A 51,816-nucleotide genomic window follows, 5' to 3' on the forward strand; every position below is an offset into this window, starting at 1 on the left:
AGCATTATTTACCTCCCAATTGTTTTTTTAAAAGACAAGGGATACATATATCACTACCTTTATTGACTCTAAGGTTTGCCGCTTTCGCACCCCCACCAGAGCCACCAGTAATACTCACATTCCCTTTGATAGTCACATTCCCCTTAAGCGTTATCCCACCGCCATCTATAATGATAGTCCCACCTTTAGACTTAAAGACTACTCTGTCACTGCCGTGCATCTCATGCAGTTTGGTGATCTCTTTAATGTGTGTCCCTGCTTTAACATCCAACTTCCCATTCACCGTATGACTAAAATGCCCTCCGGTCTTAAGCGTATAGTTCGCATAGGTTGTTTCAAGTCTCTGGTTCCCTACATAAAGTACTTTATCTTTGTCTACTCTGGTAGACTGAGAGTTAACAATGTGTATCTCTTGGTCATGTCCTACATCTAGTTTTTGGTCATGTCCTATGCTTATACGCTCATCTTTGCCTACAGACTCTGTTCTGTTGTTTCCTACATCGGTACTCTCATCATGTCCTATGCTTTTTGTTCTGTCATTGCCTACAGAGAAAGACTCATCATGTCCTACTGTTTCACTCTGGTCATGGTCTATGTTAATGGCAGAGTCATGCAGGGCATGAAGCTTGTAGTCTTTTTGTGCTCTGATGTGTACGAGTTCTTCTTTTTGTTTGTCTTCAAAGAGCAGGAGGTTATACTCAGCATTGCTTCCTGGCATAGACTGTGTCTTAATATATGACTGTGTCTTTTGAGAAGGTAGGTCTTTAGGGATATGGTTGTTTCCGTTGTAGAGACTTCCTATGGCTACTGGTCTATCTGGGTCACCGTTAAGGAAGTTAACAATCACTTCTGTGTTGACTCTAGGGATAAACTGGCTTCCCCAACCGTCACCTGCGCTAAAGTTGGTAAAGCGTATATAACAGCTGGTAGGATAGTTGGGGTCAAAGTGAAAGATAACTCGTATACGTCCAAAGCTGTCTACATCAATGGTATTGGGTGTAGACTCTGTGTCTTTACTTCCACTAGATACTATGGCTGTCACTGAAGAGGGAATGAGTGGTTTAGTAATGTTGTAGTGAGGGATGAACACCGTCTCTTTAGGAGTAGCTTCAAAGTCTACTTCAAAGAGATACGCTTGTACCTTGTGTTCTTCTTGTACATACTCTTCCAAGGCATTGGGGAAGAACCCTTTAAGACGTACCTGTGTGAGTACTACCTCTGTACGTACCACACGTTGGGTATCAAAGAGTGTACCACCATACCCTGTTTCTGTATAGAGACTAAGCGTGTGTCCCTCTACACGTTCTGTATCAGCGTATTGTTTGAGTGCGGTTTGTTTGACATCGTTTTGCAGGTCTTTGGGTCTGGCAGCTTCTAAACGGTCTCTATGGGTCATCACTTCTAAGTCATGTCTGAGTTGTGCAGAGTGGGTATTGTCTTTAAGACTTTGTGAGAGCGGGGTAGCACCTGTGGTAGTAAGGTACTCTTTGGAAGGGGCTCTAAAGTCATAGTAGTCTTCTTTTGCATGTGTAGGTGCAAAGGTTTTACTTTCAGTAAAGCTGCAGCGTAACTCTGTTGGGAGTTTGGTGTAGCTCTCTGTGATCTGTGCCAGACGTACTTTATAGGGTGTTGCATCACTCTGCATCCACAGACTTACTCCTTCTTGTTCACAGAGCATTTGTATGAATTCAAGGTCGCTCTGTTTGTACATTGTGGTGTACTCTCTCTCAATAAACGTATGCGGAGCAATGTTGGTACCAAAGTCTATATGTAACAAAGCCTTATAGCGTCCAAGGATCTCTTGGATAATAGCATACGCACTTTTCTCTTGAAAGATCTCATACCGTTGGTTGAGACCAAGGTAAAAGAGAGGATGGACAACGGTGAGGGTATAGAGGTATTTATCGGCTACTTTATTGGCTTCTTTGGCTTGGTAGATTTTACCGTAAATCTCTCTTTTTTTAGCAAAGTCTTTTTCATCTTGGAGCAGGAGTTTAACATCGGTATCTACCAGGTCAGCAACTTCTAGTTTGACAGGGCTTACGAAGGAGAGTTCATAGACATAGGGTTTGCCTAGGGTGTTTGTGCCGTTTAGGGTGTAGATGGCGTAATTTCCATCGGAAATATGAGGGTTCTTTTTTGCATTAAGGAGGGTGAGACGGGCTTTGACTTTTTGTAGCTGGGTCGGGTTCATGGGTTCCCTTTAAAATGGTTTGGTTTTTTGTTTTATTTTAGCGTAATAGGTTTAAATTTAAGTGTATTTTAGAGATACTCTACTCAAAATACTCTGTAATGATCTGAGGGAAGAGTTTCATCGTTTTTCTTGCCTTGTCTATCTTGGCTTGAAAAATTTCAGAAGATGCCGGAAAATTCTGTATAAATTCATCATAAATAACTATTTTGTCTTCCATATGTGCTTTAAGCGCATCGAGAACAGATTCCATATTTTCTTTGTTTGAAGCATACTTCATAAGCAATTCAAACATACGTTTACGCGGATGGATCGCCATAGAGTCACCTGCTACCAGAGCGATATCTTTAATATCCCAACGGGAGATATAGATTCCACTTACATGTGGGGAGATCAGCTTGGCATAAAGTGCTTCTGTATAAGAAGGGTAATCTTTAAGTTCTGCCTCTTCGTCACTTGCACAGGTACCATCTACACACGCCTCTTCATTGATGTTAAAATCTTCAAACTCTTTTCTTAAATCTTGCATATCTCTCATATTATTCTCCTATTAACCGTGGAATCTCATCCACATCTATTTTAGCATTAAACCAACGGTTGGCAATGAGCATCATCTTAGCCACAAAAAGGATACGGTCATCCAAAAACTCTGCTTTCTCAAAAAGTGCTTTTGCTTCATCATCCAGACAATAGCCGGTCACCTTTCCTTCTGCTATTTCTACAAAATCCACACGTCCTAGCTTGTTGGCTGTTTCATTTAAACTGTTACAGTAGGCTAACGCTTTGGAGGAAAACTCTTTTTCTATCATCATTCTGTCTACTTTGGACTGTGCTACATTATCCATCGTAAAAGCGAAATGTTCATCACTGATGTTCAAGGCGATCGCTGTAGCGTTGATGCCCTGATGTTTCATGATCTTGTTAAAATACCTGCGCATGTATCCTGTTTGGGCATTGTATCCAAGGATCGTACAAAGACCGGTATCCGGTTTTATCTCATGTGGCATCATAATATATATCTCCTTTTCGATGAGCAAAGCCCACCGAAAATTCCTCTCACTAAAGCTTTGCCTATCGGCTCAGGGATCATATTAGCTCTACTCATGACTCTCCTCTCATCTGCTTTGCATTTTCATGAAGAAAGATAGCCTCTTCCTCTTCTACACTACAGCGTGGACAACTTTGTTCTCCACCTTCGTAGGTAAAATAATTCCCACACTCGTTACAGCGTCTTACATCAAATGTTGCCAATGTTCTCTGATGTGATTCAAAAAACTCTTTGATCTCAAATCCGGGTTGCAAATGTATGGCATCAGGTTCACAGGCATCATGGCAGAGGTGGCACTTTACACAGAGCATCGCATCAAAATTGATGAGAGAGAATTTACCGTTTGAGCTCAATGCACCTGTAGGGCAGATACGGTAACATATCTGACAGTTGGTACACTTTTCATCTATGAATTTTTGGGAGATAAAGTTTATTTCTTCTTCTGGCAGTATCTCGAAAGTTTCCGGATACTCTGCACGTTTGAGTGCAGTAAAGAGTATTTTTCGTTTATCTGGCAGATGCTTGTCTTTGATCTTGGAGATCATAGAAGCATCTATCTCAAAATGGTGCAACTCCTCTGCTTCTACTGCTTCATCAAATACTTTTTTGTGTTTGAGTGCACCTTTGAGTGAAGCTGAAGCAAAGAAATCCCGTCGGGAGCTCTTTTGTTCAGATTCATTTTTTTCTACTAACGGTACAGCATCAAGATTTGTCTCCAACTGTTTACCGGAAAAAGAAGAAAGTACAAAATTTGCCTCTTCTATGCGGTTTTCAATCACTTCAAACAGATGTGTATTCTTTTCATAGCTATAAAGGTCAAGCGTAATAGGTTCATTACTTGCTAATGCCAGAGAGATAAGATGCTCAACACTGAGCAGACTCAGACACGGTACATTGACCTTGGAAGAGATAAGCCTTACTTTTGACTCCAAAAAAGTAAAAAAGAACTCTGTTACCGAAAAATCAGAAAGCCCAAATGCTTCTGTCGGACAGGCTCCTATACATGCAGCCGCCTCTACACCGGTTGCCTTTGCAAAAGCAGGAAGATGTTCTACGATACTTAGATGCTCAGGTACAGCATCTACACACTTGGTACAGGTAGAGAATTTACTGGTAGCTCTTACACAAAGTGAAGGATCAAAATGTAGTTTCATCAATTAAGCTACATCCTCACAAAATGTGGAGAGCTGTTCAGTCACATACTCATAATCACTTAAAAGAAACTCCAGAGCCAACTCACTTCCGTCATGATAAAGCGGTGTTCTGGACTCTCTTTTAGCATTGATAAGGAACATCGGGGTCCACTCAAGAAGATGGTCTTTCATAAATCCTTTTTGGATCTGAAAAAGTTCACAGATACCTGCTTTATCATCTGCTTCAAGTGCTTTAAGCTGCGCATTGCAAAGCATATACATAAATTCAAGTTCTACACCAATGTGGTCACCGCTGACTACTCTTGCTTTATTTAGTTCTACCCTAAAATCCAGTGCATCATACAGTTCGATCACAGGATTGCCTTTCCCACTGTCTATCATTTGGTCATCTCTGACATAAAAACTCTCATAAGGCACTAAATGCATGAGAAAAAGATTGGTAAAATCTACATTATAATACTCTTCTATGAGCTCCTTAGTCGTATGGTTCTCACGCTTACTCCATGTTTGATAGTTAGGAAAGAGTGCAAGTAACTGCGGATCTTTTTCAAGAGTCTCCAACAAATCCTCATCTACTTCTGTGACCATCAAACGTGAGATCAATGCATAGAGTGCAATACGGTTTTCTAATTCTTGTTTTAGTTGTTTCATTTTTAACTTTCATTCACGGTACTATGAGCATACAAGCCCCTACACCGATTTTAATTATGTGACTATACCACTTTCAAGATAAATAAAAAGCAAAATATATCTGGAAAATTGTATATTGGGCAGACCTAATTGTCTGCCCTTCATCTATAATGCTATTTATGTAAGATTTACAGAATAAGCTTTAAGTGTAAGCGGTACTGCCGGTCTCTTAATGTGTACCGGACGTCTCAATTTGTCATTGGCATCCAATGGGCGTGTCAATTTGTCTCTCCACGCCTGATAGACTTTAAAGTTGTTCTCATAGTTCACCCAAATATCACCGATCTTATCTGTTGGTGCTGCTTTTTCAATACGAACCTTTTGGTGCCACGCATGGTTACCACCAATAGGGTCCGGATGTGAAGGTGCTACAGCATTTTGCCAGGAACCGCTCAGTCCATCCCACCAGATATTGTCAAGGTCTTTGTTGAACTCTTTGAACTGCCAAGTATCTCTACGTGCCAACATACCCTCTTTGATACCTTCTTTTGGCTTCATCGTACCGACTTTTCCATCCATTGTCATATCAAAAAGCGGTGCGCCCAGTCCAAGGACTCCCAGTTTATGTTCAAATCCTGGGATCTCCACAGCATTTTTGAGTTTCCATCTACCTGCATGATGTGAACAGGCAAGTACACCAGGCATCGTACCTTCAGTAGGTACTGCCATTGCAATGAAGTAACCTGACTCAAGACCCGAAACAGTATCTTCAATGGTCACTTTAATAGAATCACCTCTTTGGATACCAAGTTTTTCAGCATCTACCGTATTGATCCATACAGGGTTATGGTTCTGAGAGATCTCCATTAAGTGTTTGGAGTTCACAGAACGTGTATGAATATTATACGGCAACCTAAATACTGTATTGAGTGCAAACTCGTTGTCTTTTTGCATAAAGTCATGGTGTACCTGTGTGACAATATGTGTCATATCTTTACGCTCTTGTGCTGTTCTTGGGTAGATAGGTATCGCATACTCAGGCCACTTCCACTCAGCAAACCATTTGGAATAGAATTCTAATTTACCACTGAGTGTATGGAACCCTTGCTTGATCTCGCCATTGATTTCAACACCAATCGGTTTTTTACCACCAAAAACATGGTCATGCACAAGCAGTGTACCATATTCATCTTTTTCCACTTCACTCTCATCATATTCGTGACCATGGGCAATATATTTTGAGCCCTCTTTTCTAAGTTCGCGTTCTTGCGGTCTATAGACATGATCTTCTTCAAGCCATGTACCTCTATCCCTCATCATCTCATAATTTGGATACTTAGAATTAGGGTAGAGTTTTTTAGCCGCCTTTCTTAAATTTGGCAACTTATCCAATGCTGCCTGATACCATTCAGGTATAGTGGTTGGTCTTGATGGATCCTCTTTGGATGCCCAGAATTTTTTGACGCCAAGACTTCCATCCGGATCGACATGGTGCACCATGATATTCATCCAGAACTCCATCTCTTCCCAAATTTCACCAAGTCCGGCAGTCATGTGTGCCTCAAGTGTCGCGCGTGTCGGATCTTTCGGCTTCCATCCAAGTTTTTCCAGTGCAACTCTCAGTGCAGGGTTTTTAAAACTCAACCATCTTGCCGGTTTTGTCGGCTCAGAAGATTGGTCATGTCTCTCACCCGCAAGTCCTACAGGCAGTACATAGTCACAATACCAGTTTGTCTCAGACCACGTTGGAGAGAGATTGAAGCTCAGCTCAATCTTATCTTCACGTTTCAATGCTTCGATCCATCTGAAACCATCAGGATTGATCCATACCGGATTATACATACGAGGGATCCAAACTGCTAATTTCTCAGGAATATTAGTAAGACCTTTGGCTTTCCACTTCGCTCTCCACTCATCATCAAGGAGTAAGTGAGGCATAATATGACTCATTTCAAATGAACTGAGCGGATACTCTGGCGGCCAGGCAATTTCGTTCCAGACATCCACACGAGGAGGTCTTTTCCCTGCAACTGTTGCCGCATCACCTTTACCATTAACAGAGATAACAGACCAATGGTGCATTCCCACACCACCTATATTACCGGCCATTGCTCCACGAAGTGCCAACGGAAAGAAACCAGAACGTGTATTCATCCAGCTTCCTTTGTGACCAATCGTTCCTGCTCTCCATAGATAGGTACTGATCCTGTCACCTGCATCAATGAACATCTCAAAAAGTTCATCCAGTTTATGACCGTATCCTTCCATTTTACACTCTTTGACTACAAAATCTTTCGTGTATGGAGAGTAAATTTCTTTAAGCATCTTAATGAAACTCTCATAACTTTCATCCTGAGGTACCTGTTTCATGTAACCTTTAGAGACCATCAGTGCCAATTGTTCTTTGTCTGTCATGAGCTGATCCCAATTTACCCAGTTCTTAAAGAATGCATGATGTACAAGATCTTTACCATGAATATCTGTCTCATTCAAAATTCTATTTGCAAGGTGAAGGTAAAGAGCTGCCTCTGTTCCCGGCCATACAGGTATCCATAAGTCTGCAATACCAGCTGAGTTAGAAAGCCTTGGATCCATCACAACCAGTTTTGCGCCTTTTCTTCTTGCATCTGCAATATATCCTGCTGACTGCTGGAAGTAGTGTCCTGCATCTGCCGCATGTGATGACTGTAAGAATACCAATTTGGCATTTGCCCAGTCAGGGTTGTTTCTGTCATCGTTTGCCCACTGGATCGTACCTTGTCTTGCACCCGCAGAACAGATGTTGGTATGAGAATCATATCCGTCACAGCCCATAGAGTGTGGTACACGGTGACCAAATCCGTTTTCATTTGGACGCCCTACATGATACATAATTGATTTTCTAGAGATCTCATCCCCTACTTTGAGGGTATCATGCATCTTTTTACCGATCTCTGCCATTGCTTCATCCCAAGTAGTTCTTACCCACTTACCTTCACCTCTTTTTGAACCTGGAGCTCTTTTAAGTGGGAAAGGGATTCTATCTGGATCATACATTTGCGTCTGAGCAGCATACCCTTTGGCACAGTTTCTACCACGACTCCCTGCGTGGAGCGGGTTACCCATATACTTTTTAACAAAAAGATCTTTAGGGTTTTTGGTACGTTTATACTCACCTATCTCCACCCATGCTGTCAAACCACACTGTGCTTCACAGTTGGAACAAACCGTAGGAACAAGCATAAATTCATTCACCTTGATTCCCTCAGGATTTGCTTCACTTCTTACACCGTTTCTTTCGGCACCTCCTCTTTTCCAGTCATCACCGTCAAGCTCTTTAAAGCTGTCCCACTCTTCTAAAGGCGGATAGAATGAAAGTGTTTTAGGATTCGCTGTAAACTCTTTTTCATCTGCTGCTGCCGGTGTATCTACGATCGTTTCAAATACACCTGCTGCAAGTGTTGCACCTGCTACAGAGTACGCAGTTCCTTTAAGAAAACTTCTTCGGCTCTCTATAAAATTTGTATCATTTTTCATTGATTTTGTCATACCTATCCTCCTTAACTTAAATTTAGCATTTGTGGAATCTTAAGCCATACATCTTTTGCCATGTACAGTCCGATCAATGCTAAAAGTGCTGCAAATTTCAACAGCGTTTTATTGTCACTTTTCATATTACCCAATGCTATAAAGAATGGAATAATGAATCCAAGAGCCATACCAAACCAGAACTCTGTGTTGTATGCTCCACCTGCGTGTACATATGCCAATGTTGCCTCTGCTTCAGCTGACTTGAATGAGAAGAAATACTCTCCCATATACATCATGAAGCTAAAGAAAGTTGCAATTGCCAATACCAATGCAAGATCGCGTCTTGCTTCTCTTGACCAGTTGCCGGAGATAAAAATGAGCCCTGCAGAACCTGCCATCAGTGCTGCCCACATCATCTGCATCACTTCTGCCGGTGCCTGCCATAACTCTCTTGCACTTGCTTCTGCCATGATGATTGCAGTATACAGTGTTACAGGGATTGCAAGGAATACAACAAAAGGGAATACTTTTTCGTAAAAACCGCTCATTCCTCTAAAAGTATTTGCCAATGCACAATTTTTTCTTGTATTTGGATGTGCATCAAAGAAGCCTATGGCTGTCATAATAAAGATCAATCCGGTAAAAAGTGTCGCCATCCATGCACCTACTGTGATCGCTGATGTCCAGTGCGGGTGCAGGAATATATTCACCATTCTATACGGATGGTGCAGATCTGCCAAAGTAAAAAGCAAGAATATATTTAAAAAGATGAAGGCAATCAATGGCATCATCCATCTTAAATTAGGCATCTCCTCTTTTTTATGTCTGTAGAGTAAAAATGCACCTACAAGGATCACTCCTGTACCTACAGATTTAGCCCACATGTTCAATGTGATCATCCAGCCCCAGATAATACCCGGAAGTGCTACATCTAGTGTGACTATCGCTTGTGTTGCGTGAATTCCATGTTCTACCATTTTAGTGACCTCCCTCTTCTTCATGTGATTCATGGGCATTATTGTCAAAATCCATGAAACTTCTGTTGTCTAACTTCTCTTCATTTTTGAACGGTTCCAAGAATCTGTCGATCACGCTCTCATGCGGATTACCGATATGCTTAAGATGCGTTACATTGTTAAAGAGACTATATCCTTCAAGTCGTTGTTGAGCAAGTGGATTGAGTGTCTGGTTACCGCCACCTACATAGAAGTGTTTAGGTTCAGTATGCTTTTCAGGTTTACGTACCTGAACCGCACCTTGATGCTCCATGATATATTGGGAGATATGACTGTTGTCATCATCAATATCGCCAAAGATATTTGCCTGTACCGGACAGACAACTACGCATGCCGGCATCATACCGCTCTCTACACGGTGCGCACAATAGGTACATTTATCCGCTGTATTTGTCTCCGGATCCATATAGATCGCTCCGTAAGGACATGCCATCATACATCCTGCACAACCGATACATCTGCTGCTGTCTACATTGACGATCCCGTTTTCAAGATAATGCAATGCAGACACCGGACAGATACGCTCGCACGGTGCAGATTCACAATGGTTACAACGTAACGGTGTAAATGATCTTGATGTGTCAGGGAATGTCCCTATATCAATATACTTTACACGCAGACGCCAAGAGCTAAGCGGTACTTCATTTTCCACTTTACAAGCCACTTCACAACCTTTACAACCCATACATAGGTTAAGGTCAACTAAGAAACCTAGTTTCATATTTCCTCCTTGATATTAATTATCAGTATATACTTATTCTATTAAATAAGTTTTTTGAATACGTCTTAATTGTATTATATAAACTGTTAAGTTTCAATGTTTTTTTATAATAAATGTCTATTTTTATAATAATTTGCGTAAAAAAGGTTATATTGGGAAAGATTTTAAATCATCATTCAATCTTTATCATTGGGTTGATAAGAGAAATGAATGTTTTATCACATTCTCCATTTAAAGGGGAATGTGACGTAAAAAGGCTCTCTTATTCAGTGAGTCCTCTAAGAATTTTTTTCATACCTGCCTGCGCTGTTTCAAGTATTTTAATATCATTTACATCTTCCAATCCCATAGAGCTCATCCAGTTATAGACAGACGGAAATGCTATCTGCATGACTCCCTCACCTTTTTTCTTACTGAGATACAATGAACATGGTGCATAGGCTCCTGCTTCGGGATGTGTTTTTGCTATGGTGTAGATCACCGGCAATTTACAGATGGAGTAGACTTCATAAAAATCATATACTTCATATTTTTCCTCTTCAAAGTCATCTCCAAGATTATTAAAACCGGCAATAACAAACCCGTTAGGAGCAAGCTCACCTTCAAATCCCATTTTGAACTCTTCCAGTTCATCTTCCCAGTCTTTAGGATCGATCTCCATCTTAAAGTGGGTCACCAAATTCCCTTTGGGTTCTTTTGGCACATAGGGTAATGCCTCATAATATCCGTTAGGCATCGCACTTTTTAATGTATTTTGAATAAGTACTTTTAATGTACTCAATGTTTTATCATCTTTGGATACATGCATGATCTTTGCCATGGCAGTAGCACTCAATGAAGCAACCGATATCTTTTTCTCTCCTTTTTTTGTATAAATAGACATACTCATCGGTGCAAATAGTCCGACATTTGGATATTTCTTAACCAGTTCAAGAACAGCCTCCTTTTGATAGAAGGTAAAAAGATTATAGACATCAAATCCTGTTTCTTTAAATTGTATTTTGAATGGTTTGTTCATATCTCTGTTCGCAGAAACCGTAAAACCTGCTTTTAGAAAAGCTTTTTCAATTGTTTTTGGAGTGACCTTTCCATCCCCATTCTCTGAAGTGAAGATTTCAATATCACCCACTATATGCTTTTGTACAGAAGTGGATACTGCCTTAACTTCTTTTGCTTTCTCTTTTGCCCATACTGTTCCCATAAGCAATGTAATACATACTATTCCGTTTATTAACTGTTTCATTGTTTTTATCCTTTTATTTAAATTTATTCTGCTGAATCTTCAATAATACGCTTCATGGTATCTTGTGCTTTCACAAGCATCTTTAAGATCGTTTTGTCTTTGATAGCAAGCGAAGACGTCAAATTTTCAATACTGAGTGTAACGACCTTCGTCTTGTTACTTTTTTTCTTATGGTAGATCACCATTGTACATGGAGCAAAAGCACCAGCTTCAGGATGTTTCTTGGAGAGTTCATAAATGATCTTAAGCTTGCAAAGAGAGTAGGCATCATAGAAGATAAAATCATTGACTTTCTCTTCGTTTAACACCTGATTAAAATCTATATAGTTGGCAACAACAAAACCACTTGGTTTCATATCACTTTCCATCATCATGGTCATATCATCTCTTGCTTCTATCGCTTCTTTATCTTTTACATCAAATGAATATTCTGTATACAGAGGTTTTTCTGTAACAATACTCCCATAAGATAAACTTTCTTCAACTGCCAAGGGAACGGTTTTTATAATCGTCTCTCTCGTTTTTTTCTCCAGATTATTAAAATAGGAGTCTTTTACCTTTAAAATATGCTGCTGTGCCTCGGCACTTAAAAATGCAATGAAAAAATCATCCTCTCCCTTTTTTTGATAGGTCACAATAGAAAAGGGAGTAAAAATGCCGCTTTTGGGTACTTTTGGTATAAGTTTTACTGCGATGTCACGATGATACACAGAAATAAGGTTATAGCTGTTAAACAATGTTGCCTTAAACTGTTTTTCATAAGGACCATTCATATCCTGGTTTTTGGAAACCGTATATCCCTGAAGTATTAATCCGTCTACGATGGTCTGTGCGGAAATTTTCAGATCCTTGTTGGGGATCTTATAGAGAATAATATCTTTGTTCGTACTTGCAAACACCATAGTAAACATTACTATATAGATGACTAAAACTCTTTTCATAAATATCCTTTATTTGAGTTGTCATATCATAGCAATTAAGTGTAAAAATAGTGTAAAAATTACGGTCTTATATAAATGTATCCCCTAAGCTGTCTTTCAATTAATTCAACGATACCTGCAGTGACTACTTCTACCCCGTCAATAAGATCTTTTTTTTCTATATGAAGTGTTCTCATTGTATTCCCACAGGCAATAAATTCAACATCATAGGTCAGAAGTGCCTCAACACGTTTTCGAATATCTCTGTCACCCTGCTTCAAGAGTGCTTCTATTCCTTGGGAATAGGCAACGATCACCACTTCTGTGTTTTCAGGTCCGTAAAATTTCATCACATTGTTTGCTGAACTCAGCACATGATTGATCGCTTTTCTATCTCTTACCGTAATAGGAAATACGAATTTACGCGGATGATCAATGGAGGGTTTAGGTGTTGCAAACTCTGTTTCTGCTGCAACAAACTGCATTATACATAGACACAGTAATACAATTTTTTTCATCTTTTTTTCCTTTTTGCTTTTTTTGCTTCTTTCAGTATTTCTAAGAAATCTTCTTTGTTCCATGCGCCTGGTATACGTTTTGTCTTAACATTCTCATTTGTTCCATCCGTAAAAACAAAAAAGAATGTGGGTGTCATACTGGCATTCAGACCAAGAGGCAGACTTTTTTGACTGACATCTACCGAAACAACAATAAAATCTTTTTGTAACACACTGACTACTTCAGGTTCTGTCAATACCTCTCTATTCATTTTAATACAATAATGACAATGCGGTGCTGTTGCCTCTATCATAATAATTTTATCTTCTTTTTGTGCTCTTCGCAAAGCATTTTCAAATGATTCTGGCTTTATACGCTTTTGACGCAACATATGTTCTTCATAACTATAGATATATTGACTGACTGCTTCAATCTCATCATTACTTATCTTGCCTTTCATACTCGGCATCGTATCAAACGCATTGATCACATCTCTCATACAGACACTTTTGTCCTTATTGGGGTAAAGCAGATAATCGCCAATGAATGCACTCACTTCCATACGATGTATATCTTCATCTCCCCGTGGATCACCGATCTGCTGTTTAAGTCTAAAAGAGAGTTGGTTCAGGGTTGGTGCTTTGAGATGCAGCATGGTGTTGTTCATCTCTTTAAAATTCTTCATTAGCTTTTCCACCGGCACAAAGGCTTCATGGCAGGAAGCACATTTTTTTTCATAGACTTTTTCTCCATCACTTGCAAAAATACTTACTATTATGACTATCATTGCACCTAAAACTTTCATTCTTCATCCTCCATCATTTCCAACTCTTTATAGGCATCTAAGACATTTCGTTTGTGCAAAACATTATAGAGCTTCATCTTCCTAAATTCAGGAAGGATAACCTTTCTGGTGATCTCATCCATTCCAATATCATGGTCTTGCGCATCCAAAATCTCTTTTTTCATTTTTATCAAATAGGACTTTAGTGTCTCAGTTGCATTTGCATCTGTTTTATACCCATGTCCACCTATAATGACTTTGGCATGATAGGCATCTATCTTTTTGAGTGCTTTTAATGAACCCAAAATAGACCCATCCCTTAAAGAGGTAAGCCTGTCATTAAAAACAAGATCACCTGCAAATAGGATCTTTTTTGCAGGCAGATAGATAATCAGATCTCCTTTGGTATGTGCAATGGGAGTTAATTGCCTTATTTGAAATATTTGACTACCTACAGTAATGCTTAAATTACTATCTACTATTGTATCAAGTTTTACAATTTTTGTTTTTCCGTAAAGCTCTTTTCCAAGCACACGCAGCATTCTGGTCTTCATGCCTGCAACAACATTTTGCTCATAGGTCCGCGGACCGATCAACAAAGCACCTTTGCTTTTATAAAAACTGTTCCCTTGCCAGTGATCATCATGGTCATGGGTAATAATGACATATTTGACAGGAAGTTGTGCTATTTTTTGCATCTGTGTATAGGCTTGGGAAGCATATGCATATGTAGGACCGCTGTCTATGACAACAAAACCCTCTTTTGTTTGAACAAAACAGGTATTTACCATGTTCCCAGCATTTTGTTTGCTGATATTTTCTGTCTTGCCAAAAAAACAGTAGATACCTTCTTCTATCTTTTGTGGTTTCAAATAGTATTCGAAACCATACCCAAAAGAGAAGGTTAACAGTATCAATGTAATATATTTCACTATTAACCTTTCAACTAACTTTTAGAATTTAAACTGGTATTGAAGCAACACAGTATCTTCCGCATAAAATGCACCTACATCCAACTTATCAAAGTCTTCTGTATCTCCACTTGCGAGTACATAGTTAAGTTGGATACGATGTCTATTTCTGGCTCTTCTGCCTTTTCTATCCATTTTATTGTTCTTAGGATTGATATAATAGTTAAGACCAAAATAGGTATTGCTTGCATCTGCACTCAGCGTACCTTTATCACCAGAACCACCAATATACTTCACCGCAGCTTCAAGTGTATCTGTCAAGTAGTAGGTACCTGTCAATGCCAAAGTCTGCATATCCCATCCCGAGACGCCTCTAATATTTTTAACATTGTAATACTCCGCTTTGACATTAGCTCTGTTAAAGTGAGAATCAACACCGGCATTGAATACTTTATAGTCTTCTGCCCCTAATTTACCTGCAGCATACTTAGTCGCATCAATACCCCCGGCACTTTTTGAAATACCGTAAGATACTTCTGTATGAAGTTCTTGACCCCAATCGAACATCAAACGTCCCATATAGGCATTGTCATCTCCGGGATTGGCATTCTTCACTGCTCCCGAACGCCCTGCCTGCCCTGCAAACATCAAGTCATACCCAAATCCTTTCCAAGGTCTTTCATGTCCCATTTCAAGTCCATTGACTTTGCCATCGTTCCCAAATCCAATATCACGACCGGAAATCATAATACCAAAATCACGTTCAAATGCCAGTTTTTTATCGAAACCACGTTTGACCACATCAAGATTCCATCCTGGTATGGTGAACCCCATACCCACCGGTGTCTTGATCACACCGGCTTTCACTACCATGGCATCATCAAATTTATAGGCGATAAATGCATCTTTGATCAGCTCTGGTACACCCAAACCATTCTTATCTGAACCGTCTTTGGCAAAATCAAGAAAGACTTTCGCTGCTAAAGGACCTGAAAAATATTTCCAGCCTAAACGGACACGGTCTGCTTGAAATTTATAATCCCCTTTTTGGGAATTTTTTACTGCACCGTCACCAAAAGCAACACCGATCTGTGCAAAACCAAAGAATTTATGTTTACTGCTCCAATCTACCGCTTTAACCGGTGCATCTGTATGTGTTACCGGCTCTACAGGTTCTATATCTCCACCTGCCATTGCTGCTGTCCCCATCAACAAAGCAGTTGTCATACTTAATTTTATTATTCCCTTGTTCATATTATTTCCTTCTTTTATTTGTATATCTTTATAAAAAGATAATCTTTTGCTATAATTTAAAAGTGATATTATATCACGGCCAAAAGTGCTTCATCCTTTCTTTTTGGACAAACAGGGATGAAGCACGGTTACAGTATTAGCACTTGGCACCTTTTTGCGGACATCCGCAATCATAATCCAATACTTTTACATTCGATGTCATTGAAATATCAACCACTTTTTGTTTACGAATATAATCACTGACCACTTCATAGACAGCTCTTATTTTCTTTTCATCCAGATTTTCCCCTGCATTTTGCAGATTTCCTCCCCATGATGAAACTTTGTAAGTCTTTTTACGATCAATCGGTTTACCTCCTATTTTAAAATCTGAGATCCGTTTACCTGAAGGAGCTGAGATCTTAATACTGTAGCTTGCGCCTGTCAAACGACTCATATCTCCACCCTGTTGCAGTAACGGATTTTCATTAAAGACATTATCGGCTATATCTTCCATAAGATTTGCAATCACTTCACCTTTAAGATCAAATGTATAGACTTCAGGATACGTAATAGCTGTCATCTCATATACATTGTCTTTAAGGATCTTGTCTCCTGGGAGAAGTGTTGTTCCCCATCTGTATCCGGGGGTGAAGACAATGTCACTTCCCATCTCAGCCTGTATCGCCTGACCTATCAGTGCATCAAATGTTGAGTAGAAAGTATCTCTTTTGTAAAGAAGTCCTTTGGTCGTACCCAATACTTCATTGAGCTCTTTGTCAAAAGGGGCATAGGCTTTATCTACCAATACTTCTCCGGCTTTGTCGGCAGGAATGAGGTTTGAGGTAACAGGCATCAATTTAAAGCTGTAGTCCACAACTTTTTTATTTTTAATATCAAGATCCAGTCTACCCACATACTTACCATGACTTCCCGCGATCAAGATAACCGTATCATTGACAATGATCGGTTTAGGACTTGGATCATGTGTATGTCCACTTAAAATAAAGTCAACACCTTTAACTTTCTTTGCCAGTTCCTGATCTACAGAAAAACCGTCATGGCTGAGCACAACGACACAGTCCACTTTTTTCTTGCTGCGAAGTTCATCTATGAAACCTTGTAAAGACTCATGTCTAAGTGCAAAACTCCATCCTTCGGTGAATCTCTTTGGATTTGCAGTGGAAGTGAACGGGAATGACTGTCCGATGATACCGATCTTCACCCCACCCACTTCTTTAATGGTATACGGGGGAAAGATCAACTCTTCAAAATTATCTGAGAAAGGATCATTGTCAATCACATTTTGGGAAATAAATTCACCTTTAAGCATCTTGATAAGTTCCATTACACGTTCTTTACCATAAGTAAATTCCCAGTGTCCCACCATCACATCTACACCCAAATAATTTTGAGCATCCACAATGGCTTCACCCTTTGTTTTAAGCGCAACTGCCGTACCCTGCCATGTATCACCCGAATCAAGTAAAAGAACATTTTCTGCCCCTCTTTCTTTTTTCACATGATCTATAATAGGTTTCATATGTGCAACACCACCCATCTTGCCAAATTTTTCCGCAAGAGCCTCAAAATTATTGTAGGTATCGAAATATTGATCCAATGACCCAGATTCGATTCCGTAATAACTCTCAAAACTGTCTCCACAGATAAACCCGGGGGTTCCTACCAAATTTTTTGCAGAGATCAGCGTGGATGGTTCTCTCCAGTAAAGTGGTTTAATATGCGCATGCATATCACAGATATGAAGTAGCGTTGCTTTTCCTTTGGCTTCAAAATCCACAATATCAGAAAAACTCAGTTTTTTAATGCGCTCTTTGGCTGCTTCTCCTGCAAAAAGGTTAGTACCTCCTGTTGCTCCCAGTAATCCTAAGGCTGCTGCGATCTGAAGGAAATCTCGTCTATTAATATCCATTTTCTTCCTCCTTATCTTTTTAAACCGGGAATTGCTATAGGTTTTTTCTTCTCTTGAGCAAGTTTGGAGATATAAACTTCAAGACCTACCATCTCTTTTGAACCTATAGGGATCACTTTCAGCAATGCATTCTTCATGCATCCCTGAAATCTTCTTTGCAATGTTCTCAAACTTGATTTTGTCATCCTGTATGCAGGCCAGGTCGCACCTGAGCCGGCCTCACCAAGATCAGGAAGAGGCTGTGTCCGAAGTACCATACCCACAATATCTTTACTATGACATGAATTACAAGAAAGCCCTCTTCCTCCTCTGGCAGTTTCAAATGTTTTTTTACCAAGATCATAAGAGGCTTTTTCATGCGGTTCACTTAGATCAATATTTGCAACTTCATCATTGGCTAAAGATTTCACGTAGGCCAGTATGGAAAACATTTTCGCACTTTTAAGCTTGAATTTTTCTTTACCCTGCTCCACCTGCATGGCCTGCACCACCTGATCAAGTCCAACGACATTACCAAGACTTTTCACATATTTGGGAAAACCAGCGATCGTTTTGGGCAACTCTTTTTCAGATACACCCAAAAATTTTGCCAGTGCTGCCTCATCACCAAGTTTTTCAAACAGTTCTCCACCCTCTTCTACATAAATATCAGCAGGATTGTTCTCCAGCATTTCCTTGTACATTGCTCTATCGGCATCACTCATGGCAAATTGCTCACCCGCACTTGCCATGGTTACCAAAAGAGCAATCGGAAGTATGATTCGTTTCATTTTTAATCCTTTGGCTTAAGTTTCTTACTCTTGGAGTTCTTCTCACCTGTATTATCTGTATAATCTACTGTGATCTTACCTTTTCCGGGAACTTTGAAGTTCACTGAGAAATATGGATTTGTTGAAACTGTCTCCCATACTTTCATTGTTGTGAAAGGTTTACCGTCAAAACTGAATGTAATGTTATCTATATAGTGCGCCGGTTTGATCTCACCCGTTTTTTTATCTTTTTTCATACCCGTATCCATAGGGTGTATCACAATAAAATCTACTTTTACGATATCACCTGTTTTATACTTCTTAGGTTTGATTTTTATCATTGATTTTCGTGCTTCGGTTTCTGCCATTTTTTATCCTTTATTTAATATTGTTTTTTCTGCTTCTGGTGACACAATCGATCCAAGATCAACCACATCCACCGATTGTTACTTTAATACTTTTAGCTGCTTTAATGAATGTACCGTCACTAAGTTCAACCAGACCTACAACCTCCTGTGTTCCACCAAGTTTTACACGTGTGGCAAAATAGCCTTTGGCATTTGCCGGAGTCAGCATGACATCGACACATCTTGCATTACCGTTCTTCGTATTCAGAATATGGATCGCTTTGACATAATTGTTCTCTTCCATCGGGTGATCCACTTCAACCTTTACAGGTACAACGGCACCATTCTCTGCGATCTCAGGCACTGTTAATTTTATTTTATCACTGTCTTTAACCTCTTTACCGCCTGTAATTGCTGCCACTGCAGCATCATAGGTCATGTCGTTTGGTCCTTTCTTTTTTGCTTTAGGTGCATCCTCTTTTGCCATTAGAGCCATAGGAGCAGCAGCTACTGCTGAAGCTGCCATCATACTTTTCATAAAACTTCTTCTTTTCATTCTTCTTTTCCTTTTTTACTTTTTTATTTTTTCTTTTCAGCAACAATATACGATGCAATATCACAGATCTCACGTTCTGTAAAAAGTTTTGTCGTAAGATTGATCGTCATATGGGTTTGAGGATTGTCTATCCTCGCGTCAGCAATCTTTTGGAATACAAACTGATTGTCTCTGGTCTTGGTATTGATGAACTTTTCCTTGTATCCTGTAAGATCCGGACCGATATTCCCTGCACCTTTAGCACCGTCTATGTTATGACAAGCTACACAGTTACCGTACTGTTTAGGCTTCTTTATGACTTTTCCGTCTTTGCCTTTTTTCTCTATGAATTTTGCCAACCCTTTAGGTGGTGCTTTTTTTGCTTTTTTACCGTTAAGATTATGGAAAATATACTCCCCTCTTGCAATCACCTCCGCATCCGTAGAGATACACCCTTTGGGCATTATATATTTCGTCGGTTTTGCAAGGGCATCTTTTTTTATCATCTTGCTGGCATCAGGCATTTCATATGCTTTGGTCAAATCTGCAGCATTCACAAATGATGCTACTGTACTTAACATCACTGTAGTTGTGATGAGTTTGATCTTTCTTTGCATTCACACTCCTTTTCTTTTTACCGTTTTTATTTGGTTTCAAGAAGCATCTTAACAAAGAAGTGTAAAGAAAGTGTAAAATTTCCGAATATTTAATTATTATGAATAATTATTTTATTAAAAAAGTATATGTAAAAGTTGTACCTTTCCCGAGAGAAGAGTCCACATGTAACGTAATGCCCTCTTCATCTATGATCTGTTTAACGATATTCAGTCCGATACCAAAGCCTCCTTTGGCTTCATCTTCTCTATAGTATCGTGAAAAGATCTTCTGCGTATTTTCTATGCCGACCCCATGGTCTTTGACCTCAAAGACAATACCTCCGTCAACACTTTTTAAGACAATCTCGACTGTACTATGATCGTGGCTGTATTTGATCGCATTGGAAATCGTGTTGTCTGCTATACGCTGTAGCTTTGTGCCAGAACAGAGATAATGGATATTCTCTTCTATAGAAACCTGTAGATCAATATGTTTCAGATTTGCAACTTCTTGGAAATAATCTACTCTTTTTTGGATGAACGCACTCATATCCATACGTTCTTTCTTATGTTCTACGCGTCCTTGTTTGATGAGATAATCCATATCATTGTAGATCGTTGCCAAAGTTTTGGAAGCAGATTTTATACGATACAGATATTTATTCTCTCCATACTTATTGGCAAAAAGATCCGCATTGAGGTTGATGATACTTAAAGGGGTATTGATCTCATGCATCGAGTCTTTAATGAAATTATCCAACTGCCGGTTAAGCCTCTCAAAAGGCGCAGAGAAATTACGCAGCAATAGCCAGGAAAAAAGAAAAAGTGCGATCACAATAGCAATCATTACGGAAAAAGCAAAAAGATAGATTTTGCTTGCGGTATGTACCGTTTCTACCAGTAATTTACTTGCACCAAAATAATACCCTTGAGGAAGCGGATAGATATAATAGTATTTATTCTCTTCTTTATGATATCCGGAAATAAAAGATTGGGGCTCGAAATCCAAAGTAGAGAATATCTGTTTGTCACTACTGTCAAGCAGGGCAGACCGATACTCTTTAAAACGTGGGAAATGATATACCTTGTCACTGCTTTTGTAGTGTTGCATGGAAGCAATGATCTTCTTTGCCTGCAATTCCAAAGAGAGTTTTACCTTTGCCTCATCTATCTGTAAAAGCAAAAAGATATAAGTTACCAACGGCACAATGAGCAGAACAGCCAAGACTGCCGTATAAATCATGGCATATTTTCGGGCAAATTTTTTAACATCAAAAATCAATACTGTACCCCACTCCACGAATATTTTTGATAAAATCCTTTTTGAGTTTTTTACGTAAAGTACCCACCTGTACCCGAATATTTGTAGGATCGATCCATTCACCCCATACTTCTTCCCAGAACATCTCATAACTTACCACATTGCCTCTTTGTTTGATAAGCAGTTCAAGTATCTTCGCTTCTGTTTTGGCAAGCATGATCTCCTCTTCTTCAAAAGAGAGTTTCATATTTTTCACATCATAGCTGTACCCAAAAGGCAGAGACAGATGTTCATCTGCTGTAGAGAAACAATATGTTTTGATCGCCTGCTCTACACGCAACTTGAGCTCAGCAAGATCAAAAGGTTTACGAATATAGTCGCAGGCTCCACATTCATACCCTCTGCTTAAATCATCGATCTGGGTTAAAGAAGTAATAAAAATAGCCGGTAGTTTTACTCCCTCTTTCCGCAGTGCCTCAAGCATCTCAAAACCATTTTTTTCTCCTAAGACCTTGACATCCAAAAGTAACAGATCATAGATATTCTCATACACAGCATCATATGCCCGTTCTGAATGTGAAAAACAATCAACATCATATCCACAATCTTCCAAAAACTCCTGCATGCTCAATGCCAACATAGATTCATCTTCCAGAATAAGTATTTTCATTGTATGACTCCAACCTTTTTTTCATTATGTTTATTGGAAAGAATGATATCAATGAGTTCATCCTTGCTGTATTCTTTTAATATCTCTTTTGCTTCAGATTCCAGTGCACGCTTGTCTTCTTTTTTTAATTTTGGCAAAAGTGCTATCAGGTCCTTATCATATCCGCTTCTAAAACTGCCATAGGGATATTCCCATGATGCCACAACCTCTTCTATGTCTTCATCGGAGAACTGGGTGAAAAATGAAACACCCTGGTTGGCTTTTTCATACCGATGCAATGCTTCATCAGAAAGTGTAAGCAGATAGCTGCCTATCTTTTTTCCTTCCCCGTTATACATTGGTTCAAGTAGATAAAGTCTTTTATCCTGATAAAGATAACTTTTACTCTCAAGCACATCCCAATCAAGCAATGCGATCTTCGGTTTAAGCATATGATTAAAATTACGATTTACGATCACATCATCATGCAATCTCGGAAAGTCTCGCATGAGTACGGCTTTGTTGAGATACTGTTCATCCATGAGAGCAAAAAGTTCTATACCTTTTTTATGCAGCTTTGAAGCAAATTCGTCTACAAATTTAATGACTTCCAGATAGCCAAGAAGTTTTCCTCCGCTGCGGATGGGGATCGTTGCTTTAAAGGTTAGTAGCCTGCCTACCTCCATACCTACTTTAGGCTGTTTTCTTGATTTTAACTTTTGAAGATCATCTCTGAACCACCAGATAGGCATTCCTTCAAATCCTTCATTCCAGCTGCGGGCAAAAATAAAAAAATCCGGTGTCAATACCTGTATACGCAATGACTTCAAATGGGTATATTTTTTAAAACGCTCCGTGATCTTACTGAGAATACCATATCCTTTACTTTCATCCTCTGCTATAAGAGCATTTTTCAGCTCTCCATCTTCAGAGAGTGCCATAGAGAAAGAGAGAAGATCTGCCATCTCATAGGTGAGTCCTGCTCTGAAGTTGCTTACCACATGATCACCCAAATTCGCCAATCTGTCCTCTTTACTCTGATTCAGAAAGAAAAAAACAGAAGCAAGCAACAACATCAGTACAAAAAAAATGACCCAAAGAGAGATCTTGTTAAATCGTTTCATAATATTAATGCTACGAGATTAAGCCTATCATAAGGCTTAAGTTTTTTATTAAAATAAAAAAAACTAATAATTTTTTATATTATATTTACACTTTCATGCTATTATCTAAAATAATCTATTAAATGAAAAAGGTGGAAAATGAAAAAGGTATCAAGAAGAGATTTTCTTAAAAGTGCTGCAGCACTAGGCAGTATGCCCTTTTTGGCAGAAGCAAAAGATACTGAGAATCAACAGAGTCTAAAGTTCATCCATATTACCGATTCGCATATGGATTTGGGTAATGACGAGAGTGTAGAGGCAATGGAGCTTATGGTGGAGCATATCAACAAGCATTACAAGGCACTTGACTTTGTTGTATTTGGTGGGGATAATTTTAATAATAATGTGAAGGGGAATGGTGATGCCTTAGTTTACAAAAAGATCATAGACAAACTTCACTGCTCTACCTACCATGTCAGAGGCAACAAGGAGGCTCACCCTGATCCTGACGATGCCATCCATCTGGATGAATTCAAGAGACTTTTTATGTCAGACAAAACACTTAACGTCCAAGGAAAGGACTGGGTACTTGAGACAAAAGGAGTTGCTTTTCTGGGACTGGACAGTTGTATTGAGGGTGCAAATAACGGTCTGTACACGGAAGAGACCATAAAGTTCGCAGAAAATATCCTTAAAAAAGGGAAGCCTACCGTGATTCTCAACCACCATCCCTACACCAACTACTGGAAAGGGACAGACCCAAAGGACATACATAAATATGTACTCAACAATACAAACGAAGTACAAAAGCGTCTTTTCAAATTTGACAACCTTATCCTGACACTCTCAGGACACAAACATATAGACTCTGTTACCACTATCAACAAAACAAAAGTGATCGTTACAAGAGGATTCATCAGACCATTGGATATGGATATGTATCCGATGCGTTATGTGGAGATAGTAGATGGAAATATCAATGAAAAATTGATCTATACATCATAGTTATATCGGAAATGAAAAGAGTAAGAAGAAATAATGATTTAGTGAGTATTATTTCTATAACTTCAACTTCAGAATGTCACACAGAAAAATACTTAAATTTACTCGCTCTTAATGTTAAGAGCACAATTTTTAATATGCTATAATAAAATTAAAACAAAGAAGCATATAAAATTGAGTATATTTGACAAACTAACAGCTAAAATTGATAAAATTGTTTTTATTTTTACAGTTCTAGTTCTCTTTTTTTCCTTCTATTTTGTCTACACATTAAAACAGTCCTATGCGCAAAAAGAGACCGTACAGTCACTAGATAATGCACTTTTTTTAACAAGAAATCTACTAGAAGAAGAGCAGCAGCATGCCCTCTCTCTTTCTTTACTTCTTTCTCAAGACAAAACATTTTTAGAAGCTTTTTACAAGAATAACAGAAAAAAAGCATTTGAGATTATCAGCCAAAAGATTGAAAGCTTGAAAAAGTTGCAGGGTTACAGTTTTGAAGTACAGGTGCATGATAAAAACCTGCATACCTACCTAAGAAGCTGGGATTATTCTATCAAAGATGTTCCACTTGCATCTTTTCGTAAAGGGTTGGTTCTAGTCAAAGAACGTAAAAAACCTTTAGTATCTATTGAGGTTGGTAAGCGGTTAAATATTAAAGCTATCTCTCCCATTATGAAAAATGGTTCTTTTGAAGGTTCTATCGAAGTAATAGAGAACTTTGAACACTTGAGAAAAACACTTGCAGAGCACGGTTACGCACTGCTCATACTTCTTAATAAGAAATATCTTAATATTGCGACAACACTACAGCATCATCCTATTGTTTTTAATAAATTTGTTCTAGTCAATGACAGCTATAATAAACATAGTTTTCAAAGTTTAAAAAATTCAGATTTAAAAAATCTTCAGAGTTATGGGTACTTTACACAAGATAAATATGCATTTTCTTATTTCAGTATCAAAAATTTTGAAAATCAAAATCTAGGCTATTTTATTGTTGTATTTGAAAACAGTACACCACTCATACTTAATACACATGATGAAGTGATCACTCAGGAAATCAACAATTCTGGAGTGATCATTCAATGAAAATATTGCTTTTAGAAGATGATGTCAGTTACAAAGAGACGATACAAGAGTATTTAGAATCTTTAAACTACAGCGTAGAGAGTTTTGAAAATGGTGATGAAGTGGTTGATGCACTCCATTTTAAAAAATATCATTTGCTACTTTTAGACATTCGTGTACCAGGGAAAAGCGGTTATGAGATTGTGAAGATGCTCAGAGAACACAAAGATGATACACCAGTAATCTTCATAACATCTTTAACAGATATTGATAACCTAAGCATAGGCTATGAACTCGGGTGCAATGATTACATTCGCAAACCATTTGCGGCACAAGAGTTAAAGTACCGTGTTGAACAGGTACTGAAGCTTTTTTATCTCCACTCAAATGATGAGTATTTGGCACTCAATAACGCGTATAGCTATAACCTCACAAAAGGAAAACTTTTGTATAAAGAGGATGTTGTTGCAATCACACCAAAAGAAAAAAATGTTCTTGATTATTTGATTACACATCTAGATCAGTATGTTTCAACAAAACAGCTGTGGGAAGATGTATGGGAAGAGAAAATGGTCACTGAAGCAGATATCCGTATGTGCATTAAAAAAATTCGTGATAAAACGTATGCTGAATTCATTGTCAGTAAAAAAGGGTTTGGGTACAAAATTGATAAAAAAAGATAAACGGTATATCTATACACTGGCATTTTTTTACTCTATGCTGATTATCTTCGTGGTCAGTATTCCTGCCTTTTTTTATATATCGGTGGAAAAGAAGAGCTACAAACAGACACAAATGCAAAATTTGGAACATTATGCCTATGGTGTAGAGAAGAGTATTTATGATTTTTCTCGTACAAACAAGCATATCTTTCATTTTCCCCGTTCTTTGTTCTATACTTCATGTCTTTATGGAAAGAACCGTAAAATTCTTTTTGCTACAGATGAATCAATGTGTGAAAATATTGCAGCCAATAAAATGCAAGAAAACATACTTAGTAAAAACGTTCTTTTAAGCACCAACAGACTTCAGGCAAAAGAACTTACCATTGCCAAAAGTTTTTCCTATAAGAACATTTATACAAAAGCATTTATTGCAGCGCTTTTCTTGGGAGCCATTATCTTTTTTATGACACTCTTTTTTGTAAAGATCAGCCTGCGTCCACTTGAAAAAGCCAATCGATACCTTACTGTCTTTTTCAATGATGCAATGCATGAACTTAAAACGCCTTTGGGAGTGATGCAGCTTAATTTGGAGTTTTTACGCTCAAAAGAAGAGAGTAAAGTACTGCGACGTCTTTATAATAGTATGCAGAGTATGATCTTGATTTATGAAGATATAGAGTACCACATCAAACATACACATGTAGAGTATAAAGCAGAACATTTAAATTTTTCACATTTTTTGCAAAACCGCATTGAAGTTTTTTCTGACCTTGCACGTATAAAAGATATTGACATAGAAAAAGAGATTATAGATAATCTATCATTGAATATAAACCGTATAGAACTTCAAAGAATCATAGACAACACCATCTCAAATGCCATCAAATACAGTCCAAAAAAAACAAAAATAATCATTAGGCTCTATAAAGAAGCCGACCATATCATCTTCAGTGTTCAAGATCAGGGTGTCGGTATCAGAGATACCAAAAAGATATTTGAACGTTATGCACGTGAGGATGTCATTCAAGGTGGCTTTGGTATCGGGCTGAGTATTGTAAAACACATATGTGATAAAAACGGTATTGAAGTCTCTGTAGAAACACAACTCTCTCAAGGCTCTCGCTTCTCCTATAGATTTTTATAACTCTTTTTTACTTACGCAAAAGTTACGTAGCTATTGTTACTATAAATATATTCATTTGAAGGAGAATAAAATGAAAACAAATCTAACAAAACTTTCACTGAGTGCAATCGTACTTTTAGTTATGGGGACAAATGCAATGGCTCAGACACCGACGGCAGCACCTAAAACGTATCCTGCCGGTGAAGTCGGCAAGATGGTAAAGCTTGGTGAAGATATTTTAATGCATACCGATACGCATCCGCTTACAAAAGATATGGTAGGTGATAATTTAAAATGTATCAGTTGTCACCTGCGCGGTGCAGATGGAAAACCTGGTACTGCACCGGGGATCGCTACATTCATAGGAACAGCGACAGCTTTCCCTGCCTATTCAAAAAGAGAAAAATCAGTACAAACACTGCAGGACAGGATCAACAACTGTTTTATGAGAAGTATGAATGGTAAGCGTCCTATCATTGATACAAAGGCCTCTGTTGCTATGGCTGCCTATGTAACATGGCTTTCAGAAGGTATGTCTATGAAAATGAATCCAAAAATGCCTTGCAGTCCGTTAAATTCAGAACGATGGATGCATGGTGCTAAGCATTTTGCAAAAATCCAGAAAAAAGCAACCCATGCAAACTATATAAATGGTAAAAAGCTTTACGAGGCAAAATGTGCATCGTGTCACGGGGAAAATGGTGCCGGCATGGGAACATTCCCTCCGCTTTGGGGTAAAAATGGCAAAGGGGAGTGGCTGGCGTACAATACGGGTGCAGGTATGAGCAAACTTAATAAAGGTGCGGCATGGGTTCAGTCAAATATGCCGCTTGGTCAGGGTGGAACACTCAAAGATCAGGAAGCGGCAGATATTATGCTGTATGTTGATGCGCAGCCACATGCTGATTTCAACTTGCAAAAAAGACTCTATCCCTCAAGCAAAATGGGTTACTACAACTCTAAAGTGTTGAAAGAGACACACTCTGTACGCAGTAATTTCAAACAGTTTGGTCTAGATGTAGATGCAATTCGCGGAGATAAAAAATAAAATAAGGAAAAAAGAATGAAATCAATACATAAAAATAAAATCGTTCTATCATTGTTAGCTGTGTCTGCCCTTTCTATGAGCTTACATGCTGCAGATTGGCTCTCTATCGCGGGAACGCAACCTTCATTTATTAAAAAAGATGGTAAAAAGATAGAAAACCATAATAATAAGCCGCATTTATGGGGTTTTATTCAGACAGGGTATCAAAACAACTATGGAGATATTTTTATCCCGGGGGCAGGTCCAAAATCAGGCTTGAATTTAACACCATTTTCTATGTTACCTCCCAATTTAAATTCTCAATCAGGATTTGAAGTCAACCGTGCACGTCTAGCTGTACGTGGGATGATCGATAAAGAGAATACATTTGATTATTTCTTTATGACAGAGTTTGGAGAAGATGGTATCACCAAACCAGCAGGACATGCATCTAACAACTACCTTACCGATGCATCTATTACCTATAGAGGTATTCCCTATTTTAATATCAGACTGGGACAGTTCAAATATCCAGGAAGTGAAGAAGGATTAAGAGCTGTATTCGCTTCTACTTACAGAAATTTTTCTACAGCAGAATCACAGCTTTTACTAGAGCGTTTTTTACCTAACAATGCAAAAGAGATCAAACCAGGTCTTTTTCAGGCAGCTCCAGAAGAATCTGTAGGTGCCTATCGAGATAGAGGTATAGAACTTTTTCATACTTTCAAAATAGCAAATAAAACCATGTTGACATGGGCAGGAATGATAGGTAGTGGTACGGGAATGAGTTCCTCCAATGCTTCAGGTACCCCAACCTATTATGGGTACCTCGCTGCTGAGTATCTTTTTGGAAAAGGAAAAGGCTATTACACACAATCACTCAAAGGGTTCGTATGGTACCAAAATGGGAAAAGACAACTCAACAATAAAGACTATACAAGAGAGCGTTATGGCGTTGGCTTTAACTATTTTCGTAATGGTTTACGTGTAGGTGCAGAGTATATCAAAGCCAAAGGAATGATATATAATGGTGCAAAAGATGTAGATCATGATCCCTATAGTGTAAACTGGGAATACCAGATTGCAGCAGATAAAAACAATGAAGCAGATGGAGGATATGTGAATCTGCAATATTTCTTTATACCTAAAAAGTGGGAAGCGATGGTACGATATGATTATTTGAATCGTCTCACTAATTCCACAACAGGTGAGAGAAAATTTAAAACAACTACCCTTGGACTCTCTTATCATTTCAAAGGTCCTACAAGAATAGACGTAAACTATGCCTTTAGGGATGCAGATGCTCCGGGCAATGCCAAAGCACAAAAAGTGTTGGATCATACAGGAAACCTTTTAAGTATTCAGGCAACCTATAAGTTTTAATATGAGATAAACGCTTATATTGGCGTTTATCTAAAAATATCAATTTCCTGTTACCGTGGTCAGGCTAACATTCAGCCATGCCTGAAGACCTCCTCTATACCATTTCAATTTCTTATGTGGGTAACCCATTGACACCAAGGCATCAATCATTTTTGTAGACTGAAGACACCATGTAGCATTACAAAAAAGCAGCAGTATCTTTGCATGAGAGAAATCATACTTTCCCTTTGCTATTTTTTGAATATTTAAAAGTTTTAAAGTATGTACAAATTCTTTAGGATATTTTTTAGGATTATCTAGATAAAAAAATGGGATATTTACCGCTGTAGGGATTGTACGGGCATGGTACCAGTTCGGCTTTCTGGTATCGATAAGCATCATTGTGGTGTCCTCCTGTGCCTCTTCAATAAAATCCAATACTTCTACTTCTCCAAATGTTTCAATACCTTCATATGTATGCATAGGGGAGATCATTCCTGCAGTTGTAATAAATGTTTTTTTACAAAAAGAGGGAACACTTTTTTTAGGAAAATCCTGACTCCAAAAAGTCTCACCATTAAACGCAACATCTCTACAGCGAGAATCCATTTCTCTTGAAATAACCATTGGTTTACCTTTATAGGTTACCTCTACATCATCACTATGAAGTATGGTTGTATTCTTATCTGCTGCACTTAAATATAATACTGTGCTTAATAATAGTATGATTGTTTTTTTAACCATCATTTATCCTTTATAATTTAAACGAAAAAGTAGATCCCTCATCTACTTTACTTTTTATTTCAAGTTTACTTTTGTGCAAAGAGAGGATCGTTTTAACGATGGAGAGCCCCAGTCCCATGGAGTTGTCCCAGTTGTGTGTCCCTGAACGGTAAAACTTCTTAGTGACTTTGTCAATGTCTTTGCTACTGATACCTACCCCTTTGTCTGTGACAGAGACAGTTCCATCCTCTATGCGTACCATCACCTCTTCTTTGGAATATTTCAGTGCATTCTCCAGAAGGTTCTTAAGTACCACCTCCATCAGTGTTCGATCTGCTTCTACTGTCATTGATTGCCCTTGCAGCGCTATCTCTCTTGTCTTGTACTTCTCTTGAAGCGAGCGTATGACCTCCTGAACAAGGGTATAGATATCAAAAGAGCTTTTATGGAGTGTAGCTTCTCCGCTTTCAAATTTGTTCCATAAAATAAGACGACTCAGAAGCGATTCGATCTTGTTTCCATTGTTATATATCTTCTCCAAAAACTTCTCTCTAAGCTCAGCAGGTATCTGGGGATCTTCATGCAATGTTTGAGAATAGCCCATAATGGAGGCAATAGGATTACGGAATTCATGAGCAATGGCCGAAAGCATATCTGCACGTTGGCGGTTTTTAAGTTTGAGTTTTGCATTATATCGCTGTTTGATATCTTCTCTTTTTTTCGCACCTTTAAGTACCTTCATAAGATTCTGGTTGACATCTTCGAACTCTTTGGTAAAAAAACGTGTCTCGTAGTCTATTTTATCTATCTTTTCCAAATTTTTCAAATAGGTATTGATGGTCATAAGCTCTTTTTGCATACGCTTTGCTCCCCGGTAAATAGCAAAAATAAAAACAGTGAATGCTAGAGCCAACAAACCGATGGCAATGAGTGCCACCTTTGTATCTTTAATAAAAAGAACAAAAAAGATACTAAAGATCAGAAAGACCATTGCCGCAACAGTTACCAGCCTTGCCATGACATACTCTCTGAAATGAGGTCGTCTGAACACTATTTATACTCCTGGGAAAGCTCGTTAAGATAGCCCAAAAAATGGTCAGTATCGTAATATCCTGCAAGTGCATCAAGTGCTTTCTTTTGTGTGTCAAACAGATGAAAACTCGGAATAGGACCTCTCAGTCCTTCAAGTGCTTCCATATCTTCCTGGTCTATCCTGTCTATTTTAAGCAGGACATACGCATTGAGCTTTTCTTTGACAGCTTCATTTGAAAGGGCATCTGCTTTCATCTTCTTACACCATCTGCATGCTTCATCTTCCACCAGTACCATCACTTTTTTATGTGCATTTTTTGCCTCTGCAAAGGCTTCATCTATGTCATCAAACCATTGCAGTGTCAGTGGTTCACTCTTTTTTTTCAGAGGTACTTTTTTCTCTACATCATCAATATAACTCAGGAAATCTTCTACATTAAAGTACCCTACAACACTCTCAATTACTTTTTTCTCGGCAGTCATAAAAAAAATCGTCGGTACACCGTTTACCATAGGCAGATCCTGCATATTGTCCGCCTCTTCACGCATGATCTTTACTGCAATATAAGGCTCAAGTCTCTTACTGACATTTTCATCTGCCAAAGTCCGGTGCTTCATTTTCTTACACCACCTGCAATGTTTACCTTCAACCATAAGCATGACCACTTTGTTCTCTTTCTTTGCCAGATCAAATGCACCAGTAAGGTCTTTTTGCCATGCAATATCGGCAAAAAGCTGTGTACTTACAAACAACAAAAGAATAGTGAATAGTTTTTTCATATAAACTCCTTATACATTGAAGTGTGTTATGGTATCTTTAAAGACACGGCGGAGTTCTTCTACCTCTTTAATGGACGTACATTCATTAGGTGCATGGATCGTATCATTGATCACACCAAATTCTATCACATCTATGCCGTAAGCGGCAATAAAACGTGCATCACTTGTACCCCCTGCAGTAGAGTGTTTAGGGGTTATCCCACATATTTTTTGAATACTTTTGTCTATCGCATACACGACAGGACTGTTTGCATCGGTCATAAACGGTTTAGCTGATTGACTCAGAGTCAGATCATAGTCCATTCCGTTAAAATAGCGGTGCACAAAATGTTTCACATCTTCAAGGGAGGTCTTGGTGGAATTTCTTACATTGAACATCATTTTAAGTTTTCCCGGGGTCACATTGGTCACTTCCATGCCTGCACGGATATCTGTAATGACAAACTGGCTTGGAGCAAAATAGGCATCACCTTCATCCAGATCAACACCTGCCATTGAAGACAACACCTGTGAGACTTTGTGAATAGGATTCTTCGCCTTTTCCGGGTATGCTGCATGCCCCTGCTTTCCGTGTTTTTCTATCATACCATTGATCGAACCTCTGCGTCCTACTTTAATAGCATCTCCAAAGACCTTTTCACATGTTGGTTCGGCAACAATACAGCTCTCAGGCAAAAGATCGATCTTCTTAAGATGCTCCAGCATGATCTGTGTACCGTAAGTTGCATCGCCTTCTTCATCAGAAGTAAGGAGTATGGAGAGTCTTCCTTCAAAATGATCTGTATCTTTGACTGCCTGTACAAAAGCTGCTACACCGCTTTTCATATCCTGGGTGCCACGTGCATAGATCTTTCCCTCTTTGATCACAGGAACAAAAGGATCGGTCTGCCATCCATCACCGGCTGGTACGACATCGACATGCCCCGCAAAACAGAGATGGGAACCTTCAGAGAATTTTTTGGTTAAAAAAAGATTCTTCACCCCCTCCTTATTTACATATATTGCTTCAAATTCATCAAGATATGCCTCAATAAATTTTAAGGATCCTGCATCATCCGGAGTAACTGATTCAAAACTTAAGAGTTTTAAAAAGAGATCAATGACATTCATTGTTATCTTTCGATTTCACCACGGTAAGAGACAATACCGCCGGCATGATTGATGGCTCTACTGTGTCCGTTGCTTTTAAATACATGTTGTACCTGGGCGCTTCTTGCCCCTGTACGACAGGTAAAAACAATGGTCTTGTCTTTGGCTTCATCAAACAGTATCTGTGCCCAGTTTTGAAAAGTAGAAGTGGGTCTAAGCATATCAATGCCTTTGACATGTCCGGCATCATACTCCATCTGTTCTCTTACATCTACCAAGAGAAAGTCTACTTTCCCTTCTTCTCTTGCTTTCAAAAGCACTTCCAACTCTTCTGACTGAATATTGTCTTTTGCCAATAATTCTTGCATTTTTTCCCTTTTGACGTAAAAATTGTCGCGTATTATACCTAATTTATTTTATACTGTTTTCTGCAACATACTCTGGTGTACAGAAAATACCGCAATGGCATTTTCCTTCATTGGGTACCTCCTCTTCTATTGCCGGTTTGCAGGGACAAACCCTGTTATCTACACTTTTAAATTTTCCCGGTTTGTTCTCATCAGGCTCTACCATGAAGCAGGGACAAAAACGTTTTCCGTACAGCGCTTTGTTTCTTGCCAATCCTAAAGTAACCCCTTCATTGACATCTTCCATAGGATGATACTCCCAACCAAACTGTTTACATACTTTATCTGTAAAGATCTTCGTTTTTTCCAATTCTTCCAAAAACTCAGGAGAACTCATATCTATCTGTGGCATCATTGCTATATCCTTGTAAACTTTTTATATGTAGTTATATCTTAAACCAAATTAATATATAATAATAGCATTATATATTAAATCTCTATAAACAATTTTTTAGGGGATAAGGGACAGCATGCAAATTGACAACACACTTTTAGAAAAACTTGAAAAACTCTCTCATCTTCGTATTGCAGATTCAAAAAAAGAAGAAGTAATGGGACAGCTCACAGAAATACTGGGTTATATAGACAACCTTAATGAACTTGACACAGAAAATCTGGATGCTGCATTCTCAACACTTGAAGGGGGAACACCCTTAAGAGAGGATATACCTCGTGAACCAAATGATATTGCAAAAGATATTCTCTCTCATGCACCTCAGAGCCAGGATGATTTCTTCATCGTACCGGCGATCATTGAATAAACATTACCATGTTAAAAATTTACGGGATCAAAAATTGTGACAGCGTACGAAAAGCGATCAAGTACCTTAAAACACACAACATACCTTATACATTTATAGATTTTAGAGAAACACCTGTAGGTCAGGAAACTGTCAGAAAGTGGCTTATGCATACAGATATAAAAACTCTTTTTAATACCAGAGGTACAATGTATAGAACATTGAAACTCAAAGAACTGGATCTCAATGATACAGAAAAAGAGGCATGGCTGGCAAAAGAGAATATGCTGATCAAACGACCTGTTATTACATTTGATAATAGTATATTAGTTGGATATAATGAATCCCAATACCTTGAAAAACTACCAAAACACAAAGGATAAAAATGGCCGCTTTCGATATTAAAAAACTTCTACAAAGTGTCGTAACACACGGTGCTTCAGACCTTCACCTTGTAAGTCGTACAGAACCGCAGATCAGACTTGACGGGGCATTGAAACCTGTAAACCTTCCTAAACTTACAGGAGAAGATATTGAAGAGATGGCTTATTCTCTGATCACAGAGAAGCAGAAGCAACAGTTTGAAGAGAATGATGAGCTTGATTTTGCACTCCTTCTTCCGGGGATAGGACGTTTTAGGGCGAACTACTATCGCACCCTGGGAGACACTGCAGCGGCATTCAGAACGATTCCCATTGAAGTACCTTCTCTTGATGATCTGGGTGCACCTGAAGTTTTCAAAAAACTGATCAAAAGAGAAAAAGGACTCATCCTGGTAACAGGACCTACGGGTTCAGGTAAATCAACCACACTTGCAGCACTCTTGAATGAGATCAATCTGCATGAACAAAAACATATTGTAACTGTTGAAGACCCTGTGGAATTCATCCACCAGAATAAAAAAGCGGTCTTCTCACACAGAGGTGTCGGTGAAGATACCAAAAGCTTTGCTACAGCACTGAAGTATGCCATGCGTCAAGACCCCGACATCATCCTGATCGGGGAGATGAGGGACAAGGAGACCATAGAAGCCGCACTGACCGCTGCCGAAACGGGTCACCTGGTCTTTGGTACCCTGCACACCTCTTCGGCACCGGGAACCATCAACCGTATCATTGATGTATTTACCGGAGATGAACAACCACAGATCAGAGCAATGATCTCTACTTCACTGGTTGCTGTGATCGCACAGGCACTTTTACCAAAACTCGGGGGAGGTCGTGTCGCTGCACATGAGATCCTGCTTACCAACCATGCGATCTCCAACCTTATCCGTGAAGACAAAGTCCATCAGATCTATTCACAGATGCAGCTGGGACAAGGAGATACAGGTATGCAGACACAGACACAGGCACTGATGAAATTTCTGAATGACGGAAAGATCTCTCGAGATGCAGCCTTACAGTATGCCAATAAACCGGATGAAATGTCCAAAGCTTTGGGGCGATAGTCAAAGATCCTAAAAGATTTTAGATACAATACGCAAAATAAATGAAAAGACTGATGGGGAAACATTAAAATATATGGAGAATTTTTCAATGATTGATTTTAACTACTTTGACATTACTATTGGAGCGATCATACTTATTTTGGGGATCAAAGGTTTTATGAACGGATTCATTAAAGAAGTATTTGGGCTTATAGGTCTGGTAGGCGGTGTATACTTCGCTTCACGTCTTGCAGGAGATGCAGCGACGTTCATTGACAGTAATTTTCTACATTTGGAAAATACTGCCCTGCTTAAACTTTTGGGATTTCTTACTATCCTTATCATTATATGGTTGAGTGCAACTATTTTGGGTTCTATCTTTTCCAAACTTACAAGTGCAAGCGGGTTAGGTTTTCTTAACCGACTTTTTGGTTTTATCGCAGGAGGAGGAAAATATTTTCTTATTTTTGCGCTGATCGTTACTGCACTATCCAATGTTACTCTGGTAAAAGACAACTTAGGGAAATATGTGAAGGACTCTATACTTTATCCTTATCTCAAGGCTGCCGGCTCAAGCATTATCAATATTGATCCGGCAACACTGGGCTTAAAAAAATCAAATACAACAGAAGTACTCAAAGAAGTTGCTAATCTTAATGAGAAAAATAGTACAGTAGCCATTAAAACAGAAAATAATACAACTGTAGAAAAAAATCTTGATCGTAATAAAAGTGTATCAGGTCACTAAAGGTTAATCATGCTCACCTACCCTCTTCTTTTAGAAAAGTTCAAAACTCTGCTGAAAGAGAACAACCTCAAATTCACGAAACAAAGAGAACTTATTTTAAAGTTCCTTTATGACAATGATGACCATTTTACCCCTGAAGATATTTATATACTTCTTAAAAAGGAGTACCCCGATATTAACATCGGTATTGCTACAGTCTACCGTACATTAACCCTTCTTGAAGAGTCAGGGATCGCAAGCTCCATCTCTTTTGGTGCACAGGGGAAAAAGTATGAACTTGGACTCAAAAAACATCATGATCATCTTATCTGCACCAAATGTGGAGAGATCATAGAATTTTTTGACGAAACAATAGAAAGAAGACAAGAACAAATTGCCCAAAAATTTAATTTCCAAATGCATGACCATACAATGAAGATCGTAGGATTATGCGAAAAATGCCAACAGATAGACTAAACTACATTACACCATAGGAGAAACCTTGATATTTGAAAATCAATATATTCAAGAACGTATTAAAAAAACTGAGACACTAAGAGAAAAAGGGATCAACCCTTACCCTAACCAAGTCAAAAAGGGTACACCTTCAAAGACATTTTTAAATGAATGTGCCTATGTGCATAACATCGATACAGATGAGATGAAAAAAGATGAAACCAAAAGCTTCCGACTTACAGGACGTCTTAAATTTATCCGTATCATGGGAAAAGCAGCTTTTGCCAAGATAGAAGATGAAGAGGGATTGGTTCAAATATACTTTAACCGTGATGATCTTCCCGAAGGATACTACAACGATATCGTTAAAAAACTCTTTGAAGTAGGAGACATCATAGAGGTTAAAGGATACCCTTTTGTGACTGGAACAGGAGAACTTACGCTGCATTGCCTGGAAGTGAATCTTGTGGCTAAAGCGATCTCTCCACTACCTGAAAAATTTCACGGTATCCAGGATCAAGAGATCAAATACCGTCAGCGTTATCTGGATATGATCATGGATGCCGAAGTTAAAAACCGTTTTAAACTCCGTTCGAAGATCGTCTCTGCTATTAGAAGATTCTTTGAAGATAAAGGTTTTCTGGAAGTAGAAACACCTATGATGCACCCTATTCCCGGTGGTGCCAATGCAAAACCGTTCATTACCCATCACAATGCACTGGGTGTTGACCGCTACCTTCGTATCGCCCCTGAGCTTTACCTCAAACGTCTTATTGTAGGGGGTATGGATGCAGTTTTTGAGATCAACCGAAACTTTAGAAACGAAGGGATAGATGCGACACACAACCCTGAGTTTACCTCTATTGAGTTCTACTGGGCATACAAAACCTACCGTGAACTTATGGAAGTGACTGAAGAACTGTTTGACTATCTCTTTGACAACTTGGGATTAGAGAGAACACTTCCTTACGGTGATATGGAAATAAACTTTGCCACGCCATTTGCCAAAGTCTCATGGGTAGACTCCATCGTAAACATCGGCGGTGTGCCAAGAGAGATCGTCACTGACAGAGATGCGGGACTTGCCTATTTAAAAGAGCGTGATTTAAAGGTAGATGAAAACTGGACACTGGGCTATGTACAGGCAGAACTCTTTGATGAGTTTGTAGAGTGTAAACTTATTAACCCGACTTTTATCACTGACTACCCTGTTGACATCTCTCCACTTGCAAGAAGAAGTGATACGAATCCGGAAGTAACTGAAAGATTTGAACTTTTCATGGCAGGCAAAGAGATTGCCAATGGTTTCTCAGAGCTGAATGACCCACTGGATCAATATGAAAGATTTAAGGGACAGGTCGATGCAAAAGAAGCCACAGGTGATGACGAAGCGATGCACATGGATACAGACTTCGTTAGAGCACTTAGCTACGGTATGACACCCACAGCAGGTGAGGGAATAGGTATCGACCGTCTAGTGATGATGCTGACCAACCAGCACACCATACGTGATGTACTCCTCTTCCCTGCCATGAGACCAGAAGCCGTGCAGGAAGTAGTGAAGATAGATACCACAAATGTATGTAAAAAATGTGGGCATGATATAATGGAAGAACTTAAACCTGCGAAAAAAGGCAAAGGCTACTTCTGTCTTGATGTAGCTGCATGTAAAGGGCGTGTTTCTGAAAGAACATAAATATTGGTTGGCGTTAGCCAACCTTATTTAAAGAAACAGATTTAATTTAACCCTATCAAGGTAGTATTAAATTAAATTTGATATAAATTCAACATTAAACCAAAAGGAACCCTATGTCATATGCAATAGAAACATTTGATCCAGAGATTTTTCAAGCTATTGAAAATGAAAGAGAGAGACAAACTGACCATTTAGAGATGATCGCATCCGAGAACTTCACTATCCCTGCTGTGATGGAAGCAATGGGATCTGTATTTACAAACAAATATGCAGAAGGTTACCCGTATAAAAGATATTACGGCGGATGTGAGTATGCGGATGTTGTGGAGCAACTTGCCATAGACAGAGCATGTGAACTTTTTGACTGCAACTATGCCAATGTACAGCCACACTCAGGTTCTCAGGCAAACGGTGCCGTATATGCAGCACTCATTAAAGCAGGTGACAAAATTCTGGGTATGGATCTTTCTCATGGAGGACACCTCACGCATGGTTCAAAACCAAGTTTTTCAGGAAAGAACTATCACAGTTTTACGTATGGGGTAGAACTTGACGGACGCATTAACTATGACAGAGTAATGGATATTGCAAAGATCACACAACCTGATATCATCGTCTGTGGTGCTTCTGCGTATGCAAGAGAGATAGACTTTAAAAAGTTTAGAGAGATCGCTGATGAAGTAGGTGCAATCCTCTTTGCAGATATCGCGCACATCGCCGGACTTGTCTGTGCAGGTGAGCATCCTAGCCCATTCCCTTATGCTGATGTCGTAACCACTACAACTCACAAGACACTTGCAGGACCTCGTGGCGGAATGATCATGACCAATGATGAGGACATTGCCAAGAAGATAAACTCCGCCATCTTCCCTGGGCTTCAGGGTGGTCCGCTTGTACATGTGATTGCTGCCAAAGCTGTCGGATTCAAGCACAATCTCTCTGATGAGTGGAAAGTCTATGCAAAACAAGTTAAGAAAAATGCTGCTGTACTTGCAGATGTCTTGATGAAACGTGGTTATGATGTGGTAAGTAGCGGTACAGATAACCACCTTGTACTTGTAAGCTTCCTAGACAAGGACTTCTCCGGAAAAGATGCAGATGCAGCACTTGGAGCTGCCGGTATCACAGTGAACAAAAATACAGTACCGGGTGAGACAAGAAGCCCATTTGTGACATCCGGTGTACGCATCGGTTCTCCTGCACTTACAAGCCGTGGTATGAAAGAAGCAGAGTTTGAGATCATCGCAAATAAAATTGCTGATGTACTTGACAATGTTAATGATGCCAACCTGCATGCAAAGATTAAGGAAGAAATGAAAGCATTGGCTCAGAACTTCGTGATCTACGACAAGCCCATTTATTAAAGAAAGGGCAAATCATAAAAGTTTTTGATCTGGAGCTTTTTGACAGCCACTACTACATTAAACGCAGTACGATCGTTGAGCAGATACAGTTTGACAATCGTACCTTCTATGCAAAATTTGAGCGCATAGACGAACCTCTTACACCTCTTCTGCTGAAACAACATCTCAACAGACAATACACGATAGCAGTTCCATTACTTAAAGAGGGTCGCACAAACTACCTTGTACTTGAATATAAAGGGGAAGAGTATCAGAGGTTCTACCACTTGGTCAAACATCTTTTCCATACATTGGGGATCGATCGTTATCATATTTATCAGGGAAAAGACGAAGAGAAGATACAGGTATTCATTGAAGTGGATCATCTGACTCTCGAAGTTGCAGACAACAGACTTTTGGAAATCTCCAATGCGCTGAAACAAAAATTGACAAAGAAGTGGAAATGTCTGCCCTCCTCTTCATTACCGGAATCCTATAATATAGTCACACTGCCCTATAAAATATTATCATTCTAAAGAGAATCCCTAAAGTTTTAATATAAATAAATATGATATAATCAATTCAAAATAAAATTTGGAGATTTTCCCTTTATGAATGATCACAATCTAGATGACCTCATTATCGATAATATAGCACCAAAAAATGGTAAAGCAAAAAATATTTTAACGATCATTGCACTTTTGATCGTTGTATTGATCGTAGCCATTATTCTTACAAAGATCATACTCAAAGATCCCAATGCTGAGCAACTTGCTCTGGAAAAAGATAATTCTACCGAAATGATAAGTCCGGAACTCACACTGCAGAATGCAACAGAAACAAAAAAAGCACAGAAGAAAACAACACTTTCAACAATCATAGAGGATGAACCTAAAGCACCAGTACCAGCTCCAAAAGAGGTAAAAGAAAAGACACCAAAAATAGAAACACCCATAAAAAAAGAAGTAACCGTCAAAAAAACAAAACTTCCTGAAGAGTCCGTAGCAATAACAAAAGAGTTTGCCCAGGTACCCACTGAACAGGAAATCAAACCAACAGTTAAAAAACCGATCAAAGAAGAGACACCAAAAATAGAAGAATCTAAAAAAGAGCCGCTTCAAACAGCAAAACCTGCACCAATCAAGATCATAGAGAAAGCCAAAGAGCATCCAACAGGCAGACCTGTAAATGTTCCTAAAAAGATACATGTGGCACAAGGTTACTTTATACAGGTTGGATCATTTACGCAAACACCAAGTTCACGTTTTTTAAGCATTATTAAAAACAGCGGATTCAATTATACTATCACACCAGCTGCAAAAAATGGAACCAAAAAACTACTTATTGGTCCATATGATAATAGAAAAGCTGTAGATACAGCTCTTGTTAGAGTAAGAGACCGTATTAATAAGCAAGCATTTGTCATTAAAAAGTAACTATAACATGCATAAAACAGTTCTATTTGACCAACTTACTCCTGTTGCACTTTACGGGAAGATCAAAACACTCTTTCCAAATGAGGTTACTATGCTTTTTGAAAGTGTGGTGAACACAAGTGACGGAAATTTCTCTTTTATTACGGTAGGGGCACAGGAGCGGCTCAGTTATAAAGACAAAACAACAACATATACCGATATAACGGGAAACAGTAAAATATTAGAAGAAGACCCCTTCAGTTTTTTAAAAAGCTACTATACTTCTGTGGATCAGGCAGCCTACAAAGCAAAAGTACAAGAAGTAGGATTCTCTTTTGTTGACGGTTTCATAGGTTTTATTGCTTATGACATGGTCAAAGTATTTGAACCGGTACTCGAAGAGAGTATGGATCACTTGGATGACCCGTTAAATACTCCTGACCTTGATCTTGTACGCCCAAAGATCATCATAGCCTATTCCCACAAAAGTGCCAAACTTACCCTTATTCTCAATGATGATTCGATGAAAGAAGGGCTTAACGCAATTGAAGATATTTTACAAAATACCTGTACACCAATGTCTCTTAAAGCAGTAAAATTAGATGGGAAAGGTAATTTTAGTATAAATGAAGAACGTTTTAAAGAGATGGTGGAGGAATCAAAAGAAAACATACGTTCCGGTGATATTTTCCAGATACTGCTCTCTAACCGATATACACAAAAAGGAGAAATAGATCCTCTGAGTTTTTACAGGGTACTACGATCTAAAAATCCTTCTCCCTACCTCTTCCTGCTTGATTATGAAGATTTCTCTATCTGTGGTTCCAGCCCGGAAGTAATGGTAAGACTGACCGAAGATGAGATACTGCTTCGTCCTATTGCCGGTACACGTAAACGTGGAAAAAATATAAAACGGGATAAAGAGCTTGAACATGAAATGCTAAATGATCCTAAAGAATGTGCAGAGCATCTTATGCTTATCGATCTTGGGCGTAACGATGTGGGACGTGTAGCACAGACCGGTACGGTAAAAGTAACCGATATGATGCGTGTAGAAAAGTACTCTCATGTCATGCACATGGTCTCCGATGTGGAGGCACAGCTTATGGAAGACAAAGATATGTTCGATCTCTTTGCTGCTACATTTACCGCAGGTACCATGACAGGTGCTCCCAAAATAGAAGCCATGAAACTCATCGCCCAGTATGAAGGGCTTAAGCGTGGTTTTTATTCTGGAAGTGTTGGCTACTTCTCATTTGACGGTAATATGGACTCAGCCATTGCCATTAGAACATCTCTCATTAAACCTGATTCTATTACCTTGCAGGCAGGGGCAGGCATTGTTGCTGACTCTGTTCCGGAACTTGAGTATCTGGAAGTTAAAAATAAGTTAGGTGCCCTGCTCTCTACACTTAAAGAGATGGAGGAGCTTTAAAAGATGGCAAAAGAACTCTTTGCTATCTTTGGAAATCCTGTCTCTCACTCCAAATCTCCTCTTATGCACAACTTAGCCTTTCAAGGTCTTAGCTATGATGCCTGTTATACACGCTACCTTTTAGAAAATGGCTCTACACTTAAGGAGACTTTTTCTAACCTGAAACTTAAAGGGGTTAATGTAACAGTACCGCATAAAGAAGCAGCATTTAACGCTTGTGATTTTCTTGATCCTTTTGCTCAAAAAATAGGTGTGGTCAATACGATCATAGAAAAAGAAGGAAAACTCTACGGCTACAATACCGATGCTCCAGGATTCCTTAAAGCTATTTCTGAGTTCAAAGAGATTAAAACTGTACTTTTTCTTGGAGCTGGGGGGACAGCACAAGCTACTTCTGTCATTTTAAAAGATGAGGGATATGAAGTCACCCTTCTTAACCGCAGTGAAGAAAGGCTGAAAAAATACAAAGTTGATAACTTTAAGACATACACTTTTGAGACTTTTGAACCACAAACCTATGACCTTGTTATCAATATGACTTCAGCCGGTCTTGAAGATGATTCTCTACCTGCTCCAAAAGAGATACTTGATACCGTTATACCTCAGGCAAAAGCCTGCATGGATGTCATTTACGGAAAAGAAACAGCTTTTTTAAAACTGGCAAAAAGCCACAATAAACCAACTAAAGACGGAAGCGATATGCTGCTCTATCAGGGGATCATAGCATTTGAATATTTTACACAATCTAGTTATACTTTTGAAAGTATCAAATCTTATATGCAAAAGGCTTTTATTTTATGAAACGTATTTTTACACTTCTTTTACCATTACTGATTATTGCCGCTGCAATCATCTGGCTTAATCTTCCAAAGATCACTCCCTACTACAAACAACTTACCAAACCTCATGTCGGGATGAATATTGACCTTCAGCCCGTTGAGCAAAAAGAGGCACATTTTATAGGGTCAACCAAATGTAAAGAGTGCCACAAAGAGAAATATCATGACTGGAAAGCCTCTATGCACTCTAAAATGATACAGGACATTACCAAGGATCCTAAAGTAGTTGTTGCCAATTTCTCAAGACTTCCTGAAGATGCTGACTTCACACTCAAAGATGCTGTCTACACTATAGGAAGTAAATTTAAACAACGCTATATGATCCCTGCAACCATTAATGGCAAAAAAGACTATAGGCTTGGAAATTACCAGTGGAATACTCAAACAGGAAAATGGCAGCATTTCAAACCCTACAAATACTGGTATCACAATTCCTATCCGCATGACAACCACCAGTTTCCTACTTCTAATACTTGTGACGGATGTCACTTTACAGGTTATATGGCAACAGGAAAACGGGTTGAACCCGCCATTGCCTGTGAAAACTGTCACGGTCCCGGAAGCAAACATGCAGAAGATCCGAACAACCCTGTCTATAAAGCCAGTATAGCAGACCCCTTGCGTACCAATGAAGTCTGTCTGCAATGCCATATGCGTAACCGTGACAAACGTATAGAGACAGAACATGCAACAGCCAAAGATTTGTGGCTGAAAGCCAAAGATTATCCAAGCGGGTATGTCCCGGGAAAAGCACTTATTAACTACAAACTTCCTGCTCCATTTACTCTAGGCAAAGAGACTAAAGAGTTCTGGGCAAACGGTGCTGCAAAAAAGAACAGAACCCAGGGAAATGAGTATGTCCATGATACCATGTACAAACATGGGATCACTTGTATCAACTGTCACGATCCACATAAACTGACCAATACAGCCAAAAAACCGCAAGGCAATGCTGCCTGCATGAAATGTCACTCTTTTGGCTCGATTATTGGACCACATCAAAGTTCATTGGAACAACATACCCACCATAAAGCAGCTTCAAAAGGCTCACTCTGTATTGAGTGTCATATGCCTAAAACCGGTAAACACACAGGAAAATCACCACTGACAGTACGCTCACACCGTTTTGCCTTTACCTATCCGGCACAGACCAAAGCGTATGGTATGCCACCTGAGACCAATGCCTGTTTTGCCTGCCATAATGACAAAACACTGGATAGTTTACAAAAAAGCTTAAAAGAATGGGGAAATCTTGAGTGGGAGAAACTTGAAATGCACCCTGAAGTCAAATAGCTATTTGACTTCAATTAACCTTTAAAAACTAAAATAGTGTAATATAAAAAAGGAGGAAGCCTATGGTCAATATTCTTATGATCGAAGATGATCCTGAATTTGCGGAACTTTTAACAGAATATCTTGAACAATTCGATATAAAAATCACCAATTTTGAAGATCCTTTTTTAGGGTTGAGTGCCGGTGTCAAAAAGTATGACCTGATGATACTTGATCTTACTCTTCCCGGCATGGACGGACTTGAAGTCTGTGAAGAGGTGGTACGTAAATATAATATGCCTGTCATCATCTCTTCTGCACGAAGTGATATTAATGACAAGGTAGCAAGTTTTGAACTTGGAGCCTACGACTATCTGCCAAAACCTTATGACCCTAAAGAAATGTATGCAAGGATCATGGCTATCTTAAATCGGGTAAAAAAAGGTGAAGGGAAACAGAATGCTTTACCCAAAAGTGATTTTGAGATCAAAGGTGATACGATCTATTTTAAAGGAGAGGCTCTCTCTCTGACACCTGCAGAGTTTGAAGTACTCTCCTTGCTTGTCAAACATCAGGGTATGACCCAGTCACGTGAACAGATCATCAATACTTCCGGAACTATGAGTATTGACTCTCAAGGTAAAAGTCTAGATGTTATTATCTCAAAAATCCGTTCAAAACTTGGAGATAATAAGCGTATACAGGCTGTACGTGGCGTAGGATATAAGCTTGTTTAACGGCTTTAGGTCACTCAAGAGTAAAATACGGCTGATCTTTTCACTTACACTTTTACTTCTTGCCATTTTATTCATTGGCTCTATCAAATATGACCGTGCCAAATATGAAGAAGGGAATGCCATCCATGAACGTTTGGTTGCACATTATCTCTACAATTACTATCTTATTTACGGAAAGATCGATGAAGCCTATCTGGAATCTCAAAACTTTTCACTCATTAAAGACAAAGCTAAAATTGTCAATATTGAACACTATTTTAAAAAGAAAGAAAAATACAAAAAGTATGCGGTTGATACCTATAAACTTCAACGTGTCATACTTATTAACAATGACCGATTCAAACTTTTTTTACAAAATAAAAACAAACTCAGATACCCGCTAAAACGTATTTTTGTTTTTACTATTGTTTTTTTACTGATCATACTACTCTACTTTTGGGTCATACGCAGTCTCAAACCTCTTTCAGAACTTAAAAATAAAATCAAAACATTTTCACAGGGTAACCTCAATATCCGATGTTCAAGCAATAAACAGGACGAAATTGCAGAAGTAGCCAATGAATTTGACCATGCAGTAACCATGATCCGTGAACTCTTGCAGTCTCGCCAGCTTTTCTTACGTGCGATCATGCATGAGCTCAAAACACCCATTGCAAAAGGGCGTTTGGTGAGTGAAATGCTGCCTGATGAAAAGAACAAAGCCAGAATGCACAGTATTTTTGAGAGACTAAACCTTCTTATTGATGAGTTCGCAAAGATCGAAAAGATTACCTCAAAGAATTTTGAACTACATGTCAAAACCTATAAAATGAGTGATCTTGTTGAAGCTAGTATTGATCTGTTGATGATTGAAGCGCCGCAACGTCATATTACCATGCATGTTGATGAGGACTACAGTGTCAATGTAGATTTTGAACTCTTTACACTGGTACTTAAAAATCTTTTTGATAACGGCATTAAATACAGTACCGATAAACATATTACTGTGATCATTGATGACCATACATTGCAGATCATCAACAAAGCCAAGGCACTAAAAGAACCTTTGGAAAATTACTTTAAGCCGTTTCACACTACAAAAAAAGGATTGGGATTAGGTCTTTACATTGTAAAAAGTATTTTGGATATTCATAAAATGGCGTTGCACTACCGTCATGAAGAGGGGAAAAATATCTTCACGGTAGTCTAGAGGAAACTATTCGCTGTCTTTAATCGTATCAGAAAGCATAAATGCAAGTTCCAGCGCCTGAGAAGCATTAAGTCTCGGATCACACTGTGTATGGTAGCGGCTGGCAAGTCCTTCGTCTGTAATGGCACAGGAGGTACTTCCCGTACACTCAGTCACATCATTACCTGTCATCTCCAGATGGATACCTGCAGCAACAGTTCCCATCTCTTTATGGATAGCAAAAAACTGTTCTACTTCTGAAAGAATGTTATCAAAATTTCTTGTTTTGAAACCGGTTGAACTTTTCTCAACATTCCCATGCATCGGGTCTATGGTCCAAACTACATTCTTACCCGCATCTCTTACTTTTTTCAAAAGCGGCGGGTAGTATTCAGAGATCTTTTGAGCACCCATACGAACGATCAGATTTAATCGGCCCTCTTCATTCTCCGGATTCAGTGCATCAATGAGTTCTATAAGCTCATCTTTTTGCATACTTGGGCCAACTTTACATCCAATAGGATTTTTTATCCCTCTGAAGTATTCTATATGTGCTTCATTAAGATCTCTTGTCCTATCACCGATCCAAAGCATATGTGCAGAACAGTCATACCACTCACCGGTTTCTGTATCCTGTCTTGTCAGCGATTCTTCATAATTCAGCAAAAGTGCTTCATGTGATGTATAGAGTGTTGTCTGATGAAGCTGCGGCATCGTATCACTCGTAAGCCCGCATGCCGCCATAAAATGCATCGCATGGTCTATCTTGCAGCTGAGCTCATTATAACGTTGTCCCAACGGGTTATCTTTGATAAAATCGAGGTTCCACTGATGTACCTTGTTAAGATCTGCCAAACCTCCACGAGAGAATGCACGCAGCAAGTTCAGTGTTGCCGCTGATTGGTTGTATGCTTTGATCATATTTTGTGGATCAGGTACTCTCGCTTCTTCCGTAAACTCTATGCCATTAATAATATCACCACGGTAACTTGGAAGTTTTACACCATCTATCTCTTCAAAGTCAGAAGATCTTGGCTTAGCGAACTGTCCTGCTATACGTCCTACTTTCACCACAGGTTTCCCTGTTGAATACATCAATACCATATTCATTTGCAACATGAGTTTAAAAAGATTTTTAATATTCTGTGCACTAAAATCAGAAAAACTTTCTGCACAGTCACCACCTTGAAGCAAGAAAGCCTCTCCGCGTCCGGCAGCTGCCAGTTTTTCTTTCAGTCTTCTGGCTTCTCCTGCAAAAATAAGCGGTGGGTACACACGCAAAGCATCTTCAACATTTTGAAGTGCTGCTTTGTCTTGATATGTTGGTTGTTGCTTTATGGGAAAATCTCTCCAACTGCCTGGTGTCCAACTCATTTTCTATCCTTCTGTCATGGATAAATAATTTACCCAAAAAATTAATGCAATGATTATATCTTAAAAAAGAACAATTTTAAATTTTTTTGGTAACTTTTTGGTAATTTTAAGAAAAAATATGCCTATTCACATGGTGAATAAGTTGTGAATAACTCATATTAAATAATGCAACTCGTGTTTTAGGGCATTGTTCATTTCTAGAGTAAAATACTCCTATTTTTTAGCAACAAATGTGACGAAATTTGCCCATTGAAAAACCGTCTCTATCTGTTTGAATCCTGCATCTTTACACATCTGTATATTTTCTTTTATGGTAAAGGGAATAAGAATATTCTCTAATGCTTCACGTTTCTGTGCGATCTCATATTCGCTGTAACCTTGCTCTTTTTTGTACTCATAGTAAATATCAATCATCTGTTTATCGAGTAATTTGTCTTCAAAAACAACCTTCTCTGAAAAGATGAACATCCCCTCCTTATGTAACCCATCATAAATCTTCTTTACCAGTTCCAATCGCTGCATAGGGCGTATAAACTGCAAAGTGTAGTTTGCTACAATGACATCCTCATCCTGATAGTTATACGTCAGCATATCCGCAAGTTCCAACTCAATACCGGCACCAAATGCCTGACATTTCTGTTCTGCTCTGTCCAACATGGCTTGGGAATTGTCCAAACCTTTCAGCTTCATAGGTACTTGCATCTTAGAGTGAAGGTCTAGGAGAAACTTGGCGGTAGAAGAACCCAAATCAAGTACTTTCATCCCCTCTTTTTGTTCTGCTAAAATAAGAGAGATCACCAACTTTCTCACCTCATCATAAAAAGGTACGGAACGAGAGAGCATATCGTCAAATACAGAAGCCACTGCTTCGTCAAATTCAAACTTTTTATTTATTTTCTCTGTGAATACTTTATCTTTCATCTAAAATTCTCCTTGCTTGATCTATATCTTCTGATATCTGTTGTTTCAGTTCATCCAATCCATCAAACTTTTTATTTTCTCGTAGATATGCAACAAATTCAAGCCAAACCTGCCCCTGCACCTCACCTACATTCTCATCCAATATATGTGTTTCTACCGCAAAGCTGCCATCGGTAGTGACACGGTGTCCTAAAAAACTCACAGAAGGTAACCATCTCCCATTTATGTTGCTACGTGTAGCATAAACCCCCTCCATCGGAAGCTGATAATCTTCTACATAAAGGTTAAGTGTAGCAACAAGTTCTTTTTTACCTAAGCCCTGCCCTTTTACCACCTCTCCGTCTATACGATATGCACGACCAAGCAGACAGTTCGCCATCTTGATGTTACCCTCTTCCAGATAGTTTTTGATGGTACGGGAGTGCACAGAGACCCCCTCGCAGCTCACCTCTTTGACAATGCATACTTCTCCATCAAATAGTTCATTAAGATGCTCTGCATCCCCTGCTTTTTCTTTACCAAAAGCAAAGTCATACCCCACGACGATCTTCTCCAACTTCGGAAAATCCTCTTTGAGTTTTGCGACAAACGCCTGTGGGGTCAAAGATCTGATCTTGTCAAAATGGTAAAAACAGCATATTTTTGAAGTATAGAGTGAACGCTTATAGCCAGGAGTAAGATAGCCACCGTTACGCTCAATAATCACAATAGCTTCTGCCTGTTCTATGAGCCGCTGATGGGCAATATGTATGCCGTCAAAAGAACCAATGGCGATGGATTTAATAGTATTCTTTAATTTCAATCATTTCTCCGTAGGGTGTTGTCCCCTGACAACACCTTCTTTATTTTTATTGCATTACCATTATCGGTGTTGTAAGGGTACAAGCATTAAAATACTGAGTCGTACAACACCCTACATTTTTTTAAAATGGTAAAGATATTCCTGATTGCCTTCTTTCCCTGTCACTTTTGACTCTGACTGATACACTTCATCCCAGTCAAGCCTCTTAGCCTCAGCCTCAAACTCTTCTTTACGTCTGGCAATGGCATCCAAGTCCTGCACTACACCCTTGCTGTCACGCTTGGTATCTTTGCCTACTTCAAACTGTGGTTTATAGAGTATGACAATATCACACCCTTTACCTGCCAATCTATCTATGTCATTAGTGATTTTTAAAATAGAGATAAACGATACATCACAGGTAATAAGATTAAAACGTTTTTCACTCTCAAACTCGCGGATGTCCGTACCTTCATGCAAAGAAAGTTTCTCATTTTGACGTAAAGAGATATGTAATTGTTCAGAACCCACATCTACACAGTCTAGTGTCGCTACATCATTTTCAAGTACTATTTGGGCAAAACCACCCGTACTTGAACCTATATCTAATGCCACTGCATCTTTCATATCTATGGGATGCTCCGTTAAAAAACTCTCAAGTTTACGTGCCGCACGGCTCACATAAAACTTCTCATTTTCCACATCCACTACAGAATTTTCATCTATCTTTGTTGAGGGCTTAGCCTTCTTGGCATCTACCATCACCTGCCCAGCCTTTATAGCCTCATGTGCACGGTTACGACTCTCGAAGTACCCCTCATCTACTAGGTATTTGTCTAGTCTCATTAAAATCCATTCACTAAAAAATCTAAAGCATCTACAATCTCTGTACGCTTATCTTCAAGGTTATCTATAGCCTCACCAAGCATCGTAGCAGGGATACCTGCTATATCCATTGTGGACATATAAAGTTCTTCTCCATCTATTTCAAAAATAAGATTGAGGTGTGCAATGGTATGGCTATCATTACACAAAGGTATAACAACTCGAAGTTTGGAGACAGTGTTTATCTCATGTGTCACATCTAAAAGATAAGGAAACACAGAAGCATTTTCTCGACTGTTTCTATACAAGTCAAACTGTGCCACTAAAACCTCCTAATACCATCAGAAAAACAACCATATTTTTCTATGCGTTCATTCTGTTTATCTATCGCCTCTTTATTCTCTTCAAGCCACCGTTGCTCTTCTCTCTTTCTAACTACCTCAGCCAAATAGGCTTCAAAGTTTTTAGAGATATTGATTTTGTAGGCTTTTGCCTTTTGGAGTAAATCAGAGTTAATCGTCACATTTGTTGCTTTTTTTATTGCATTCTCATTATATATAGCAGACATGTGCATCCTTTATGTGGGTATAGTATGTGCATTATAGCATATTTCTCATCTCATCTTCAGTCAAAGTTACTACCCCCAAACTCTCAGCCTTAGTCAGCTTACTTCCTGCATCTTTCCCATAAATCACATAATCCGTCTTCTTGGACACAGAGCCGCTCACCTTTGCCCCAAGCTTCTCTAGCATCTCTTTAATGACCCCACGGCTGACAGACATCGTACCTGTGAGTACCACAGTTTTGCCTTTAAAAGGATTGTCTTTGGCTTCTATCTTCTCTTCCACTGTTGGTTTGACCACCTCAAACAATTTTAAAACAAAATCATGGTTCACCCTCATGAATTCCAACAGAGAGTTTGCCATCTCTTCGCCTATGCCGTCTATGGCTACGACTTGTTCGAATGTCACATCTACCACACCCAAGCCAAACTCCAAAGCCAAGGATTTACTTGCTACTTCACCGATATGCTCTATGCCCATCGCATTGATAAGTCTGTGAAGCGGAGTACCTTTCGTATCTGCTATGGCTTGAAGCAGATTTTGGATACGCTTCTCTTTAAAGCCTTCCAAATGTTCCAGATCTTCTTTCTTCAGTGCATACAGATCCAGTACATCATGGATGAGTTTCTCCCTGACAAGCAGTTCAACTATCTTGGAGCCAAGCCCGTCTATGTTCATGCACCCTTTTTTGGCAAAATGGATGATGGAGTTGATCACTCTGTCGGGGCATTTGAGGTTTTGGCATTTGATGAGTGCTCCCTCATCGAGCAGTTCACTGCCGC

55 protein-coding genes and 1 pseudogene are annotated in these 51,816 nt (G+C 39.0%); 21 read left to right on the forward strand and 35 right to left on the reverse strand.

What is annotated here, in order from left to right:
• Window positions 1-4 precede the first annotated feature (4 nt).
• The 22 genes from MVE01_RS06755 to MVE01_RS06860 all read right to left on the reverse strand — a co-directional run bounded on the left by MVE01_RS06755 (window position 5) and on the right by MVE01_RS06860 (window position 23,053).
• The gene (locus MVE01_RS06755) at window positions 5-2,194 is read right to left on the reverse strand and encodes a type VI secretion system Vgr family protein (protein ID WP_472561415.1); all 2,190 of its coding nucleotides are present in this window, start codon (window positions 2,192-2,194) and stop codon (window positions 5-7) included.
• A gap of 79 nt (window positions 2,195-2,273) precedes the next feature.
• Window positions 2,274-2,729: a hypothetical protein gene (locus MVE01_RS06760; protein ID WP_472561416.1), complete on the reverse strand. Its 456-nt coding sequence runs from the start codon at window positions 2,727-2,729 to the stop codon at window positions 2,274-2,276.
• Between the two features lies 1 nt (window position 2,730).
• Window positions 2,731-3,201 (reverse strand): hypothetical protein, encoded by a 471-nt coding sequence (locus MVE01_RS06765; RefSeq protein WP_472561417.1) that lies wholly within the window; start codon window positions 3,199-3,201, stop codon window positions 2,731-2,733.
• 91 nt (window positions 3,202-3,292) lie between these two features.
• Window positions 3,293-4,393 carry a 4Fe-4S binding protein gene (locus MVE01_RS06770; protein WP_472561469.1) on the reverse strand — a complete coding sequence of 367 codons (1,101 nt, stop codon included), beginning with the start codon at window positions 4,391-4,393 and terminating at the stop codon, window positions 3,293-3,295.
• A 3-nt stretch (window positions 4,394-4,396) separates the two neighbouring features.
• The gene (locus MVE01_RS06775; RefSeq protein ID WP_472561418.1) at window positions 4,397-5,044 is read right to left on the reverse strand and encodes a TorD/DmsD family molecular chaperone; all 648 of its coding nucleotides are present in this window, start codon (window positions 5,042-5,044) and stop codon (window positions 4,397-4,399) included.
• 156 nt (window positions 5,045-5,200) lie between these two features.
• Window positions 5,201-8,551, reverse strand: coding sequence for a molybdopterin-dependent oxidoreductase (locus MVE01_RS06780; protein ID WP_472561419.1), 3,351 nt, complete (start codon window positions 8,549-8,551; stop codon window positions 5,201-5,203).
• A gap of 11 nt (window positions 8,552-8,562) precedes the next feature.
• Window positions 8,563-9,510, reverse strand: coding sequence for an NrfD/PsrC family molybdoenzyme membrane anchor subunit (gene nrfD / locus MVE01_RS06785; protein ID WP_472561420.1), 948 nt, complete (start codon window positions 9,508-9,510; stop codon window positions 8,563-8,565).
• 1 nt (window position 9,511) lies between these two features.
• Complete coding sequence (locus MVE01_RS06790; RefSeq protein WP_472561421.1) at window positions 9,512-10,270, reverse strand: 4Fe-4S dicluster domain-containing protein; 759 nt, start codon at window positions 10,268-10,270, stop codon at window positions 9,512-9,514.
• A 262-nt stretch (window positions 10,271-10,532) separates the two neighbouring features.
• Window positions 10,533-11,513 carry a DUF302 domain-containing protein gene (locus tag MVE01_RS06795; protein ID WP_472561422.1) on the reverse strand — a complete coding sequence of 327 codons (981 nt, stop codon included), beginning with the start codon at window positions 11,511-11,513 and terminating at the stop codon, window positions 10,533-10,535.
• Between the two features lie 23 nt (window positions 11,514-11,536).
• Complete coding sequence (locus MVE01_RS06800; protein WP_472561423.1) at window positions 11,537-12,454, reverse strand: DUF302 domain-containing protein; 918 nt, start codon at window positions 12,452-12,454, stop codon at window positions 11,537-11,539.
• A gap of 59 nt (window positions 12,455-12,513) precedes the next feature.
• Window positions 12,514-12,951: a DsrE family protein gene (locus tag MVE01_RS06805; protein WP_472561424.1), complete on the reverse strand. Its 438-nt coding sequence runs from the start codon at window positions 12,949-12,951 to the stop codon at window positions 12,514-12,516.
• On the reverse strand, window positions 12,948-13,736 hold the full coding sequence (locus tag MVE01_RS06810; protein WP_472561425.1) for a thioredoxin family protein: 789 nt from the start codon (window positions 13,734-13,736) through the stop codon (window positions 12,948-12,950). The genes MVE01_RS06805 and MVE01_RS06810 overlap by 4 nt, the downstream gene beginning before the upstream one ends.
• Window positions 13,733-14,647: an MBL fold metallo-hydrolase gene (locus tag MVE01_RS06815; RefSeq protein WP_472561426.1), complete on the reverse strand. Its 915-nt coding sequence runs from the start codon at window positions 14,645-14,647 to the stop codon at window positions 13,733-13,735. The genes MVE01_RS06810 and MVE01_RS06815 overlap by 4 nt, the downstream gene beginning before the upstream one ends.
• Before the next feature lie 21 nt (window positions 14,648-14,668).
• Window positions 14,669-15,880 (reverse strand): porin, encoded by a 1,212-nt coding sequence (locus tag MVE01_RS06820; RefSeq protein ID WP_472561427.1) that lies wholly within the window; start codon window positions 15,878-15,880, stop codon window positions 14,669-14,671.
• A 136-nt stretch (window positions 15,881-16,016) separates the two neighbouring features.
• Window positions 16,017-17,792: a thiosulfohydrolase SoxB gene (soxB, locus tag MVE01_RS06825; protein WP_472561428.1), complete on the reverse strand. Its 1,776-nt coding sequence runs from the start codon at window positions 17,790-17,792 to the stop codon at window positions 16,017-16,019.
• 11 nt (window positions 17,793-17,803) lie between these two features.
• On the reverse strand, window positions 17,804-18,562 hold the full coding sequence (gene soxA / locus MVE01_RS06830; protein WP_472561429.1) for a sulfur oxidation c-type cytochrome SoxA: 759 nt from the start codon (window positions 18,560-18,562) through the stop codon (window positions 17,804-17,806).
• Window positions 18,563-18,564: 2 nt separating this feature from the next.
• Window positions 18,565-18,909 (reverse strand): thiosulfate oxidation carrier complex protein SoxZ, encoded by a 345-nt coding sequence (gene soxZ / locus MVE01_RS06835; protein WP_472561430.1) that lies wholly within the window; start codon window positions 18,907-18,909, stop codon window positions 18,565-18,567.
• Window positions 18,910-18,967: 58 nt separating this feature from the next.
• Window positions 18,968-19,444 carry a thiosulfate oxidation carrier protein SoxY gene (soxY, locus tag MVE01_RS06840; RefSeq protein ID WP_472561431.1) on the reverse strand — a complete coding sequence of 159 codons (477 nt, stop codon included), beginning with the start codon at window positions 19,442-19,444 and terminating at the stop codon, window positions 18,968-18,970.
• A gap of 23 nt (window positions 19,445-19,467) precedes the next feature.
• Entirely contained in the window at window positions 19,468-20,040 is a 573-nt protein-coding gene (soxX, locus tag MVE01_RS06845) for a sulfur oxidation c-type cytochrome SoxX (RefSeq protein WP_472561432.1), read from the reverse strand.
• A 106-nt stretch (window positions 20,041-20,146) separates the two neighbouring features.
• On the reverse strand, window positions 20,147-21,301 hold the full coding sequence (locus MVE01_RS06850) for a sensor histidine kinase (RefSeq protein WP_472561433.1): 1,155 nt from the start codon (window positions 21,299-21,301) through the stop codon (window positions 20,147-20,149).
• The gene (locus MVE01_RS06855; protein ID WP_472561434.1) at window positions 21,291-21,950 is read right to left on the reverse strand and encodes a response regulator transcription factor; all 660 of its coding nucleotides are present in this window, start codon (window positions 21,948-21,950) and stop codon (window positions 21,291-21,293) included. Before MVE01_RS06855 ends, MVE01_RS06850 begins: the two co-directional genes overlap by 11 nt.
• Window positions 21,947-23,053: a hypothetical protein gene (locus MVE01_RS06860; protein WP_472561435.1), complete on the reverse strand. Its 1,107-nt coding sequence runs from the start codon at window positions 23,051-23,053 to the stop codon at window positions 21,947-21,949. Before MVE01_RS06860 ends, MVE01_RS06855 begins: the two co-directional genes overlap by 4 nt.
• Before the next feature lie 138 nt (window positions 23,054-23,191).
• On the opposite strand from MVE01_RS06860, the gene MVE01_RS06865 reads away from it, so the two are divergent.
• The 6 genes from MVE01_RS06865 to MVE01_RS06890 all read left to right on the forward strand — a co-directional run bounded on the left by MVE01_RS06865 (window position 23,192) and on the right by MVE01_RS06890 (window position 29,303).
• A complete protein-coding gene (locus MVE01_RS06865) occupies window positions 23,192-24,037 on the forward strand; it encodes a metallophosphoesterase family protein (RefSeq protein ID WP_472561436.1) in 846 nt (281 codons plus the stop codon).
• A gap of 171 nt (window positions 24,038-24,208) precedes the next feature.
• The gene (locus tag MVE01_RS06870; RefSeq protein ID WP_472561437.1) at window positions 24,209-25,126 is read left to right on the forward strand and encodes a cache domain-containing protein; all 918 of its coding nucleotides are present in this window, start codon (window positions 24,209-24,211) and stop codon (window positions 25,124-25,126) included.
• On the forward strand, window positions 25,123-25,788 hold the full coding sequence (locus MVE01_RS06875; protein WP_472561438.1) for a response regulator transcription factor: 666 nt from the start codon (window positions 25,123-25,125) through the stop codon (window positions 25,786-25,788). Before MVE01_RS06870 ends, MVE01_RS06875 begins: the two co-directional genes overlap by 4 nt.
• Complete coding sequence (locus MVE01_RS06880) at window positions 25,772-26,914, forward strand: sensor histidine kinase (RefSeq protein WP_472561439.1); 1,143 nt, start codon at window positions 25,772-25,774, stop codon at window positions 26,912-26,914. The genes MVE01_RS06875 and MVE01_RS06880 overlap by 17 nt, the downstream gene beginning before the upstream one ends.
• Before the next feature lie 70 nt (window positions 26,915-26,984).
• Window positions 26,985-27,941, forward strand: a complete 957-nt coding sequence (locus tag MVE01_RS06885; RefSeq protein WP_472561440.1) for a c-type cytochrome — start codon at window positions 26,985-26,987, stop codon at window positions 27,939-27,941.
• Window positions 27,942-27,956: 15 nt separating this feature from the next.
• Window positions 27,957-29,303 (forward strand): hypothetical protein, encoded by a 1,347-nt coding sequence (locus MVE01_RS06890; protein WP_472561441.1) that lies wholly within the window; start codon window positions 27,957-27,959, stop codon window positions 29,301-29,303.
• Between the two features lie 39 nt (window positions 29,304-29,342).
• Here the strand turns inward: MVE01_RS06890 and MVE01_RS06895 are convergent, their stop codons facing one another.
• The 6 genes from MVE01_RS06895 to MVE01_RS06920 are packed head-to-tail and all read right to left on the reverse strand — an operon-like array spanning window position 29,343 to window position 33,668.
• On the reverse strand, window positions 29,343-30,026 hold the full coding sequence (locus MVE01_RS06895; RefSeq protein WP_472561442.1) for a rhodanese-like domain-containing protein: 684 nt from the start codon (window positions 30,024-30,026) through the stop codon (window positions 29,343-29,345).
• Window positions 30,027-30,036: 10 nt separating this feature from the next.
• Window positions 30,037-31,056 carry a sensor histidine kinase gene (locus MVE01_RS06900; RefSeq protein ID WP_472561443.1) on the reverse strand — a complete coding sequence of 340 codons (1,020 nt, stop codon included), beginning with the start codon at window positions 31,054-31,056 and terminating at the stop codon, window positions 30,037-30,039.
• A complete protein-coding gene (locus MVE01_RS06905; protein ID WP_472561444.1) occupies window positions 31,056-31,817 on the reverse strand; it encodes a thioredoxin family protein in 762 nt (253 codons plus the stop codon). The genes MVE01_RS06900 and MVE01_RS06905 overlap by 1 nt, the downstream gene beginning before the upstream one ends.
• Window positions 31,818-31,826: 9 nt before the next feature.
• The gene (gene dapE / locus MVE01_RS06910; RefSeq protein WP_472561445.1) at window positions 31,827-32,927 is read right to left on the reverse strand and encodes a succinyl-diaminopimelate desuccinylase; all 1,101 of its coding nucleotides are present in this window, start codon (window positions 32,925-32,927) and stop codon (window positions 31,827-31,829) included.
• 2 nt (window positions 32,928-32,929) lie between these two features.
• On the reverse strand, window positions 32,930-33,274 hold the full coding sequence (locus MVE01_RS06915; protein ID WP_472561446.1) for a rhodanese-like domain-containing protein: 345 nt from the start codon (window positions 33,272-33,274) through the stop codon (window positions 32,930-32,932).
• 43 nt (window positions 33,275-33,317) lie between these two features.
• Window positions 33,318-33,668 (reverse strand): ferredoxin-thioredoxin reductase catalytic domain-containing protein, encoded by a 351-nt coding sequence (locus MVE01_RS06920; RefSeq protein WP_472561447.1) that lies wholly within the window; start codon window positions 33,666-33,668, stop codon window positions 33,318-33,320.
• 115 nt (window positions 33,669-33,783) lie between these two features.
• Between MVE01_RS06920 and gatC the strand changes: the two genes are divergently transcribed.
• The 15 genes and pseudogenes from gatC (at window position 33,784) to MVE01_RS06995 (ending at window position 46,591) form a co-directional block, all read left to right on the forward strand.
• Window positions 33,784-34,074, forward strand: coding sequence for an Asp-tRNA(Asn)/Glu-tRNA(Gln) amidotransferase subunit GatC (gene gatC, locus MVE01_RS06925; protein WP_472561448.1), 291 nt, complete (start codon window positions 33,784-33,786; stop codon window positions 34,072-34,074).
• An 8-nt stretch (window positions 34,075-34,082) separates the two neighbouring features.
• The gene (locus MVE01_RS06930; protein ID WP_472561449.1) at window positions 34,083-34,436 is read left to right on the forward strand and encodes an arsenate reductase family protein; all 354 of its coding nucleotides are present in this window, start codon (window positions 34,083-34,085) and stop codon (window positions 34,434-34,436) included.
• A gap of 2 nt (window positions 34,437-34,438) precedes the next feature.
• Window positions 34,439-35,503 carry a type IV pilus twitching motility protein PilT gene (locus MVE01_RS06935; RefSeq protein ID WP_472561450.1) on the forward strand — a complete coding sequence of 355 codons (1,065 nt, stop codon included), beginning with the start codon at window positions 34,439-34,441 and terminating at the stop codon, window positions 35,501-35,503.
• A gap of 88 nt (window positions 35,504-35,591) precedes the next feature.
• Window positions 35,592-36,230 carry a CvpA family protein gene (locus tag MVE01_RS06940; protein WP_472561451.1) on the forward strand — a complete coding sequence of 213 codons (639 nt, stop codon included), beginning with the start codon at window positions 35,592-35,594 and terminating at the stop codon, window positions 36,228-36,230.
• A gap of 9 nt (window positions 36,231-36,239) precedes the next feature.
• Window positions 36,240-36,686 carry a Fur family transcriptional regulator gene (locus MVE01_RS06945; protein WP_472561452.1) on the forward strand — a complete coding sequence of 149 codons (447 nt, stop codon included), beginning with the start codon at window positions 36,240-36,242 and terminating at the stop codon, window positions 36,684-36,686.
• Window positions 36,687-36,711: 25 nt separating this feature from the next.
• The gene (lysS, locus tag MVE01_RS06950) at window positions 36,712-38,361 is read left to right on the forward strand and encodes a lysine--tRNA ligase (RefSeq protein ID WP_472561453.1); all 1,650 of its coding nucleotides are present in this window, start codon (window positions 36,712-36,714) and stop codon (window positions 38,359-38,361) included.
• Between the two features lie 113 nt (window positions 38,362-38,474).
• Window positions 38,475-39,725 carry a serine hydroxymethyltransferase gene (locus MVE01_RS06955; RefSeq protein WP_472561454.1) on the forward strand — a complete coding sequence of 417 codons (1,251 nt, stop codon included), beginning with the start codon at window positions 38,475-38,477 and terminating at the stop codon, window positions 39,723-39,725.
• Window positions 39,726-39,754: 29 nt separating this feature from the next.
• A pseudogene (locus tag MVE01_RS06960) lies at window positions 39,755-39,916 on the forward strand (DUF1882 domain-containing protein); the annotation flags it as partial.
• A 75-nt stretch (window positions 39,917-39,991) separates the two neighbouring features.
• The gene (locus tag MVE01_RS06965; protein ID WP_472561455.1) at window positions 39,992-40,240 is read left to right on the forward strand and encodes a hypothetical protein; all 249 of its coding nucleotides are present in this window, start codon (window positions 39,992-39,994) and stop codon (window positions 40,238-40,240) included.
• Window positions 40,241-40,315: 75 nt separating this feature from the next.
• Window positions 40,316-41,140, forward strand: coding sequence for an SPOR domain-containing protein (locus MVE01_RS06970; protein ID WP_472561456.1), 825 nt, complete (start codon window positions 40,316-40,318; stop codon window positions 41,138-41,140).
• A 7-nt stretch (window positions 41,141-41,147) separates the two neighbouring features.
• Window positions 41,148-42,554, forward strand: a complete 1,407-nt coding sequence (locus MVE01_RS06975) for an anthranilate synthase component I family protein (protein WP_472561457.1) — start codon at window positions 41,148-41,150, stop codon at window positions 42,552-42,554.
• Window positions 42,555-42,557: 3 nt separating this feature from the next.
• Entirely contained in the window at window positions 42,558-43,355 is a 798-nt protein-coding gene (locus MVE01_RS06980) for a shikimate dehydrogenase (protein ID WP_472561458.1), read from the forward strand.
• The gene (locus MVE01_RS06985) at window positions 43,352-44,686 is read left to right on the forward strand and encodes a multiheme c-type cytochrome (protein ID WP_472561459.1); all 1,335 of its coding nucleotides are present in this window, start codon (window positions 43,352-43,354) and stop codon (window positions 44,684-44,686) included. Before MVE01_RS06980 ends, MVE01_RS06985 begins: the two co-directional genes overlap by 4 nt.
• 62 nt (window positions 44,687-44,748) lie before the next feature.
• Window positions 44,749-45,402, forward strand: a complete 654-nt coding sequence (locus MVE01_RS06990; protein ID WP_472561460.1) for a response regulator transcription factor — start codon at window positions 44,749-44,751, stop codon at window positions 45,400-45,402.
• Window positions 45,395-46,591, forward strand: coding sequence for an ArsS family sensor histidine kinase (locus MVE01_RS06995; RefSeq protein ID WP_472561461.1), 1,197 nt, complete (start codon window positions 45,395-45,397; stop codon window positions 46,589-46,591). Before MVE01_RS06990 ends, MVE01_RS06995 begins: the two co-directional genes overlap by 8 nt.
• Window positions 46,592-46,597: 6 nt before the next feature.
• On the opposite strand, the gene MVE01_RS07000 is transcribed toward MVE01_RS06995, so the two are convergent.
• The 7 genes from MVE01_RS07000 to MVE01_RS07030 all read right to left on the reverse strand — a co-directional run.
• On the reverse strand, window positions 46,598-47,944 hold the full coding sequence (locus tag MVE01_RS07000; protein ID WP_472561462.1) for a class II 3-deoxy-7-phosphoheptulonate synthase: 1,347 nt from the start codon (window positions 47,942-47,944) through the stop codon (window positions 46,598-46,600).
• Between the two features lie 213 nt (window positions 47,945-48,157).
• Window positions 48,158-48,865, reverse strand: coding sequence for a carboxy-S-adenosyl-L-methionine synthase CmoA (gene cmoA / locus MVE01_RS07005; protein ID WP_472561463.1), 708 nt, complete (start codon window positions 48,863-48,865; stop codon window positions 48,158-48,160).
• Complete coding sequence (locus MVE01_RS07010) at window positions 48,855-49,667, reverse strand: bifunctional riboflavin kinase/FAD synthetase (RefSeq protein WP_472561464.1); 813 nt, start codon at window positions 49,665-49,667, stop codon at window positions 48,855-48,857. The genes cmoA and MVE01_RS07010 overlap by 11 nt, the downstream gene beginning before the upstream one ends.
• Before the next feature lie 111 nt (window positions 49,668-49,778).
• Entirely contained in the window at window positions 49,779-50,492 is a 714-nt protein-coding gene (gene tlyA / locus MVE01_RS07015; RefSeq protein WP_472561465.1) for a 23S rRNA (cytidine-2'-O)-methyltransferase TlyA, read from the reverse strand.
• Window positions 50,492-50,794 carry a CcdB family protein gene (locus tag MVE01_RS07020; protein WP_472561466.1) on the reverse strand — a complete coding sequence of 101 codons (303 nt, stop codon included), beginning with the start codon at window positions 50,792-50,794 and terminating at the stop codon, window positions 50,492-50,494. The genes tlyA and MVE01_RS07020 overlap by 1 nt, the downstream gene beginning before the upstream one ends.
• On the reverse strand, window positions 50,794-51,039 hold the full coding sequence (locus MVE01_RS07025) for a type II toxin-antitoxin system CcdA family antitoxin (protein ID WP_472561467.1): 246 nt from the start codon (window positions 51,037-51,039) through the stop codon (window positions 50,794-50,796). Before MVE01_RS07025 ends, MVE01_RS07020 begins: the two co-directional genes overlap by 1 nt.
• Before the next feature lie 31 nt (window positions 51,040-51,070).
• The coding region (locus MVE01_RS07030) for a BRCT domain-containing protein (RefSeq protein WP_472561468.1) at window positions 51,071-51,816 on the reverse strand (746 nt) is incomplete at its 5' end.

Origin of the sequence: Sulfurovum sp. (assembly GCA_026990595.1) — a bacterium.
Classification (GTDB): domain Bacteria; phylum Campylobacterota; class Campylobacteria; order Campylobacterales; family Sulfurovaceae; genus Sulfurovum.

Coding starts and splice junctions, on each gene's coding strand:
- MVE01_RS06755 (WP_472561415.1), bottom strand. CDS start 2,194: ATGAACCCGACCCAGCTACAAAAAGTCAAAGCCCGTCTCACCCTCCTT.
- MVE01_RS06760 (WP_472561416.1), bottom strand. CDS start 2,729: ATGAGAGATATGCAAGATTTAAGAAAAGAGTTTGAAGATTTTAACATC.
- MVE01_RS06765 (WP_472561417.1), bottom strand. CDS start 3,201: ATGATGCCACATGAGATAAAACCGGATACCGGTCTTTGTACGATCCTT.
- MVE01_RS06770 (WP_472561469.1), bottom strand. CDS start 4,393: ATGAAACTACATTTTGATCCTTCACTTTGTGTAAGAGCTACCAGTAAA.
- MVE01_RS06775 (WP_472561418.1), bottom strand. CDS start 5,044: ATGAAACAACTAAAACAAGAATTAGAAAACCGTATTGCACTCTATGCA.
- MVE01_RS06780 (WP_472561419.1), bottom strand. CDS start 8,551: ATGACAAAATCAATGAAAAATGATACAAATTTTATAGAGAGCCGAAGA.
- nrfD (WP_472561420.1), bottom strand. CDS start 9,510: ATGGTAGAACATGGAATTCACGCAACACAAGCGATAGTCACACTAGAT.
- MVE01_RS06790 (WP_472561421.1), bottom strand. CDS start 10,270: ATGAAACTAGGTTTCTTAGTTGACCTTAACCTATGTATGGGTTGTAAA.
- MVE01_RS06795 (WP_472561422.1), bottom strand. CDS start 11,513: ATGAAACAGTTAATAAACGGAATAGTATGTATTACATTGCTTATGGGA.
- MVE01_RS06800 (WP_472561423.1), bottom strand. CDS start 12,454: ATGAAAAGAGTTTTAGTCATCTATATAGTAATGTTTACTATGGTGTTT.
- MVE01_RS06805 (WP_472561424.1), bottom strand. CDS start 12,951: ATGAAAAAAATTGTATTACTGTGTCTATGTATAATGCAGTTTGTTGCA.
- MVE01_RS06810 (WP_472561425.1), bottom strand. CDS start 13,736: ATGAAAGTTTTAGGTGCAATGATAGTCATAATAGTAAGTATTTTTGCA.
- MVE01_RS06820 (WP_472561427.1), bottom strand. CDS start 15,880: ATGAACAAGGGAATAATAAAATTAAGTATGACAACTGCTTTGTTGATG.
- soxB (WP_472561428.1), bottom strand. CDS start 17,792: ATGGATATTAATAGACGAGATTTCCTTCAGATCGCAGCAGCCTTAGGA.
- soxA (WP_472561429.1), bottom strand. CDS start 18,562: ATGAAACGAATCATACTTCCGATTGCTCTTTTGGTAACCATGGCAAGT.
- soxZ (WP_472561430.1), bottom strand. CDS start 18,909: ATGGCAGAAACCGAAGCACGAAAATCAATGATAAAAATCAAACCTAAG.
- soxY (WP_472561431.1), bottom strand. CDS start 19,444: ATGAAAAGAAGAAGTTTTATGAAAAGTATGATGGCAGCTTCAGCAGTA.
- soxX (WP_472561432.1), bottom strand. CDS start 20,040: ATGCAAAGAAAGATCAAACTCATCACAACTACAGTGATGTTAAGTACA.
- MVE01_RS06855 (WP_472561434.1), bottom strand. CDS start 21,950: ATGAAAATACTTATTCTGGAAGATGAATCTATGTTGGCATTGAGCATG.
- MVE01_RS06860 (WP_472561435.1), bottom strand. CDS start 23,053: ATGAAACGATTTAACAAGATCTCTCTTTGGGTCATTTTTTTTGTACTG.
- MVE01_RS06865 (WP_472561436.1), top strand. CDS start 23,192: ATGAAAAAGGTATCAAGAAGAGATTTTCTTAAAAGTGCTGCAGCACTA.
- MVE01_RS06875 (WP_472561438.1), top strand. CDS start 25,123: ATGAAAATATTGCTTTTAGAAGATGATGTCAGTTACAAAGAGACGATA.
- MVE01_RS06885 (WP_472561440.1), top strand. CDS start 26,985: ATGAAAACAAATCTAACAAAACTTTCACTGAGTGCAATCGTACTTTTA.
- MVE01_RS06890 (WP_472561441.1), top strand. CDS start 27,957: ATGAAATCAATACATAAAAATAAAATCGTTCTATCATTGTTAGCTGTG.
- MVE01_RS06895 (WP_472561442.1), bottom strand. CDS start 30,026: ATGGTTAAAAAAACAATCATACTATTATTAAGCACAGTATTATATTTA.
- MVE01_RS06905 (WP_472561444.1), bottom strand. CDS start 31,817: ATGAAAAAACTATTCACTATTCTTTTGTTGTTTGTAAGTACACAGCTT.
- dapE (WP_472561445.1), bottom strand. CDS start 32,927: ATGAATGTCATTGATCTCTTTTTAAAACTCTTAAGTTTTGAATCAGTT.
- MVE01_RS06915 (WP_472561446.1), bottom strand. CDS start 33,274: ATGCAAGAATTATTGGCAAAAGACAATATTCAGTCAGAAGAGTTGGAA.
- MVE01_RS06920 (WP_472561447.1), bottom strand. CDS start 33,668: ATGATGCCACAGATAGATATGAGTTCTCCTGAGTTTTTGGAAGAATTG.
- gatC (WP_472561448.1), top strand. CDS start 33,784: ATGCAAATTGACAACACACTTTTAGAAAAACTTGAAAAACTCTCTCAT.
- MVE01_RS06930 (WP_472561449.1), top strand. CDS start 34,083: ATGTTAAAAATTTACGGGATCAAAAATTGTGACAGCGTACGAAAAGCG.
- MVE01_RS06935 (WP_472561450.1), top strand. CDS start 34,439: ATGGCCGCTTTCGATATTAAAAAACTTCTACAAAGTGTCGTAACACAC.
- MVE01_RS06940 (WP_472561451.1), top strand. CDS start 35,592: ATGATTGATTTTAACTACTTTGACATTACTATTGGAGCGATCATACTT.
- MVE01_RS06945 (WP_472561452.1), top strand. CDS start 36,240: ATGCTCACCTACCCTCTTCTTTTAGAAAAGTTCAAAACTCTGCTGAAA.
- MVE01_RS06955 (WP_472561454.1), top strand. CDS start 38,475: ATGTCATATGCAATAGAAACATTTGATCCAGAGATTTTTCAAGCTATT.
- MVE01_RS06970 (WP_472561456.1), top strand. CDS start 40,316: ATGAATGATCACAATCTAGATGACCTCATTATCGATAATATAGCACCA.
- MVE01_RS06975 (WP_472561457.1), top strand. CDS start 41,148: ATGCATAAAACAGTTCTATTTGACCAACTTACTCCTGTTGCACTTTAC.
- MVE01_RS06980 (WP_472561458.1), top strand. CDS start 42,558: ATGGCAAAAGAACTCTTTGCTATCTTTGGAAATCCTGTCTCTCACTCC.
- MVE01_RS06985 (WP_472561459.1), top strand. CDS start 43,352: ATGAAACGTATTTTTACACTTCTTTTACCATTACTGATTATTGCCGCT.
- MVE01_RS06990 (WP_472561460.1), top strand. CDS start 44,749: ATGGTCAATATTCTTATGATCGAAGATGATCCTGAATTTGCGGAACTT.
- MVE01_RS07000 (WP_472561462.1), bottom strand. CDS start 47,944: ATGAGTTGGACACCAGGCAGTTGGAGAGATTTTCCCATAAAGCAACAA.
- cmoA (WP_472561463.1), bottom strand. CDS start 48,865: ATGAAAGATAAAGTATTCACAGAGAAAATAAATAAAAAGTTTGAATTT.
- tlyA (WP_472561465.1), bottom strand. CDS start 50,492: ATGAGACTAGACAAATACCTAGTAGATGAGGGGTACTTCGAGAGTCGT.
- MVE01_RS07025 (WP_472561467.1), bottom strand. CDS start 51,039: ATGTCTGCTATATATAATGAGAATGCAATAAAAAAAGCAACAAATGTG.